General features: G+C 48.1%; 72 protein-coding genes, 2 rRNA genes and 1 pseudogene (2 of these 75 only partly in view). 66 read left to right on the forward strand and 9 right to left on the reverse strand.

The window, feature by feature from the left end:
- From NST29_RS01425 to tsaD, 6 genes are all read left to right on the forward strand, one after another.
- A 23S ribosomal RNA gene (locus NST29_RS01425) occupies positions 1–1,363 on the forward strand (it extends 1,565 nt beyond the left edge of the window).
- Positions 1,364–1,585: 222 nt separating this feature from the next.
- Positions 1,586–1,702, forward strand: a 5S ribosomal RNA gene (gene rrf / locus NST29_RS01430).
- A 241-nt stretch (positions 1,703–1,943) separates the two neighbouring features.
- On the forward strand, positions 1,944–2,402 hold the full coding sequence (tsaE, locus tag NST29_RS01435) for a tRNA (adenosine(37)-N6)-threonylcarbamoyltransferase complex ATPase subunit type 1 TsaE (RefSeq protein WP_033020404.1): 459 nt from the start codon (positions 1,944–1,946) through the stop codon (positions 2,400–2,402).
- Positions 2,399–3,139 (forward strand): tRNA (adenosine(37)-N6)-threonylcarbamoyltransferase complex dimerization subunit type 1 TsaB, encoded by a 741-nt coding sequence (gene tsaB, locus NST29_RS01440; protein WP_033020401.1) that lies wholly within the window; start codon positions 2,399–2,401, stop codon positions 3,137–3,139. Before tsaE ends, tsaB begins: the two co-directional genes overlap by 4 nt.
- Positions 3,099–3,554 carry a ribosomal protein S18-alanine N-acetyltransferase gene (gene rimI, locus NST29_RS01445; RefSeq protein ID WP_033020399.1) on the forward strand — a complete coding sequence of 152 codons (456 nt, stop codon included), beginning with the start codon at positions 3,099–3,101 and terminating at the stop codon, positions 3,552–3,554. The genes tsaB and rimI overlap by 41 nt, the downstream gene beginning before the upstream one ends.
- Entirely contained in the window at positions 3,547–4,563 is a 1,017-nt protein-coding gene (gene tsaD / locus NST29_RS01450) for a tRNA (adenosine(37)-N6)-threonylcarbamoyltransferase complex transferase subunit TsaD (RefSeq protein WP_033020397.1), read from the forward strand. Before rimI ends, tsaD begins: the two co-directional genes overlap by 8 nt.
- Positions 4,564–4,901: 338 nt before the next feature.
- On the opposite strand, the gene NST29_RS01455 is transcribed toward tsaD, so the two are convergent.
- A complete protein-coding gene (locus NST29_RS01455) occupies positions 4,902–6,827 on the reverse strand; it encodes an ABC-F family ATP-binding cassette domain-containing protein (protein ID WP_033022707.1) in 1,926 nt (641 codons plus the stop codon).
- 98 nt (positions 6,828–6,925) lie between these two features.
- Between NST29_RS01455 and moaC the strand changes: the two genes are divergently transcribed.
- The 4 genes from moaC to tatC are packed head-to-tail and all read left to right on the forward strand — an operon-like array spanning position 6,926 to position 9,004.
- A complete protein-coding gene (moaC, locus tag NST29_RS01460) occupies positions 6,926–7,414 on the forward strand; it encodes a cyclic pyranopterin monophosphate synthase MoaC (protein WP_033022733.1) in 489 nt (162 codons plus the stop codon).
- A gap of 15 nt (positions 7,415–7,429) precedes the next feature.
- Positions 7,430–8,092 (forward strand): redox-sensing transcriptional repressor Rex, encoded by a 663-nt coding sequence (locus tag NST29_RS01465; RefSeq protein WP_033022708.1) that lies wholly within the window; start codon positions 7,430–7,432, stop codon positions 8,090–8,092.
- On the forward strand, positions 8,089–8,241 hold the full coding sequence (gene tatA, locus NST29_RS01470; protein WP_033022709.1) for a twin-arginine translocase TatA/TatE family subunit: 153 nt from the start codon (positions 8,089–8,091) through the stop codon (positions 8,239–8,241). The genes NST29_RS01465 and tatA overlap by 4 nt, the downstream gene beginning before the upstream one ends.
- Positions 8,242–8,260: 19 nt before the next feature.
- Positions 8,261–9,004, forward strand: coding sequence for a twin-arginine translocase subunit TatC (tatC, locus tag NST29_RS01475; protein WP_033022710.1), 744 nt, complete (start codon positions 8,261–8,263; stop codon positions 9,002–9,004).
- Between the two features lie 396 nt (positions 9,005–9,400).
- On the opposite strand, the gene NST29_RS01480 is transcribed toward tatC, so the two are convergent.
- Positions 9,401–9,580, reverse strand: coding sequence for a YdiK family protein (locus NST29_RS01480; protein ID WP_033022711.1), 180 nt, complete (start codon positions 9,578–9,580; stop codon positions 9,401–9,403).
- Positions 9,577–10,311, reverse strand: a complete 735-nt coding sequence (locus NST29_RS01485) for a type II CAAX endopeptidase family protein (protein ID WP_033022713.1) — start codon at positions 10,309–10,311, stop codon at positions 9,577–9,579. The genes NST29_RS01480 and NST29_RS01485 overlap by 4 nt, the downstream gene beginning before the upstream one ends.
- Positions 10,312–10,530: 219 nt before the next feature.
- Here NST29_RS01485 and NST29_RS01490 point away from each other — a divergent pair, with 219 nt between their 5' ends.
- The 3 genes from NST29_RS01490 (at position 10,531) to groL (ending at position 12,858) form a co-directional block, all read left to right on the forward strand.
- Positions 10,531–10,734: a hypothetical protein gene (locus NST29_RS01490; protein WP_131385776.1), complete on the forward strand. Its 204-nt coding sequence runs from the start codon at positions 10,531–10,533 to the stop codon at positions 10,732–10,734.
- A 114-nt stretch (positions 10,735–10,848) separates the two neighbouring features.
- The gene (gene groES / locus NST29_RS01495) at positions 10,849–11,133 is read left to right on the forward strand and encodes a co-chaperone GroES (RefSeq protein WP_033022714.1); all 285 of its coding nucleotides are present in this window, start codon (positions 10,849–10,851) and stop codon (positions 11,131–11,133) included.
- A 105-nt stretch (positions 11,134–11,238) separates the two neighbouring features.
- Positions 11,239–12,858, forward strand: coding sequence for a chaperonin GroEL (gene groL, locus NST29_RS01500; protein WP_033022716.1), 1,620 nt, complete (start codon positions 11,239–11,241; stop codon positions 12,856–12,858).
- Positions 12,859–12,937: 79 nt separating this feature from the next.
- On the opposite strand, the pseudogene NST29_RS01505 reads toward groL, so the two are convergent.
- The 4 genes and pseudogenes from NST29_RS01505 to NST29_RS01520 all read right to left on the reverse strand — a co-directional run bounded on the left by NST29_RS01505 (position 12,938) and on the right by NST29_RS01520 (position 15,287).
- Positions 12,938–14,121, reverse strand: a pseudogene (locus tag NST29_RS01505) (site-specific integrase).
- A gap of 2 nt (positions 14,122–14,123) precedes the next feature.
- Positions 14,124–14,312 carry a hypothetical protein gene (locus NST29_RS01510; RefSeq protein WP_235207641.1) on the reverse strand — a complete coding sequence of 63 codons (189 nt, stop codon included), beginning with the start codon at positions 14,310–14,312 and terminating at the stop codon, positions 14,124–14,126.
- Between the two features lie 28 nt (positions 14,313–14,340).
- Entirely contained in the window at positions 14,341–14,781 is a 441-nt protein-coding gene (locus tag NST29_RS01515) for an ImmA/IrrE family metallo-endopeptidase (protein WP_033022719.1), read from the reverse strand.
- Positions 14,782–14,801: 20 nt separating this feature from the next.
- Complete coding sequence (locus NST29_RS01520; protein WP_235207642.1) at positions 14,802–15,287, reverse strand: helix-turn-helix transcriptional regulator; 486 nt, start codon at positions 15,285–15,287, stop codon at positions 14,802–14,804.
- 236 nt (positions 15,288–15,523) lie between these two features.
- Here NST29_RS01520 and NST29_RS01525 point away from each other — a divergent pair, with 236 nt between their 5' ends.
- The 22 genes from NST29_RS01525 to NST29_RS01630 all read left to right on the forward strand — a co-directional run bounded on the left by NST29_RS01525 (position 15,524) and on the right by NST29_RS01630 (position 27,581).
- On the forward strand, positions 15,524–15,736 hold the full coding sequence (locus tag NST29_RS01525) for a helix-turn-helix transcriptional regulator (RefSeq protein WP_033022721.1): 213 nt from the start codon (positions 15,524–15,526) through the stop codon (positions 15,734–15,736).
- A gap of 28 nt (positions 15,737–15,764) precedes the next feature.
- Entirely contained in the window at positions 15,765–15,980 is a 216-nt protein-coding gene (locus NST29_RS01530) for a BRO family protein (RefSeq protein WP_235207643.1), read from the forward strand.
- Positions 15,952–16,689, forward strand: a complete 738-nt coding sequence (locus tag NST29_RS01535) for a phage antirepressor KilAC domain-containing protein (RefSeq protein ID WP_033022723.1) — start codon at positions 15,952–15,954, stop codon at positions 16,687–16,689. Before NST29_RS01530 ends, NST29_RS01535 begins: the two co-directional genes overlap by 29 nt.
- A gap of 15 nt (positions 16,690–16,704) precedes the next feature.
- Positions 16,705–16,839 (forward strand): hypothetical protein, encoded by a 135-nt coding sequence (locus NST29_RS01540; RefSeq protein ID WP_268746103.1) that lies wholly within the window; start codon positions 16,705–16,707, stop codon positions 16,837–16,839.
- Between the two features lie 45 nt (positions 16,840–16,884).
- A complete protein-coding gene (locus NST29_RS01545; RefSeq protein ID WP_033022737.1) occupies positions 16,885–17,130 on the forward strand; it encodes a DUF771 domain-containing protein in 246 nt (81 codons plus the stop codon).
- Positions 17,102–17,386, forward strand: a complete 285-nt coding sequence (locus NST29_RS01550) for a hypothetical protein (protein WP_033022726.1) — start codon at positions 17,102–17,104, stop codon at positions 17,384–17,386. The genes NST29_RS01545 and NST29_RS01550 overlap by 29 nt, the downstream gene beginning before the upstream one ends.
- Before the next feature lie 4 nt (positions 17,387–17,390).
- Positions 17,391–17,654, forward strand: a complete 264-nt coding sequence (locus tag NST29_RS01555; protein WP_033022728.1) for a hypothetical protein — start codon at positions 17,391–17,393, stop codon at positions 17,652–17,654.
- Positions 17,654–17,815 (forward strand): hypothetical protein, encoded by a 162-nt coding sequence (locus NST29_RS01560; RefSeq protein ID WP_165570952.1) that lies wholly within the window; start codon positions 17,654–17,656, stop codon positions 17,813–17,815. Before NST29_RS01555 ends, NST29_RS01560 begins: the two co-directional genes overlap by 1 nt.
- A 172-nt stretch (positions 17,816–17,987) precedes the next feature.
- Positions 17,988–18,335, forward strand: coding sequence for a hypothetical protein (locus NST29_RS01565; RefSeq protein WP_235207644.1), 348 nt, complete (start codon positions 17,988–17,990; stop codon positions 18,333–18,335).
- A complete protein-coding gene (locus NST29_RS01570) occupies positions 18,332–18,511 on the forward strand; it encodes a hypothetical protein (protein WP_033022730.1) in 180 nt (59 codons plus the stop codon). The genes NST29_RS01565 and NST29_RS01570 overlap by 4 nt, the downstream gene beginning before the upstream one ends.
- Positions 18,512–18,611: 100 nt before the next feature.
- Positions 18,612–19,571 (forward strand): YqaJ viral recombinase family protein, encoded by a 960-nt coding sequence (locus NST29_RS01575; protein WP_235207645.1) that lies wholly within the window; start codon positions 18,612–18,614, stop codon positions 19,569–19,571.
- 13 nt (positions 19,572–19,584) lie between these two features.
- Positions 19,585–20,427 (forward strand): recombinase RecT, encoded by an 843-nt coding sequence (locus NST29_RS01580; protein WP_033022731.1) that lies wholly within the window; start codon positions 19,585–19,587, stop codon positions 20,425–20,427.
- Positions 20,424–20,585, forward strand: coding sequence for a hypothetical protein (locus NST29_RS01585; protein ID WP_339232608.1), 162 nt, complete (start codon positions 20,424–20,426; stop codon positions 20,583–20,585). Before NST29_RS01580 ends, NST29_RS01585 begins: the two co-directional genes overlap by 4 nt.
- Before the next feature lie 21 nt (positions 20,586–20,606).
- On the forward strand, positions 20,607–21,446 hold the full coding sequence (locus NST29_RS01590; RefSeq protein ID WP_324699534.1) for a replication protein: 840 nt from the start codon (positions 20,607–20,609) through the stop codon (positions 21,444–21,446).
- Complete coding sequence (locus NST29_RS01595) at positions 21,443–22,696, forward strand: replicative DNA helicase (RefSeq protein WP_235207627.1); 1,254 nt, start codon at positions 21,443–21,445, stop codon at positions 22,694–22,696. The genes NST29_RS01590 and NST29_RS01595 overlap by 4 nt, the downstream gene beginning before the upstream one ends.
- Positions 22,671–23,156, forward strand: coding sequence for a hypothetical protein (locus tag NST29_RS01600; RefSeq protein WP_051985098.1), 486 nt, complete (start codon positions 22,671–22,673; stop codon positions 23,154–23,156). Before NST29_RS01595 ends, NST29_RS01600 begins: the two co-directional genes overlap by 26 nt.
- A gap of 173 nt (positions 23,157–23,329) precedes the next feature.
- Complete coding sequence (locus tag NST29_RS01605; RefSeq protein WP_033021461.1) at positions 23,330–23,527, forward strand: hypothetical protein; 198 nt, start codon at positions 23,330–23,332, stop codon at positions 23,525–23,527.
- Between the two features lie 581 nt (positions 23,528–24,108).
- Positions 24,109–24,528, forward strand: a complete 420-nt coding sequence (locus NST29_RS01610; RefSeq protein WP_033021467.1) for a RusA family crossover junction endodeoxyribonuclease — start codon at positions 24,109–24,111, stop codon at positions 24,526–24,528.
- A 177-nt stretch (positions 24,529–24,705) separates the two neighbouring features.
- Positions 24,706–25,077, forward strand: coding sequence for a hypothetical protein (locus NST29_RS01615; protein ID WP_235207628.1), 372 nt, complete (start codon positions 24,706–24,708; stop codon positions 25,075–25,077).
- A 379-nt stretch (positions 25,078–25,456) separates the two neighbouring features.
- Complete coding sequence (locus tag NST29_RS01620) at positions 25,457–25,597, forward strand: hypothetical protein (RefSeq protein WP_156961366.1); 141 nt, start codon at positions 25,457–25,459, stop codon at positions 25,595–25,597.
- 342 nt (positions 25,598–25,939) lie between these two features.
- The gene (locus NST29_RS01625) at positions 25,940–26,440 is read left to right on the forward strand and encodes a sigma-70 family RNA polymerase sigma factor (protein WP_055358557.1); all 501 of its coding nucleotides are present in this window, start codon (positions 25,940–25,942) and stop codon (positions 26,438–26,440) included.
- Between the two features lie 88 nt (positions 26,441–26,528).
- Complete coding sequence (locus NST29_RS01630) at positions 26,529–27,581, forward strand: hypothetical protein (RefSeq protein WP_033021474.1); 1,053 nt, start codon at positions 26,529–26,531, stop codon at positions 27,579–27,581.
- 3 nt (positions 27,582–27,584) lie between these two features.
- On the opposite strand, the gene NST29_RS01635 is transcribed toward NST29_RS01630, so the two are convergent.
- On the reverse strand, positions 27,585–27,806 hold the full coding sequence (locus NST29_RS01635) for a hypothetical protein (protein WP_033021475.1): 222 nt from the start codon (positions 27,804–27,806) through the stop codon (positions 27,585–27,587).
- Between the two features lie 566 nt (positions 27,807–28,372).
- Here NST29_RS01635 and NST29_RS01640 point away from each other — a divergent pair.
- The 16 genes from NST29_RS01640 (at position 28,373) to NST29_RS01715 (ending at position 40,042) form a co-directional block, all read left to right on the forward strand.
- Positions 28,373–28,876, forward strand: a complete 504-nt coding sequence (locus tag NST29_RS01640) for a hypothetical protein (protein ID WP_324699484.1) — start codon at positions 28,373–28,375, stop codon at positions 28,874–28,876.
- 82 nt (positions 28,877–28,958) lie between these two features.
- Positions 28,959–29,492 (forward strand): hypothetical protein, encoded by a 534-nt coding sequence (locus NST29_RS01645; RefSeq protein WP_033020118.1) that lies wholly within the window; start codon positions 28,959–28,961, stop codon positions 29,490–29,492.
- Entirely contained in the window at positions 29,467–30,858 is a 1,392-nt protein-coding gene (gene terL / locus NST29_RS01650) for a phage terminase large subunit (RefSeq protein ID WP_033020117.1), read from the forward strand. Before NST29_RS01645 ends, terL begins: the two co-directional genes overlap by 26 nt.
- Before the next feature lie 18 nt (positions 30,859–30,876).
- The gene (locus NST29_RS01655) at positions 30,877–32,319 is read left to right on the forward strand and encodes a phage portal protein (protein WP_339232616.1); all 1,443 of its coding nucleotides are present in this window, start codon (positions 30,877–30,879) and stop codon (positions 32,317–32,319) included.
- The gene (locus NST29_RS01660; RefSeq protein ID WP_033020112.1) at positions 32,312–33,178 is read left to right on the forward strand and encodes a phage minor head protein; all 867 of its coding nucleotides are present in this window, start codon (positions 32,312–32,314) and stop codon (positions 33,176–33,178) included. Before NST29_RS01655 ends, NST29_RS01660 begins: the two co-directional genes overlap by 8 nt.
- A 73-nt stretch (positions 33,179–33,251) precedes the next feature.
- Positions 33,252–34,682, forward strand: a complete 1,431-nt coding sequence (locus NST29_RS01665) for an XkdF-like putative serine protease domain-containing protein (RefSeq protein ID WP_033020110.1) — start codon at positions 33,252–33,254, stop codon at positions 34,680–34,682.
- Positions 34,683–34,722: 40 nt separating this feature from the next.
- The gene (locus NST29_RS01670; protein WP_033020108.1) at positions 34,723–35,640 is read left to right on the forward strand and encodes a phage major capsid protein; all 918 of its coding nucleotides are present in this window, start codon (positions 34,723–34,725) and stop codon (positions 35,638–35,640) included.
- Positions 35,641–35,654: 14 nt separating this feature from the next.
- Positions 35,655–36,014, forward strand: coding sequence for a hypothetical protein (locus tag NST29_RS01675; protein WP_033020107.1), 360 nt, complete (start codon positions 35,655–35,657; stop codon positions 36,012–36,014).
- Positions 36,015–36,020: 6 nt separating this feature from the next.
- Positions 36,021–36,446: a hypothetical protein gene (locus NST29_RS01680; RefSeq protein ID WP_033020106.1), complete on the forward strand. Its 426-nt coding sequence runs from the start codon at positions 36,021–36,023 to the stop codon at positions 36,444–36,446.
- 5 nt (positions 36,447–36,451) lie between these two features.
- Positions 36,452–36,877 carry an HK97 gp10 family phage protein gene (locus NST29_RS01685; protein WP_033020105.1) on the forward strand — a complete coding sequence of 142 codons (426 nt, stop codon included), beginning with the start codon at positions 36,452–36,454 and terminating at the stop codon, positions 36,875–36,877.
- Positions 36,874–37,317, forward strand: coding sequence for a hypothetical protein (locus tag NST29_RS01690; RefSeq protein ID WP_033020103.1), 444 nt, complete (start codon positions 36,874–36,876; stop codon positions 37,315–37,317). The genes NST29_RS01685 and NST29_RS01690 overlap by 4 nt, the downstream gene beginning before the upstream one ends.
- A 1-nt stretch (position 37,318) precedes the next feature.
- Positions 37,319–37,531: a hypothetical protein gene (locus NST29_RS01695; protein ID WP_033020101.1), complete on the forward strand. Its 213-nt coding sequence runs from the start codon at positions 37,319–37,321 to the stop codon at positions 37,529–37,531.
- Between the two features lie 11 nt (positions 37,532–37,542).
- Positions 37,543–38,493, forward strand: coding sequence for a phage tail tube protein (locus tag NST29_RS01700; RefSeq protein WP_033020099.1), 951 nt, complete (start codon positions 37,543–37,545; stop codon positions 38,491–38,493).
- Between the two features lie 72 nt (positions 38,494–38,565).
- Positions 38,566–38,994 (forward strand): hypothetical protein, encoded by a 429-nt coding sequence (locus NST29_RS01705; protein ID WP_033020097.1) that lies wholly within the window; start codon positions 38,566–38,568, stop codon positions 38,992–38,994.
- The gene (locus NST29_RS01710; RefSeq protein ID WP_081157447.1) at positions 38,969–39,181 is read left to right on the forward strand and encodes a hypothetical protein; all 213 of its coding nucleotides are present in this window, start codon (positions 38,969–38,971) and stop codon (positions 39,179–39,181) included. Before NST29_RS01705 ends, NST29_RS01710 begins: the two co-directional genes overlap by 26 nt.
- A gap of 3 nt (positions 39,182–39,184) precedes the next feature.
- Entirely contained in the window at positions 39,185–40,042 is an 858-nt protein-coding gene (locus NST29_RS01715) for a tape measure protein (protein WP_235207604.1), read from the forward strand.
- Positions 40,043–40,126: 84 nt separating this feature from the next.
- On the opposite strand, the gene NST29_RS01720 is transcribed toward NST29_RS01715, so the two are convergent.
- Positions 40,127–40,270: a ribbon-helix-helix domain-containing protein gene (locus NST29_RS01720; protein WP_081917036.1), complete on the reverse strand. Its 144-nt coding sequence runs from the start codon at positions 40,268–40,270 to the stop codon at positions 40,127–40,129.
- Between the two features lie 103 nt (positions 40,271–40,373).
- Here NST29_RS01720 and NST29_RS01725 point away from each other — a divergent pair, with 103 nt between their 5' ends.
- The 15 genes from NST29_RS01725 to NST29_RS01795 form a co-directional block, all read left to right on the forward strand.
- Positions 40,374–41,177, forward strand: coding sequence for an NUMOD3 domain-containing DNA-binding protein (locus NST29_RS01725; protein WP_033020095.1), 804 nt, complete (start codon positions 40,374–40,376; stop codon positions 41,175–41,177).
- Between the two features lie 237 nt (positions 41,178–41,414).
- Positions 41,415–43,088 (forward strand): hypothetical protein, encoded by a 1,674-nt coding sequence (locus tag NST29_RS01730; RefSeq protein WP_235207603.1) that lies wholly within the window; start codon positions 41,415–41,417, stop codon positions 43,086–43,088.
- On the forward strand, positions 43,085–43,834 hold the full coding sequence (locus tag NST29_RS01735) for a distal tail protein Dit (protein WP_033020093.1): 750 nt from the start codon (positions 43,085–43,087) through the stop codon (positions 43,832–43,834). Before NST29_RS01730 ends, NST29_RS01735 begins: the two co-directional genes overlap by 4 nt.
- A gap of 15 nt (positions 43,835–43,849) precedes the next feature.
- Entirely contained in the window at positions 43,850–44,914 is a 1,065-nt protein-coding gene (locus NST29_RS01740; protein WP_033020091.1) for a hypothetical protein, read from the forward strand.
- Positions 44,915–44,924: 10 nt separating this feature from the next.
- Positions 44,925–46,412: a phage tail protein gene (locus NST29_RS01745; protein WP_033020089.1), complete on the forward strand. Its 1,488-nt coding sequence runs from the start codon at positions 44,925–44,927 to the stop codon at positions 46,410–46,412.
- A 2-nt stretch (positions 46,413–46,414) separates the two neighbouring features.
- On the forward strand, positions 46,415–46,612 hold the full coding sequence (locus tag NST29_RS01750; protein WP_033020086.1) for a hypothetical protein: 198 nt from the start codon (positions 46,415–46,417) through the stop codon (positions 46,610–46,612).
- A 6-nt stretch (positions 46,613–46,618) separates the two neighbouring features.
- The gene (locus NST29_RS01755) at positions 46,619–47,416 is read left to right on the forward strand and encodes a hypothetical protein (protein WP_033020084.1); all 798 of its coding nucleotides are present in this window, start codon (positions 46,619–46,621) and stop codon (positions 47,414–47,416) included.
- On the forward strand, positions 47,413–50,304 hold the full coding sequence (locus NST29_RS01760; protein ID WP_033020082.1) for a glycosyl hydrolase family 18 protein: 2,892 nt from the start codon (positions 47,413–47,415) through the stop codon (positions 50,302–50,304). The genes NST29_RS01755 and NST29_RS01760 overlap by 4 nt, the downstream gene beginning before the upstream one ends.
- A 14-nt stretch (positions 50,305–50,318) precedes the next feature.
- Complete coding sequence (locus tag NST29_RS01765) at positions 50,319–50,669, forward strand: hypothetical protein (RefSeq protein WP_033020079.1); 351 nt, start codon at positions 50,319–50,321, stop codon at positions 50,667–50,669.
- Positions 50,669–50,863: a hypothetical protein gene (locus tag NST29_RS01770; RefSeq protein WP_033020077.1), complete on the forward strand. Its 195-nt coding sequence runs from the start codon at positions 50,669–50,671 to the stop codon at positions 50,861–50,863. The genes NST29_RS01765 and NST29_RS01770 overlap by 1 nt, the downstream gene beginning before the upstream one ends.
- Entirely contained in the window at positions 50,863–51,243 is a 381-nt protein-coding gene (locus NST29_RS01775) for a hypothetical protein (RefSeq protein WP_013144111.1), read from the forward strand. The genes NST29_RS01770 and NST29_RS01775 overlap by 1 nt, the downstream gene beginning before the upstream one ends.
- Positions 51,244–51,348: 105 nt before the next feature.
- The gene (locus tag NST29_RS01780) at positions 51,349–52,167 is read left to right on the forward strand and encodes a hypothetical protein (RefSeq protein ID WP_033020075.1); all 819 of its coding nucleotides are present in this window, start codon (positions 51,349–51,351) and stop codon (positions 52,165–52,167) included.
- Positions 52,168–52,218: 51 nt separating this feature from the next.
- Positions 52,219–52,935, forward strand: a complete 717-nt coding sequence (locus NST29_RS01785) for an N-acetylmuramoyl-L-alanine amidase (protein ID WP_033020073.1) — start codon at positions 52,219–52,221, stop codon at positions 52,933–52,935.
- A gap of 66 nt (positions 52,936–53,001) precedes the next feature.
- Positions 53,002–53,772: a hypothetical protein gene (locus NST29_RS01790; protein ID WP_033020072.1), complete on the forward strand. Its 771-nt coding sequence runs from the start codon at positions 53,002–53,004 to the stop codon at positions 53,770–53,772.
- 6 nt (positions 53,773–53,778) lie between these two features.
- Positions 53,779–54,190: the 5' portion of a hypothetical protein gene (locus NST29_RS01795; RefSeq protein WP_033020071.1), read on the forward strand. The gene runs 128 nt beyond the window's last position; 412 of the gene's 540 nt are visible here — the first part of the coding sequence; the start codon lies at positions 53,779–53,781; its stop codon lies off the right edge, out of view.

Genomic DNA, 54,190 nt, shown 5'->3' on the forward strand with positions numbered 1-54,190 from the left:
CTGTGATGGCGACGGAGTCATCCGGAAGTCCCCGATTTCACACTGCCAAGAAAAGCCTCTAGCGAGGGAAGAGGTGCCCGTACCGCAAACCGACACAGGTAGGCGAGGAGAGAATCCTCAGGCGCGCGGGAGAACTCTCGTTAAGGAACTCGGCAAAATGACCCCGTAACTTCGGGAGAAGGGGTGCTCTTTCGGGTGAAGAGCCTGGAAGAGCCGCAGTGAAAAGGCCCAAGCGACTGTTTATCAAAAACACAGGTCTCTGCGAAGCCGAAAGGCGACGTATAGGGGCTGACACCTGCCCGGTGCTGGAAGGTTAAGGGGAGCGCTGAGCGGAAGCGAAGGTGCGAACCGAAGCCCCAGTAAACGGCGGCCGTAACTATAACGGTCCTAAGGTAGCGAAATTCCTTGTCGGGTAAGTTCCGACCCGCACGAAAGGTGTAACGACTTGGGCGCTGTCTCAACGAGAGACCCGGTGAAATTATACTACCTGTGAAGATGCAGGTTTCCCGCGACAGGACGGAAAGACCCCGTGGAGCTTTACTGCAGCCTGATATGGAATTTTGGTATCGCTTGTACAGGATAGGTGGGAGCCTGAGAAGCCGGAGCGCCAGCTTCGGTGGAGGCGCCGGTGGGATACCACCCTGGCGGTATTGAAATTCTAACCCGCACCCCTTAGCGGGGTGGGAGACAGTGTCAGGTGGGCAGTTTGACTGGGGCGGTCGCCTCCCAAAAGGTAACGGAGGCGCCCAAAGGTTCCCTCAGAATGGTTGGAAATCATTCGGAGAGTGCAAAGGCACAAGGGAGCTTGACTGCGAGACGGACAGGTCGAGCAGGGACGAAAGTCGGGCTTAGTGATCCGGTGGTTCCGCATGGAAGGGCCATCGCTCAACGGATAAAAGCTACCCCGGGGATAACAGGCTGATCTCCCCCAAGAGTCCACATCGACGGGGAGGTTTGGCACCTCGATGTCGGCTCATCGCATCCTGGGGCTGTAGTCGGTCCCAAGGGTTGGGCTGTTCGCCCATTAAAGCGGTACGCGAGCTGGGTTCAGAACGTCGTGAGACAGTTCGGTCCCTATCCGTCGCGGGCGTAGGAAATTTGCGAGGAGCTGTCCTTAGTACGAGAGGACCGGGATGGACGCACCGCTGGTGTACCAGTTGTCCCGCCAGGGGCACCGCTGGGTAGCTATGTGCGGACGGGATAAGCGCTGAAAGCATCTAAGCGTGAAGCCCCCCTCAAGATGAGATTTCCCATCGCGTTAGGCGAGTAAGATCCCTCGAAGATGACGAGGTCGATAGGTCCGAGGTGGAAGCGTGGCGACACGTGGAGCTGACGGATACTAATCGATCGAGGGCTTAACCTAGAAAAGCGCAGGCCGCCTGCTGATCGGCGAAATGCGCTGGAGGGTCTGCGAGGAGGCTATGCCGCCACAGCAGGACCGAAGCGTCGCGAGCCGATGGCGGCCGGAGCTAGACAGTACGAAACGCGGCTTCTTCCGACGGTTATCTAGTTTTGAAGGAATGCGTTCCTTCTTGACAGGAATTGATTTTCTGGTATAATGATTCATGAAAAACGGAATCGCTTGCCTAGTGGTGATAGCGGAGGGGAAACACCCGTTCCCATCCCGAACACGGAAGTTAAGCCCTCCAGCGCCGATGGTAGTTGGGGCCAGCGCCCCTGCAAGAGTAGGTCGCTGCTAGGCAATCAAATTCACCAGGGAGTAGCGACACGCCTAATTGCCTTTTTTCTTTTCTGAAATAATCTCTAGACGTGGACGATCCAGCGGCCAGTTAAATGGAAATGGCTTGTGGATCGTCCTTTTTCTTTTCTTTCTTTATGCTGGTATGCCGTCCTTGGGGTTGAAAGTAGCGATGCAGCATTTTCTTATGGTACAATTTCAAAAGCGAGAGTGAAGATGATAAAATGGAATAAGGTGGAACAGAATGAAGCATGTCGAGCTGCTTGTACATTCTTCTGAAGAAACGAAAGCGGTCGCCCGTCGTCTTGCAGAACGCCTTGAACCGGGAATGGTGATTGCGCTTGAGGGCGACCTCGGTGCGGGAAAGACGACATTTACGAAAGGATTGGCTGAAGGATTAGGCATCCAGCAAAACGTCAACAGTCCAACGTTTACCATCATCAAGCAGTACGAAGGCCGATTGCCCCTTTACCATATGGATGTGTACCGTCTTGAGGATGAATGGGAGGATCTTGGCTTTGATGAATACTTTGGCGGTGACGGGATTACGGTTGTGGAGTGGGCGCACTTGATTGCTGGCCAGCTTCCGGCCGAACGTCTGACGGTGTATTTGCTTGACCGCGGTGGGGATGAACGGCTGCTTCGTTTTGAGCCGCTGGGACAACGCTATGAACAGTTATGCGAGGAGATTTTTGGCGCATGAAAGTATTAGGGATTGATACATCAAACACACCACTTGGTCTTGCTTTGGCGGATGGAAATGTTGTGAAGGGTGAATGGATCACGAATGTGAAAAAAGATCATTCGCTCCGTGCGATGCCGGCTATCGAATCGCTGTTTCGCCAGTGTGGGATGGCCCCGAAAGACCTTGATTTGATCGTAGTGGCCAAAGGGCCCGGGTCTTATACAGGAGTACGAATTGGCGTGACGATTGCGAAAACGCTCGCTTGGTCGCTCGGTATTCCGATCGCCGGTGTGTCGAGCCTTGAAGTGCTCGCCGCCAACGGCCGTTGCTTCTCCGGTTTGATTGTCCCATTGTTTGATGCGCGGCGTGGGCACATTTATACTGGGCTTTATCACAGCGACGGGAGTGTGCTTCGCCAGCTTGAACCGGATCAACTTGTGGTGGCGGATGAGTGGGCGCGGCGACTAGGAGAGCGGGGAGAGGACGTATTGTTCATTGGTGCGGATGTGCTGTTATATCACGAGCTGTTTCAGCGCGTCCTAGGTGGGCGGGCCCATATGGCTCCTCCGTCATTGGCGTTGCCGCGCCCGAGCGAGCTGGTGATGCTCGGTAAAGAAAAAGAGCGTAGAAATGCCCATACGTTTGTGCCAGATTACCTCCGCCTGGCTGAAGCGGAGGTGAAATGGCTCGCAAAACAAAAAGGGGAACGAAACGATGGGGATCGATGTACAATTTCGGCCAATGACCATTCATGATATTGATAAAGTTGTGCAGGTGGAGCGGGCATCGTTTACCGCGCCTTGGAGTCGGGAGTCGTTTTATCATGAGTTGATGTACAACCGCTACGCTCTCTATATTGTAATGGTGCATCGAGGGCGAATCATTGGCTATGCTGGGATGTGGTTGGTCATTGATGAAGCGCACGTCACGAATGTTGCTGTTCTTCCCGAATTTCGTGGCCAAAAACTTGGTGAGGCGTTGATGCGTTGTCTGATGGATCTGGCGAGGCGACAAGGGGCAGTGACGATGACGCTGGAAGTGCGTGTGTCCAATCATGTCGCTCAATCGTTATATCGGAAACTCGGGTTTCGCAACGGCGGTATTCGAAAACGATATTATCCCGATAATTTTGAGGATGCGTTGGTGATGTGGGTGAAGCTACATGAATGAAGATGTGTATGTATTAGGGATTGAAACAAGCTGCGACGAGACTGCCGCCGCGGTTGTTAAAAACGGAAGAGCCATTCTGTCCAATGTGGTCGCTTCACAGATGGAAAGTCATCGGCGGTTTGGCGGCGTCGTTCCTGAGATCGCCTCGCGCCATCATGTGGAGCAAATTACGCTCGTGATTGAAGAGGCGATGCAGCAGGCGAAAGTGTCATTTTCCGACCTTCAGGCTATCGCTGTGACAGCGGGGCCAGGGCTTGTCGGGGCGCTTCTTGTCGGAGTGAACGCGGCGAAAGCGTTGGCGTTTGCTCACGGCATTCCGCTTGTCGGCGTGCATCATATCGCTGGGCATATTTATGCCAATCAGCTCGTGTCGGAAATGAAATTTCCGCTCTTGGCTCTGGTCGTTTCCGGAGGGCATACAGAGCTCGTTTACATGGAAGAACACGTCAAATTCAAGGTGATTGGTGAAACGCGAGATGACGCCGCCGGTGAGGCGTATGACAAGGTGGCTCGCGCTTTGGGGCTTCCGTATCCGGGAGGGCCGCACATTGACCGGTTGGCCCAAGAAGGAGAGCCGACCATTGACTTGCCGCGGGCATGGCTTGAGGAAGGATCGTATGATTTCAGTTTCAGCGGCTTAAAATCGGCGGTGTTGAATACGCTTCATCGTGCTAAACAGCGCGGCGAGGAGATCGATCCGAAGCAGATGGCAGCCAGTTTTCAAGCCAGCGTAGTTGAAGTGTTGACGACAAAGACTTTACAAGCAGCCAAACAATATCGCGTCCGGCAAGTGTTGCTCGCTGGTGGAGTGGCGGCCAACCGCGGGTTGCGGACTGCATTAGGGGAGCGAATGAGGCAGGAGCTCCCCGGTGTGGAGCTGGTTATTCCACCGTTATCGTTATGTACCGATAATGCGGCGATGATTGCGGCCGCGGGCACGATGTTGTACTGGCAAGGCAGGCGGTCAGATTTGGCGTTGAACGCCGATCCAAGCTTGCCGTTGGCGTAACGTAACGAAGGACAAACCGATGGACACAATCGGCGGTTTTGGCGGCGGGCCAACCGCCGTTTCTTTTTTAGACGGCAAGGGTGGATTGGTGGACAGACTGGTGGTCCGATTTGTGCATAGTTTCATCCACAGGTTGTGGATGATGTGGAAATATGGCGTAAATCGGATGAATATGAGGAAAATAATACACAGCGATGTTGAACAAAATCGAACTGTTTTTTGTGGATAATGTGGAAAAGTTGGTGAATAACCTATATTTCACTGGATGGATTGTGGATTTCTTTGTGGATAATGTGACTAATTGAAACCGCCCACCGAAATAACCGGCGGGCGGTTGGTTATGGTGAGTCATAAAGCTGCTCCCATTCGGCCAGCAGTTTTTCCACTTGCTGCTTTCGCTCCTCGTTTTCTTGCACAAGCTGTTGTGCTGTTTCGTAGTCGTCATAAACGGACGGATCGCATAGTCGCTGTTCGGCTTGGGCGATTTGCTCTTCAAGCGCGGTGATTTCTGCTTCGATTTCGGCTAGACGGCGTTGACGTTGACGCTGGCGTCTTTTTTCCTCTTTTTCTTGTTCATAAACAGATTTCGCCGACTCGTTGCTGCTCGGAACGATTGGGCTGGCATCCAAACGGGCTAACTCACGCATTTCTTCTTTTTTGGCGATATAGTAGTCATAGTCTCCCAAATATTCGCTAAGGCCGTCGCTTGACAGCTCGAGCACCTTCGTAGCGATGCGGTTGATGAAATAGCGGTCGTGGGAGACGAACAAAATGGTGCCTGGATAGTCGATCAATGCCTGTTCGAGCACTTGTTTGCTGTCGAGGTCTAAATGGTTGGTCGGCTCGTCCAGAATGAGAAAATTGGCCTGTTGGAGCATCAGCTTCGCGAGCGCCAAGCGCGCCTTTTCCCCGCCGCTCAACGCTGAGATCGGTTTTAAAACGTCATCGCCCGAAAACAGGAAGTTGCCGAGTATCGTTCGGATTTCTTTTTCTGTTTTAAGGGGGTAAGCATCCCATAATTCGTCAATGACTCGTTTATTGGACGACAGGTCGGCTTGATCTTGATCATAATATCCGATTTGGACGTTCGTGCCGTAGCGCAAATGTCCGGCCTGAATGGGAAGCTGCCCGGCGATGGCTTTCAACAGTGTAGATTTGCCGATGCCGTTTGGACCGACCAACGCGACGCTTTCGCCGCGGGCGATGCGGAAGCTGATATGACGAATGACCGGCTCGTTCCGGTAACCGACGGCCACGTCTTCAGCGATGAGCACTTGTTGACCGCTTGGTCGTTCGATCGTGAAAGAAAATGATGCCGATTTTTCCTCTCCGACAGGCCGTTCCATTCGCTCCATTTTCTCCAGCTGTTTTCGCCGGCTTTGCGCCCGCTTGGCCGTCGAGGCGCGGGCGATGTTGCGCTGAATAAACTCTTGCAATCGGGCGATTTCTTCCTGTTGTTTTTCATATCGCTGTAGCTCTTGCTCATATTGCTGCGCTTTCAGTTCCAGATAGCGGCTGTAGTTGCCATTGTACGTCCGCAGCTTGGCGTTGGACAGCTCGTACACGTGATTGGCAACTTTGTCGAGAAAGTATCGGTCATGGGAGACGAGCAAGAGGGCGCCCGGATATGCCTGCAAATACTGTTCCAGCCAAGCGAGTGTGTCCAAGTCTAAATGGTTGGTCGGTTCGTCTAAAATCAGCAAATCCGGCTTGGACAACAGCAGCTTTCCGAGAGCGAGCCGTGTTCGCTGTCCGCCGCTTAACGAAGAGACCGGTGTTGTTTGATAATCGTATGAAGAAAATTGCAATCCGTGCAAGACGGAACGAATGTCGGCCTCATATTGATAGCCGCCTTGTTCCTTATACTGCTCTTGCAGTTCATCGTACATTTTCAGCGTTTTTTCATAGCGGACGGGATCGGCGAGCACATCGGGATCGCCAAGCTGAGAGCCGAGCGCGGCCAGCTGTTGTTCCATCGCTTGAAGCGGTGCGAACACGTCGAGCATTTCCTCCCAAATGGAGCGTGATGATTCCAACCCGCTCTGTTGTGCCAAATAGCCGATTTTGAGATGGTTTGGCTTGATGATTTCACCGCTGTCAAAAGATAGTTCGCCGGCGATGATTTTTAATAATGTCGATTTTCCCGCTCCGTTTCGGCCGACAAGGGCGATGCGGTCGCGGGACTGTATTTCTAGTTTAATATTCGATAAAATAAGGTCAGCGCCAAAATATTTCGTGAGTCCACGCACTTGCAAAATCATCATGTCGGTTCACCTCTCGGAATAGTTTAACGTATGTTGCTCAGACGGTCAAAGACAGAAGGAGAAAAATCATGTATAGTGTAGACATGGAGGAGATGGCTTTGTCATCGTTTACCCATTTTAATGAAGAGGGACGCGCGAAGATGGTCGATATCACGGACAAAGAAGAGACGGTCAGGGTCGCGGTGGCGCGAACGAGCGTCACTGTCAGCCAAGAAATTTATGAAAAAATCAAAGGCCGTGACATTAAAAAAGGGGATGTGCTGGCCGTCGCCCAAGTGGCAGGGGTCATGGCGGCCAAAAAAACGGCTGACCTGATCCCGATGTGCCACCCGCTGATGCTAAAGAGCGTCGATTTCACGTTTTCTTGGGAGCATGAAGAAACCGAGCCTCGTCTTGTCATTACAGCGACCGTGAAAACGAAAGGGAGCACGGGGGTGGAAATGGAAGCGCTGACGGCCGTTTCGGTTTGTGCGTTGACGGTATACGACATGTGTAAGGCGCTCGACAAAGGGATGACGATCGGTCCGACGTATTTGGTCGAAAAAACGGGCGGGAAATCCGGCCATTATCGACGGAAAACCGATTAGCTAGGGGATGAGACAATGAGCAATGAACAACCGAAAATTCCGCAAGCGACGGCTAAGCGGCTGCCGCTTTATTACCGATTTTTAAAGAACTTGCATGCATCAGGAAAGCAGCGCGTCTCTTCCGCTGAGCTGAGCGAGGCGGTGAAAGTCGATCCAGCGACGATCCGCCGCGATTTTTCGTATTTTGGCGCGCTCGGCAAAAAAGGATACGGGTATAATGTCCATTATTTGTTGTCGTTTTTTCGCCAGACGTTGGAAGAGGATGAAGTGACTGAAGTGGCGCTGTTTGGAGTCGGCAATTTAGGCACCGCTTTTTTAAACTATAATTTTTCGAAAAACAATAACACGAAAATTGTGATGGCGTTCGATGTTGATGAGCAAAAAGTAGGAACGACAGTCGGCGGCGTGCCCGTCTATCATCTCGATGAGCTGGAAGAACGGCTGCGCGGCGACATTCCGGTCGCTATTTTAACCGTGCCGGCCTCCGCGGCTCAGGCGTTGACCGATCGCCTTGTCGCCCAAGGGATTAAAGGAATTTTAAACTTTACTCCGGCGCGGCTGAACGTGCCTGACCATATTCGCGTTCACCACATCGATTTGGCCATTGAGCTGCAATCGCTTGTGTACTTTTTGAAAAACTATCCATCGCCATCGGCAAAAGGAGAGAATCATTCATGAAATATGTATTGCTGGCTGTTTTGATTTTGCTGTTGTTTGGCACGAAAAAGCTGCCGGAACTAGGGCGTTCGTTTGGCGAGTCGCTGCGCGAGTTCAAAGACGCCACCAAGGGTCTTGCGGATGAGGACGAAACGAAAACCGACCGGTGATAAGGCGGGATGAGGAACTATGAATGACAAAGAGATGTCAGTGTATGAACACCTCGGTGAACTGCGAAAGCGGCTGATCATTGTGCTCGTTTTTTTCGCCGCGGCGTTGGCGGCGAGCTTCTTTTTCGTCGATGATGTCATTATCTATTTGCAACGAACGGCTGAGACAAAGCAGCTGACCATGAACGCCTTTCGCCTGACCGATCCGATCAAAGTATACTTTCAGTTTGCTTTTGTCATTGCCGCCGTGCTGACGTCTCCGGTGCTGCTGTATCAAATTTGGGCGTTTGTCAGCCCCGGTCTGTATGAAAAAGAGCGGAAGGTAACGCTAAGCTATATTCCGGCATCGATTGTTCTTTTTTTGGGCGGTGTCAGCTTTGCCTATTTCGTTTTGTTTCCATTTGTCGTTCGATTTATGAACCAGCTGGCTGAACAGCTGGGGGTCCAGCAAATGATCGGCATTAACGAATATTTCCAGTTTATGCTTCAGCTTGTGCTGCCGTTTGGCGTTGTGTTTCAGCTGCCGATCGTGGTGCTGTTTTTCACCCGCTTAGGGCTTATCACGCCGCAGTTTCTTGTTCGCGTTCGCAAGTATGCGTATTTGGTGCTGTTAATTATCGCGGCGATTATCACGCCGCCCGATGTGTTGTCGCAAGTGATCGTCATGATTCCGCTTACGCTTTTGTATGAAGGGAGCATTTGGATCGCAAAAATCGGCTACCGGAAGGCGCGATCAGCGGCGGAACAAGGAGACAACGAGTAAAGCGGCGCACGGCCAAAGCGATTTTTAAACAAAAAATTCCATGGACAGCGTCCACTCGGGGGGAAAATCTCGCGCCGGTCCGGCATTTTCACGGGAAAGATCCATGGGCAAGCTGTGATCTGCCCTCCACTTGGAGGGTGAAAATCTCGCGCCGGTCCGGCATTTTCATGGGAAAGATCCATGGGCGGTGTGATCTGCCCCCACCCGGGGATGCAAATCCGTGTCAGGCCGGCATTTTCACGGGAAAGGTCCATGGGCAAGCTTGTGATCTGCCCTCCAGACGGGGATGAAAATCGCCGCTTGCCGACGGGGATGTTCGCGGGAAACAGATCGAGGGAGCACGGATGGGCATATCATAAAAAAAGGTGTCCCGATCGTACGTTTGGGGCACCTTCTTTATCGCTTCGGGGTAAAAAGCAGACGAAAGGCGGTTCCGAAATCAAAAGCCGCCAACGCCGCCAAGGCGATGGTCGAAACGTTCCAAATCGTTTCATGCGCGCTTTGGATCGCCAAATACGTAAACAGCAAACCTAGAAGGAAATAGGGCAATGAGAAGAGTCGAGGGTGGCGCGTCATAACCATACCCCCCAAATCGTCAGCGGCAATTCCGGCTGGCGCATCATTTTTTCCATTTCATCAGCCAGTAGCATCTGCACAACGACAACGAACGTGTTCATCGCCACATGGGCGAACATCGGCACGAAAATGCGGCCGGTTTTCGCATATAAAAAGGCGAACGTCAGACCGATCGCTGTATACAAAAGCAAATGCTCCAGCTCCATATGGGCGATGGCGAAAAGAAGCGAGCTTGCGAGCGCGGCCGGCCAAAAGCGGTATTTTTCATAAAGCGATCCAAAAATGATTTTGCGGAAAACGAGTTCTTCCAAAATCGGGCCGATGGCCGAAGCAACAATGACTAGCAGCGGTGTCAAGCGAATGATCTCAATGATTTGTCTTGTGTTCTCCGATCCTGGTTCAATGCCGAGCAGCCGCCATTCGATATTGACGGCGATGCTTTGGGCGACAAGCGCCAAAAATACGCCTAAAAATGCCCACATCCACGATGAAGCGAGCGGCATCTGCCGCATGTTTCGCTCAGGGCGGGCGCGGCGAAGCAGCCATAAAATAATGACAAACGCTGTCAAAAAGCTGATGACCGCCCAATATCCAGAAGCGATTTTTGTAGCTTCGCTGGGGGTTTTCGCGCTTGACCCGACGCCGAGGGCGCATAGAAGCGGCACGCCGGCAAAAGCGGACAGCTGCATGGCAATATAGGTGATCAGCACGTACCAGTCATGACGTTTCAAGTTTTCTTACCCCTTTATTCAAAATATATCCGTATTGTAGCATATGTTTGGCGAAATGATAAGAAAAGCGCGTTGGTTCAATCCAACGGCAAACGGGACAAAAAAACAGCCGCCGGGTGTTTATTGGCGCTGGAAATGTGCAATAATGAAAACGGATTTTGCGCCGCTGGCTTGAGAAGCTAGCCGTCGTCCCGCCCGGTTGCCCTTCAGCTGGCCGGCATGTTTCTGTCACGCCGGAAGCGTGGAAACGAACGAGACCGCTTGTCGGTGGAACAATGCGCTGCCCGCGCGTTTCTGTCACGCCCGAAGCAGCGGTTTTGGGCGAAATGCGGCCGGTTGGCGGAGGAAGGGTGTTTTTTGCCGGTCTTCGGGGCGACCGATTGGCTCGTGTGGCGCCAAAAAGAAAAGCCGCTATTTTTTTGAATTTCCTACTTGCAAAACGGAAAGAAGTTCATTAATATTATAAGTGTGTTAGCACTCAATAAAGATGAGTGCTAATAAGAACGGCGAAAACTATCGTTAAGGAGGTTGTTTCCCGTGTTGAAGCCATTAGGCGATCGCATTGTCATTGAAGTCGTGGAAACAGAAGAAAAAACGGCAAGCGGCATCGTGTTGCCGGATACGGCGAAAGAAAAGCCGCAAGAAGGCCGTGTTGTCGCCGTTGGTGCAGGCCGCGTGCTCGATAACGGTCAACGCGTTGCACCGGAAGTTGAAGTCGGCGACCGTATCATCTTCTCGAAATACGCGGGCACAGAAGTGAAATACGACGGCAAAGAGTACTTAATTTTGCGCGAAAGCGACATTTTGGCTGTCATTCGCTAATCTATGCGCCGATCAAATAAAACATACGTAAAACTCACTGAATACTTAACGTTCGCTTCATGCACGTGTTGCAATTTCATCCATATTGTAAGGAGGTAACGGGGTATGGCAAAACAAATCAAGTTCAGCGAAGAAGCGCGCCGTGCGATGTTGCGCGGGGTGGACAAACTCGCAGACGCCGTGAAAGTCACGTTAGGTCCGAAAGGCCGCAACGTCGTATTGGAGAAAAAATTTGGTTCGCCGCTCATCACGAATGACGGGGTAACGATCGCGAAAGAAATCGAACTCGAGGATCCGTTTGAAAACATGGGCGCGAAATTGGTCGCTGAAGTCGCCAGCAAAACGAACGACATCGCTGGGGACGGGACGACAACCGCTACGGTATTGGCTCAAGCGATGATCCGCGAAGGGCTGAAAAACGTGGCTGCCGGTGCGAACCCGATGGGCATCCGCCGCGGGATTGAAAAAGCGGTTGCGGTTGCCGTTGAAGAATTAAAAGCCATCTCCAAACCGATCAAAGGAAAAGAATCGATCGCCCAAGTCGCTGCGATTTCGGCTGCTGACGAAGAAGTCGGCCAATTGATCGCTGAAGCGATGGAACGCGTCGGCAACGACGGTGTCATCACGCTGGAAGAATCGAAAGGCTTCACGACGGAACTCGACGTTGTCGAAGGGATGCAATTTGACCGCGGTTACGTTTCGCCGTACATGATTACAGATACGGAAAAAATGGAAGCTGTTCTCGAAAATCCGTACATTTTGATTACGGACAAAAAAGTATCGAGCATCCAAGAGTTGCTGCCGGTTCTTGAACAAGTCGTTCAACATGGCCGTCCGCTCTTGATCATCGCGGAAGATGTCGAAGGCGAAGCGCTCGCGACGCTCGTTGTCAACAAACTGCGCGGCACGTTCAATGCCGTTGCCGTCAAAGCGCCTGGCTTCGGCGATCGCCGCAAAGCGATGCTCGAAGATATCGCGATTTTAACAGGCGGCGAAGTCATTTCGGAAGAGCTTGGCCGCGAACTGAAATCGACAACGATCGCTTCGCTTGGCCGTGCGTCGAAAGTAGTCGTAACGAAAGAAACGACGACGATTGTCGAAGGCGCCGGCGATTCGGAGCGCATCAAAGCGCGCATCAACCAAATCCGTGCGCAGCTTGAAGAAACAACGTCCGAATTCGACCGCGAAAAACTGCAAGAACGCTTGGCGAAATTGGCCGGCGGCGTAGCGGTCATCAAAGTGGGTGCGGCAACCGAAACAGAATTGAAAGAACGCAAACTGCGCATCGAAGACGCGCTCAACTCGACTCGTGCGGCGGTTGAAGAAGGCATCGTCGCCGGCGGTGGTACGGCGTTGATGAACATCTACAACAAAGTCGCGTCCATCGAGGCGGAAGGCGATGAAGCAACCGGCGTGAAAATCGTATTGCGCGCGATCGAAGAACCGGTTCGTCAAATCGCGCAAAACGCTGGTCTGGAAGGCTCGATCATCGTTGAGCGCCTGAAAAACGAAAAACCGGGCGTCGGCTTCAACGCTGCAACGGGCGAATGGGTCGACATGATCGAAGCTGGTATCGTTGACCCGACGAAAGTCACTCGCTCGGCGCTGCAAAACGCAGCTTCTGTCGCTGCCATGGTCTTGACGACCGAAGCGGTTGTCGCCGACAAACCGGAAGAAAACAAAGGCAACAATCCGGGCATGCCGGACATGGGCGGCATGATGTAATCAGCGCCTCCCATCCGTTGGAACACTGGGGTTTTCCCCGGTGTTCTTTTTTGTTTTGACCACATTTTGACCACGAAAATCATAAGTTTTTGATCAAACCGCTCATGAGCTCGCCAAATTTCTGTGAAGCTCTTTCTTCCAAATCTTTTGTTAGATGTGCATAAATGTTCATGGTTGTTTCGATATCCGCATGGCCGAGGCGCTGTTGAATTTCTTTGATTCCTACTCCTGCTTCAATAAGCAAACTGGTATGAGTGTGACGAAGGGAGTGAGGCGTCACACGCTTATGAATGTTTGCGATTCTCAGCAGCCGTTTCATTCTGAGTTCAATTTTTTTAGGTACTTCAGGGAATCCACTTGGTCGCGCAAATACGAACCCCAGATCGTGATATAGCTCTCCCATCTGTAATTTGATTTCGTTTTGCTCGGCCTTGTGCTTCTTTAGAAGTGAAATGATATTTGGATCGACTTTGATGGTCCGAATGGATCCTTGTGTTTTAGGGGGCAGCAATTGATAATATCTTTCATTGTTTCTAGGGCTGTACAATGTTTTTGTAATCGCTATGGTATGTTCTTTAAAGTTAATATCCTTCCACTGAAGGGCCAGTAATTCGCCTAGCCGCATACCAGTGTATGCCAAGGTCGAAAACACGACATAATCCATAGCCAGCCCGTGTTCTTGGGCTGTTTTCAAAAAGAGGGCTAACTCATGCTTTTCTAAAAATTTCATGTCTTTATTGCCCCTTTCAATGTCCTCCACTGTTTTTTTCTGCTTAGGAACCTTGGCGTATTCCGTAGGATTAGAGTTGATCAATTCCAATTCCATCGCTTTTTTAAAAATCATTCTCCCTGTTGTATGAATTCCGTCTAGGGTGTTGTCAGCATATCCTTTTTTTTGAGATCCAAGAGCATGTCTTGATACATTTTTCGTGTAACATCCTTTAGCTTCAAGTTGCCGAAGTAACGCATCAAGTGCCCCAGTTCATGTTTCCTGGCGCGAATGGTGCTTATTTTTGCGGTTTCGCTGTATATTGCTAACCATTCTTGTGCGAAATCCTTGAATAGTATATTCGTGTCCTTCACGTAGCCTCCGTTATTTATTTCGTCGTACAATTTGGCCGCAGCCAGCTGCGCTTCTTTTTTGGTTTTAAAACCTCGGCGTGTCGTTGTTTTGCGCTTCCCAGTAGCAGGATCGATCCCGACATCCATTTTAAACATCCATTTCTCGCCGTCTTTCGTTTTATACTTTTGGAACGAAGCCAATGTTATCGGTCCTCCTCTGAGTTTTCGATGATGATCTTCTGACCATTTTCTAAAACACCAACGAGTTTGCCATCCTCTACGGTGATTCGTGAAAATACAGGAATACTGATCATGGAGCAGCTGTTTGTTTTCTTTTTCTTCTTATTCTTCTTATTACGATAGTCGTCCAAGTGAATAATCAATCTGATCATCTCCTTTTTGTGGGAATATACGTTTGGTTCAGAAGTCAAAATTTTTTAGATGCACCACCTCCTTAGGGATTCCATACGCCGCCGCGGCCTCATAAATGGTTGCATCAGTACCGCGATATGTATAAAGCACATCATCCGACAGAAGCAATTCCACGGCAAACTCATTCGCCTCCCTTTCCACTTTATCCATGCAGAAAAGTGTGTTTCTCCTTAGAAAAGATGTGCTAAGTTCGGGATGCAGAACTGCATGCCCAAGCTCGTGCGCGCAAACGAAGCGTTTCATCGGCTCGTCCAACTCTGAATTGATGTGAATGATCTGAACCCGGCGAAATGTATGATGATACCCGTATGTCCCGCCAAGCGGTTCAAACAACAGCACTATGCCTTTCTGCGATGCGATCTCAAAGGGGTTGTTCGTGCCGTGCTTGGTGATTAATTTCTCTACGATCTGTTTGATCTTCTCAGCCATAGCGAACCCCCTAGAGATATTTAGTTTTTACGGTATTTTTTTGGCGTGAATTTTTGTTTGGCGATTCTCTTGGCCAAACGAAGGGAATTTTCAAGCGACGCGATGAGAAGTTCCCTATCTTCTTCGTCAAGCTCGTCGATGTCCACTCCGCCGAATGCAGCAAAACCGCTTCCTGTTTTGAGCCCCTTGATGATCTTTTCCAACTCCTTTTGGATGTCGCGCTCGTCTTTCTCGGTGAGGGCGGGAAGCTTAGAGACTGATTGTTCATGCTCGACGATTTGATCTGGATCGTCTGTTCTTCCCAATAAGTAATCGGTTGTAACTCCAAAAATATCAGCTATCCGCGCCGCCATTTCTGCACTTAAATTTTTCTCTCCGCGCTCTATCTCGTAATAATATTGAGGTGTTATGCCTAGTATATTGGCTACTGCAGTACCGCTTAATTTTTTTCCGTTCTCATCTCTTATTCTTTCTCTAATTTCCCTGATCCTGTGCTTATTCTCCACAAATATTCACTCCTTTTTATCAGCTATTAGCTTATTTATATGCTAGCATTGGCTTCATTATTAAACAATGAGCTAATAGCTTAAAAAACGAGAAAAAAGAAGAAAAAATAAGCAAAATGAAGCAAATAGCTTTATAATAGTTAAAAATGCTAAAAAATAAAGCTATTTGCTTCATTTTTCTGTTTGTTTTTATGAAGCTTATAGCTTAATATTTAGTTAGCAAGGAGGTGACAAACATGAACTTTTCGGAGGTGGTACGAAATGTCCTTGAGGACAAAAACTTAAGGATTTCTGATTTGGCGCGTATGACAGGCTATACCCCTCAATATATGTACGATTTGTTGGCTGGTAATCGTCGTTGGAATGAAACAACAATTAATAAAACTTGTGAGGCTTTAGGGATTGAAATAATAGTTGTTCCAACTAAGAAAGAAAGAAGTGCAGGTTAAACTCACTAACAGTGAAGGGAGGAACTAAATGAACCAATTACAGATTTTTAATCATCCGATGTTCGGTGACGTTCGGTTCATCGAAATTAACAACAATCCATACGCCGTTGGCAATGATGTTGCAAAAGTATTGGGGTACAGCCGGCCGCACGAAGCAATTTCAAGTCACTGCAAGGGGGCGGTAACTTACCGCATCCTTATAAAGGAGGACGGAAATGAACCAGTTACAAGTTTTCAACCATGAAATTTTTGGGGAGTTGCAGGTATTCATTGAAAACGGAAATGTTTATTTTCCTGCGACAGAGGTTGCAAAAAAATTAGGTTACGCTGATCCGCACAAGGCAATTAAACAACATACAAAGGAAAAGGGGTGGGTAAACCGCCCAGTCCTTACAAGTGGCGGAACGCAACAAAAGAAATTTATTGATGAAGGAAACCTTTACAGACTTATTGTTAAAAGTCAATTGCCAGAGGCCGAAAAGTTTGAATCGTGGGTCTTCGATGAGATTCTCCCAACCATCCGCAAAACGGGCGGCTATGTCTCAAACGATGAAATGTTCATCAATACGTATCTTCCTTTTGCCGATGAGCAGACCAAGCTGATGTTTCGTGGTGTGTTGGAAACCGTGCGCCGGCAAAATGAACAGATCGCGGCGATGAAGCCGAAAGTGGAATATTTTGATGCGCTAGTCGATCGGAACTTGCTGACGAATTTCCGTGACACCGCAAAAGAGTTGAAAGTCAAGGAGCGGTTCTTTATTAACTGGCTTCTCCAAAACAAATTTGTGTATCGGGATCAAAAAGGGAAGCTCAAACCTTATGCAGCATATGTCCCAGAGCTGTTTGAATTGAAGGAATGGGAACGAAACGGACGGGCTGATGTCCAAACGCTGATTACACCAAAAGGACGAGAGACGTTTCGGTTGTTGTTGAAGAAAGAGCAAACGGCGTGAAAGGGGGTGAAAAGGATGAACATGGAATGCCCACGTTGCGGTTGCGAAAATGCTCAATACGAAGTTGTTGAGGTTGTTGAGGGGAAAGGCTACGTTTGGGAAGCGGTGTGCGAAGAGTGCGGTTGGGAAGATACGAAATATGAGTTCTGAGCCTCAAGGGAGGGAGACGAAGTGAGAAACAAAGTCTGGTGGTCGATGCAAGACCTAAAAGAGCGCACCGGATACAGCGAGGATTGGCTGAAGGAGCACATCCTGCTCCATCCTCGCTACAAACCGATGCTCGACATTGAAAATGGAGGTTTTGTGTACTACCCGGAACGAAAAGGCGAACGCTGGTGCTTCATCGCTTCGAAGATGGAGGAGTTTTTGCAAAAGCATTTCCGAGACATCTTTACGAAAAAGGGTGATCCTCATGCAAGTCAAAAAACTTTCGTTCGATGAGTTGCCGTCGCGTGTTACTGACGAGATCTCTGCCCGATACAAGGACATCCAGCCGATTGAAGCAGCCGTCATGGAGTTTGAAACCATAGCGGAACCGACATACGCCATCAGCTTTCTCGATGTCGATCGAAACATCATTGTTGAACTGACGTTTATGGACGGCAAAATCGTCCATGAAAACCGGGTGACACTCCGAACGGTTTTCAAGGCGATGGAAAAGTATCCGGAACGCTTTGGTCTCAAGGAAAGGAGGTGACAGCATGAACGTCCTTGAGCAAGATCGGGAGTTGGCAGAAAAGATATGGGGTTGCGGTTGCCTCTACTTGGACTACGCGCGAGTGGCATGGGTGAATGGGCAGCTTGATGAAGCCAATCGCTGGGTCGAAGAATACCGCCGTTGTCGTCGAGAGCTGGACGAGCTCCTGCGGCGGAAGAGAGAACACGATCAGCTAGCTGAACTGATCGCGACGCTACAAGAACGCGGAATCAATATTACAGCGATTATCGGAAAGGGGAATGAGTGATGAATATTTGCTTCACCGCCAGCCGTCTTATGAAAGTTTCAGAGGTTCGTAGATTGTGCAAGGAGATGCGGGAAAACCAAGCATTGCTGCAAGTGACTGAGCTGAAAGCTAAAGAGGAATTGTATAAACGTTTTTGGCGTAAAAAAACGGCTAGTGCGTAATAGCACTGCCGAAAAAAACCAGCCCAATGATAATATACCATATTTACCCACTCGACACAAGGACAGGCCTGGTGCCTGTCGTCATGGCTAGGAGCAAACAGGGTGCTATCCCCCTCGCCCATCACGTTTGTTCCTGGCCGTGACGATGTGCACCAGAAAGGAGGTGATGATCTTGACGAAGACAGAGAAGCGTCGTATCCGCTTGCAGGCGATACAGATCCTCGACCAACATTGCCAGCGATGTGAATATCACTCAAAGCTCAACTCCTGCATGTCGGTTTGTCGAGAATGCCCTCATGGCCAGCGCATGCAAGAGATCAGCCGCCCGTTATGGGAAGAGAACGATTTTGACCCGTATTTCCTTAGCCACCGGGTAGGCAGGTGGTCACGAGACGAGGATTTTTATCTCGTCAACCACTACGACGTGCATCCTGTTGAAGTGTTGGCTGCACGGCTTGGCCGGACGACAGAAGCGATCCGAAAGAGGATCGCAGAACTGAAAGGGGGTGAACCAGCATGATTGAGCATCCGATTCGTCAGGAAGAGACACATGTGGTCGGCTATTGCGAGGGATGCGGCGGGGAAATTGTCGAGGGGGATGATGTCATTGAGTTTATTGACGGCTTGATGATTCACCAAGATGTATGGTGCGCCTATGACTATTGCGGCAAGTTCGGCCGGCCAAAACAGGCATAACATGAGAAACGCCTCGCCGAGGGAGCGAGGCGCCAACGGTGATTCTCCTATGAACCGTTACTTACATGGTACAGGATCGTCTCAGAAAAATCAAATGGAGGTGGAAAACTTGGAAGCTATTATTCTCGCAAACACAAGCGAAATGAGCCATGGGGAATGGCTGGAAGCGAGGCGAAAAGGGATCGGAGGCAGCGATGCTTCGGTCATTCTCGGGTTGAACAAATACAAAACGCCATTTGAATTATGGCTCGAAAAAACTGAACAAGTAGATTTGCAATCTTCTACAAGTGATGCAGCTTACTTTGGAACGTTACTGGAAGATTTAGTGGCCAGAGAATTCGAGAGGCGATCCGGAAAAAAGGTACGGAAACGGAACGTTATGTTTCAGCATCCGAATCACCATTTCATCTTGGCTAATATCGACCGATTCATTGTTGGCGAGAAAGCCATCTTAGAGTGCAAAACAGCTTCCGCGTTCCTTGCAAAAGAATGGGAAGGCGATGACATTCCGGAGGCATATATCGTTCAAATGCAGCATTATCTCGGTGTCTTGGGGCCGGAGTATCGAAAAGGATATTTCGCAGTTCTGATCGGCGGTCAAAAGTTCATTTGGAAGGAAATCGAGCGAGACGACGAATTGATCGAGATGATCCTCCAAGCGGAGATTGACTTTTGGAACAATCACGTTCTAGCGAATCAACCGCCGGCACTTGATGGCTCATCTGCGGCAGAAAAGTTTTTGAAGGAACGTTACAAGGAAGCGGATCCGGAGAAAGTTGCTCAACTCGGCGCCTCCTATAAATCAAAAATTGAGGAATATCAGTCCCTTAAAGACACAATTGAGCAACTGGAAAAACAGAAAAAAGCGATCGAGAATGAACTTAAAAACGAACTGAAAGATGCTGAAATCGGTTATGTGGGTCATTATGAGGTGCAATGGAAATCACGTATTCAAAATCGGGTAGATGCAAAATTGCTAAAAGAGAAATTCCCTGACATCTACCAACAAGTCGTTAAGCCGATTACATCACGCTATTTCTCTATAAAAACACTAAACTAGGAGGTTCTCATATATGGCGACAACCAAAACACTCAAAAATCAGCTGCAGGCTAAAAATAACGCTTCCCAGCAACCATCAACCGTGCAGACCTTAAAAGGATTGTTAGCAAGTCCAACACTCAAGAAACGTTTTGAAGAAATCTTAGACAAGCGTGCGCCGCAGTTTATGACTTCAATTGTGAATCTATACAGCTCGGAAAAAACATTGCAAAAATGTGACCCGATGAGTGTGATTTCTTCAGCGATGGTGGCAGCCACGCTCGATTTGCCGGTTGATAAAAACTTGGGTTACGCATGGATTGTTCCATACGGTAATCAAGCACAGTTCCAACTAGGTTACAAGGGATATATTCAGCTTGCATTACGAACGGGTCAATATCGAGCTATCAATGTGATCGAGGTTTACGAAGGACAACTTAAAAAATGGAATCCATTAACCGAGGAACTGGAATTGGATTTTGAAGCGAAGGTATCAGATAAAGTCATTGGTTACGCCGGCTTTTTTGAACTGATTAACGGATTCCGCAAAACCGTCTACTGGACAAAAGAACAGATCGAGGCACATCGCAAAAGATTCTCTAAGTCTGACTTTGGTTGGAAAAATGACTATGACGCTATGGCGAAAAAGACTGTCTTAAAGGCCATGCTCTCTAAATGGGGTATCCTCTCGATCGAAATGCAAAATGCGTTCATCGAGGATGAAAAAGAGGTCAGGGAAGTCAAGGACATCACAAACGAAGCCCAGGAAACTGACTACATCGAAGGTGAGGCATACGAGGTGATCGATCCGCAGCCGCAAGAAGAAACGGCTACAGAAAACAAACCTTTTGAGCAGGAGAGTTTTGACATCGAATGATGGAATACCGCATTGCAATTCCACATTGCTACAAATGGATGGCTGCCGGCAACAAGAAGCTCTACATCGAGTACATCAAGGGATACATCAAAAGCAGCCATCCCGGCTTAAAGCCGGTGAGGATTGAAGGGTCGTATGTGATATGTGTCAAGAAATAGGGGGTGTTGAGCTTGGCAGACGTGCAGCTTGAGAACGGATATACCAAAATCGCAAATGAAATTTTAGAGCATTTGGCGCTGACCAAGCTCAGCCCTATCCAATATCGTCTTATCTTTGTTATCTGGCGTTACACTTATGGATTTAATCGAAAAGAACACACTTTTTCGCTTCGTTTTCTGAGTGAGGCAACTAAGTACGATCAACGACAACTACAAAGAGAATTAGCAAAGCTTGAACAACGAAGGATTATCATTCAAAAGGTTCAGCCTGGGAAACCTCGTATAATCAGTTTCAACAAAAATTATGATGAATGGTTGGATGAAGAAACCATTGGTAATTCTACCATAGGTAAAGTTACCAATGGTAAAACTACCATCGGTAATTCTACCAAAGGTACCCTTGGTAATTCTACCGAAGGCACCTTTGGTAATCCTACCAACCAAGAAATAAATAATATAAATAAAAATTTAAATAAAGATGATGATATAAGCAAACCTAATCCGTTTGTTGAGTTTGAAAATGCGTTTGGTTATCTGCCACCACCAACGTTATTGGATGAGTTTAATTATTGGATTGATAAAAGTCAATTTATTGAACCAGAAGCGATCATTTGTGAGGTAATCAAAAGAGCACGATTACAGTTACCTAGAAATCCATCAAGTTATGTTTCTAAGATTCTAAAAGATCTTCACAATTTAGGCTTATTCACCTTAGATGCCGTGAAGGAGTACAATCAGAAGTTCGATCAGAAAACAAAACAGAGAACAGGAAAAACAAAAGTGGTGGTAACAGAAAAACATGGTCGTGATATACCAGATGATTTTGTATTCGATATTAACGCAGGAGAGGATTGGCCATGATCGCAGAAAAGGCTTTGCTTGGTACGTTTCTAAAGCACAACTACTTACTGAAAGATACAACACTAAAGCCTGAACAGCTGGAGGAAATCCGTCATCAGAAGCTTCTTAAGATCATGCTGCAGCTCGCGAGAAAAGGGAAGCCCGTCGATGTTGTTACCTTATCGACGGCTCCCGAGTTAGAGCAACTTGGCGGCATCTCATACATTAACGAACTTGCTTCCTTTGCCGATGCCGAAAAAATTGAAGAATACGAGGAACTTGTTTTAGAAGCTTGGAAGGAACGGGAGAAAAACAATATTCTAACGCGAGCAATCCAAGAAGGATGGGAGATCGGGAAAGTCATCACATCGCTAGACGCGATCAACGAATCAAAGATGGACGATCATGCATCAATCACCGATATTCTTGCAGATATGTATGAAGCACCTTGGCGACCAGAGGAAAAGAAGCGTGGAGTGCCGACAGGTATTGTCCAACTTGACAGAACAACAAATGGATTCCAGGACGGAGAAGTGACTGTGATTGCAGCGCGGCCGTCGATGGGAAAAACGGATGTCATGATTCATCTAGCCAAACAGGCAGGATGGCAAGGACATCTACCCATTATCTTTTCGCTTGAAATGCCGAGCAGAAGCATCACGGACCGTCTGATTGCTTCTACGGGCCGATTCAATCGCATGAAGATGCGGAACCTTTATAAGGGTCTGACCGATGAACAGAAAAAAATGTGGCCGACCATTATTGGAAGAGTGGCGGACACTAACATTCAGATTTTTGACGGTGCCGGCCAAACCATCATGGAAATGAGAGCAAAAACAAGGAAAATGGTTCATAGTTTTCCAGGAAAAAAGCCTGTGATATTCATAGATTATTTGACTTTGATACGTCCAGCGAATTCTTACGGCGGCAGCGCGCATTTGCAAGTGACAGAAATATCAAAAAGCCTGAAAGCAATGGCAAAGGAATTCAATTGTCCGGTCATCACATTAGCGCAGCTGAATCGTTCAGTTGAACAACGAGCGGACAAGCGCCCGGTGATGTCCGATATTCGTGAATCAGGAAGCGTGGAACAAGACGCAGATCTCATCATCTTCCTATATCGCGAGAAGTACTACAACAAGGAAACGGACGACGACACACTAGAGCTTATCATCGCTAAAAACCGAAACGGCCCGGTTGGAACGGTTCGCGTTAAATACAACGAGCACACAGGAGAGATTATCGATGATTACGGTCAGAGAGCTGTATGAGGAGAGCATCCGATACGAGGAAAAGACACTAGCCCACTACATACTGCATTTGCTCCAGGAAGGGAAAGTGACCCTCGATGATGATGCTGACTCACTCGATTTTACAAAGGCCGATCATCAAAAAGTTGCACAGATGATTGAGCAAAATCAGCTTGGATTCAGTGATATAAAAATTTTCTCTCTCAAGTATGAGGAAGAACTTTTTGCATTCGTATTCGCGGTGAATGAAGAAGAAGCCATTCAGTTCTTCAGAAACACGTTTAAACGACACCCTTATAACTGTCATCAACAATTGATGGATTTCCCAATGACGCGAGGGCGTGAAACAGTCACGTTCCGCGACATAAAAAAGGAACACGAAAAATTCCCGGCGCTCGCTGGGGTTTACGAGAGGGGGAGATATAAATGGGCATCCTCTACGAAAAAGTTCAGCTCACACAGGAGATCAAAAAGCAGATAATCATTCGCCAACTGTTAGACATGGGAATCACGGAACATCAAGGTCAATCCATCTATGACTTGGACTACTACGCGTTGCGAAGGTTGCTTGTGACGAAGAAGCTATGATATACGCTCATTTTCGCCCGTACGGCGTTTTTCTTGCAGATGATCCATTTAGCGAGGTGAAAACAAGTGAATCTTTTAGAACATTACATTCAAGAAGTAATCAGCGTTGAACCGTATGAAGAAGATTGGACAAAAGAATTCGAAGAGAAGTTTTTGAAAATCAAAGTAATCACGAATTGTTACGGATGCGTCAAAGAACATGAAACGATTGAAACGGAAAAAGAGTGGGAAGAAGCGAAAGAGCGTGGTTATTTCATGTGGTGAACCGAATCTTAAAACCTAACACGCTCGTAAACCGCGTATTTTGGCTCATATGGCGTTTTTCTTGCAAGGGTAATAGGAAAGTACCGCAAAACCAGAAAAACGCCGTACAGGGCAAAATAAAGCGCCTAGCGAGGTGATGGGAATGGATGTGTGTCATCACAGCAGAATCAGATGTTGGGAGTGCGCGCGTGTGCAGGAGCTGGATGAGCGTGTGCAAGAGCTAGAGCAGGCGATCCGAGAGGCGCTGAACAGAATGAAGCAGGGCGGCCCAGGAACGCGGACACAAGTACAAGTGATGCTAGAGCGAGCATTGGGGGGAACCGAATGAAACAAACAAGAATTGTAGAGTACGAGAACATGCCTGTTCGATACCACCCGGATCTATGCCCGGTATGCAAACATTTTACAGGGGAGACTTGCCGTATCCATGTATCGAACGTGGAAAGACGGACAACAATCACCCAGACATACTGCATCAGGAAAATTGATTTTAAATTTCCGTATAAAAGCAAAAAACGGTGCCAGCTGCAAGAGCAATATGCTCAACCATTTTACGTGCAAAGGTTGGATGAGGAATGAGTATGATCAAGTTCATTGTGTATGGCGAGCCCGTGGCGCAGGGACGGCCAAGGGCGACGACGGTGAATGGCCGCGTTCGGATGTATGATCCCAAGAAATCACGAGATTTCAAGCATTATTTGAAATTGGCTGCATCGAAACATCGGCCGGAACAATTGATTGAGGGACCGATTTCCCTTGAGGTTAAGGTGTACAAACCTATTTTGAAGAGCTTTAGCAAAAAGAAAAAAGCCGCAGCCGAAGCCGGCCAGCTAAGGCCAACAACCAAACCGGATGTCGACAACTACGTCAAAGGAGTCAAAGACGCGCTCAAAAACGTCATTTGGAAAGACGACAGCCAAGTGGTGGACTTACATATTTCCAAATGGTACAGCGAGACGCCGAGAGTGGAAATCACAATCATGCCGATAGATGAGAAGTGAGGTGAACGGGATGCCGGCCATCACGAGGGTTTCGCCGTATCGTTCAGGCCGCCTCGTTTTGGCAACCGCCCGCACAATATTGATATGACAGTGCGGACGTATCAGCTGACACCGGAACAACTTGAGCGATATAAAAACGGCGAAAAGCTTGAAGATATTTTGAAGGGAGAGGATACGATGGAACAACAAAAGCCAAAAGTGATCGCATACACGAAGTATGAGGAAGTTGTGGCGGAACGGGATGAGCTGAAGAAGCAACTGGAGAAATTAAAAGCGAATATTGGGGCAGATGGCGACAAGTGTGAACAGTTGAAACGGGAAGCAGATCACCGGAAAGAGCTTTTTGAAGAGGCAATGACAGAAAACGAACGGCTGCATAAAGAAATCCTTGCCCTCGAAAATGAAATACAAAGACTGAAAGAGCTAGTCAACGAGCTGCGCGAACGGAAAGATAGGAGCGAAGAAGGCTGGGCAGATGCGACGCGAGAGCTCCGAGCACTGAGACTATACGCTCTCCAAAAACTACAAAAGGATGTATACGAGTCATGAGCAAGCGTAAGCGCCGGCTGAGATGGTATCTGCTGTATCGACGTGAGGATGGACAAGCTGTCTATCGATATGAACCACTGAAAAGATACGAGCTTGATAGCCGCATCCGAAAAGGTTGGAAGGTAGTGATGTGAGGTGGGGAAAACACTACGCAAAATCAAACGTGAGAGGGAGAAAACAACTTCTCCCTTTCGTCCAGAAATCATGGCGGCATGGAATCGAGGATTTGAAGCAGGAGCCAAACGGCAAAACGAATTAGACACGCAATTGATGCTGGAGTGGCTTGGGAAGTTGGAAGAAATACCGGGGATCGGTGGAAAGACAGCGTGGAAAATTCGTGAACATTTTTTGGAGTTTATGAGGGAAAGGAGGGAACCGAATGATCTATATTTTGCGCCATCCGAAAACACACAATGAAATTCGAACGAAACGAAGATGGAAAGTCAAACAGTATCAGCTGCAAGGGTACAAGCTTGTGAATCAGTATGATCCGAAAGAAACGCAGAACTGCAAGGCATAAGCTCCGGGTCTAAATAAAAAAGACCGGACTTTTCCCGGCCGATGGGAGCTTAGGACTTTGCGGTTGTACCCGCTGCAGAAACCAATTAAGTAAAGGTGGTATCTATGGACGTTATTAAGTTTTATGACGCTTGTTGTAGCAAGTGTGGAAATTGGTATACTTCCGATTTCAAAGCGCCCCGCGGAAAAACAAAGAAAGAAGCTATTGCAGAGATGAAGGCAAACGGATGGGGAGTTGTCGGCGGAAAAACCTATTGCCATAAATGCCATTAAAAAAGCCAGGACTTCTCCCGGCGCATCAGAAAGAAGAGGGACAACCATATTATACCACGGGAGGAGTCCGATGGAGGAGCTTTTGAAACAATATAGGGAATCGTTACGATCGGCAAAGAAACTCCTAGAAAGGGCATCGGATGAAGACAAAAAGATAATTAGAGGAATGATTTCGGACCTTGAATTTGCGATAGAGTGGATGGAAACTAGCAGGATGCCAGGAAACAGAAGAGGCATTGAACGAAGAGCTGCATATCAACGTGAAAAGCCGTTCGACCCATTACTTATGCAAAAATATTTCCGTTCCAGTGACCCAGTCTATGAATGGGACGATCATGAAAAGGAAAGCGTCATTACAAATTGGGATCGAGAGAGAATCGAAGATGCCTTATCGGTATTGACTGAACGCGAAAAAGAAGTGTATCTGATGTCACGCGGATACGGCCTCACCTATAGCGAAATCGCCAATTACCTTTGTATATCATCCAGTAGCGTTCAAACCATGATTGAACGAGCTGAAAAGAAAATAAAAAGACGTATAAACGAAAGCCTCTTCTGCCTTTGCGGGTGAAGAGGACTATTTCATTTTTTGATAGATAATAAGGCTGTAGCATTGTAAAATAAGATTGGAAAAGTTCGGATAAGGGGAGATGATGGGAATGGAAGAGTTAGCAAAACACATTCCTAACATTCCGATAGATAGGGGGTATTGGTTTGTAAGGACGAATTCAGGAGAGTATTATGACCATTTTGTTCATGATGGATTCATAGGTATCGGATGGAACCAAATTGAGTTGAAACACTTACACGATCACCGTCCATTAGAAGATATTGTTCGGGCAAAATACAAGAACGAAAACAGGCCCAAGTATGTAGCCAATCAGATTAAGGCGTTTTGTCATGACATCAAGAAGGGCGATGTTGTGTTAATTCCTTCTAATAAATCAGCTTATATACACTTTGGAATTATACAAGACGAAACGCCTTACGAGGAAAATATCCCCATTGAGATTGAAGATATGGACGAACATTCGGAGTGGTTCTTTGAGTATGAAGGAGTTTGCCCTTATCGCAAACGAAGAAAAGTAAAATGGATTAAGGTTGTAAGAAGAGATCATTTAGACCCGCAGTTATACAGGCTTATTTATTCTCAGCATACTATTTCCAAAGCGGATGGATATGCCGAGTATATTGATAAAGCGTTATTTGACTTTTATATCAAGGGAGACAAGTGTCATTTTATTCTACATGTGCGCAAGAAAGACCACATCAAAGCTCATCACTTCATATCTTTCATGTCTGATTTGTTCGCGTTGGCTGATAGTCATTCTGACGATGAAATTGATATTAAAATCAATGTCCAGTCTCCCGGAGCCATCGAATTAATAGGGTATATTCCTGCTATCATCATGATAGCAGTAGCACTCGTTGGGGTGATCGGCGGGCGAGTAAAGTTTTTCGGCATAGAATTCGATACACCGGGGATTGTGGGAAGGTTGCTGGAGTGGCAAAAACTAAAGCAGCAAGGTCAAACTCAAGAGGGAGTTAACGAGCCAAACGATGAACAAAAAGAACGTTTGATTATGAATGCAGAAAATCTTGAAATTCAATTACCCGGACAATTGCAAAAATCATTACAAGCATACGTTGAATCTCTGAGTAAACAAACTTCTCTACCAGTAGAAGCGAAAGATGAAAAAAAGGAAGAATAAGCTTCATTCTTCCTTCTCCTTATAACGGTTTTCGATTTTAAAGAAACTTTTCACTGTCAATATTGCGAACACGAGAGAGACAAGTTCTCTAATATAAAAAACACCTACGGTACGGTTTCCAAATACGTCCAGTTTCAATAGGGTGAGGTCGTACAACAAGAAGAAAAAGGCAATAAGAAGTACAGACATATTCACTTGAGAAAGAATGCCAATGATTTTCTTCATGTCACCTCGCCCCCTTTTTTAATCATATTCAACAACAACAGAAATGTTTCCTTATGACTTAATAATATCATTTTTACTTTTGTCAAAGCAAAACTTATTTATAACACTGTATTTTTGTCGTGTGAATGCCACTAATAAGTGAAAAGTGGCAAGCCGAACCTCTTTCCATTGGCGTCACCCGATCGGGTGGCGTTTTTTATTTGAGCGAGGTGATGCACGTGTATAAGTTGCGCGAGGCATTGGGTGATAAAGACAAACAAAAGTTAAACCGCATGAAGAAAGACAGGATGACCTGGCGCGATTGGCTCGATGTGATGGGTGTGAACCGACCGACGTACAAGCGACATCGAGGAGCGGTGAAGAGGAAATGAAGTTTGAAAATCCGAGATCGATACCATCGTTTTAGCGATGGTGGATCATACTACAGGTTCGTTAATGATTTCGGCGCTGTAGCCAGTCAAACACTTTGCTGTTATACGTGACAAGTGATGTCGATATTTGACGAAAGAATGATGTAGGAAAAACTCTCCTTTTGTCGTATTGGGTAGGCGGAAGGAGGGCGTTATATGGATGATAATTTTAAAAAAATATCACAATCACAACAGAACATTAAAAAAGTGTTTGAGGATTTAAATTTGAGCGACCGGTTAAAATTTACTTACCCAGAATCATTAACAAATTATCAAATCAGCGATCAATTTAATGCAACGGTAAATCGTATGAGGGAGATACAACAACGGCTTGCAGAACAAAAGGAGCGTGAAAAACAAGAAGAACTCGAGTACAGAAAAGCCGTATTAAGTGCTTTACAAGGAATAGAAAAAAACACGGCTTTTCTTTCAGAAGTTACGCTTTTATTACAAAAGAATATTGAAAATCAAGATGAACTATTTCAATTACTTGTAGAAATAATGGAAATAATGAAATCAAAAACGAATGAAGAAGCAGAAAGTAAATATAGAAAAATCATGAGGAAAATTGGTGAATTTACAGCAGATATCGGAACTATTCAAACTTTATATGGAATTGGGCAAGCTGTGTTTAATGCGTTTCAGTCTTTGCATAATTAGTACCCTTCAGGGTGCTTTTTTATTTGGAGTTTATTTCACGCTGACACATATTAAAAAATAAAGTTGAAGGCGGTGAGTGAGTATGACAAGGAACAAAAGGGGACGGCCAATAAAACTTACTCCCGAATTGCAGGAGGAACTCGTCAAAGTGATTCGGGCAGGTAATTACATTGAAACGGCTTGCGCTTATGTCGGCATCAACAAAACAACATTTTATGATTGGCTGAAACGCGGTGCGAGGGAGAAGGAGCGTCTCGCGAAGAACCCGAACGCCCGACCGAAGAAAAGTGAAGCGCCGTTTGTTGAGTTATCCAACGCAATAGAAAAGGCGTTGGCGCAAGCGGAGATACGGGATGTGGCGATTATCGGCAAGGCAGCGGAGGAAAATTGGCAGGCGGCGGCCTGGCGTCTTGAGCGAAAGTTCCCCGAACGGTGGGGGCGCAAAGAGCGACTGACGGCAGACTTGAACCACTCGGGGCAGGTGGCGAATCATGGGCAATACGAAATCAGAGTGGAGCACAACATCGTCAGTGAACTTCTCGAAGACGAAGAAGCAAGGGAGCTTATCAAGCGACTTATCCGAAAGCGCAATGCTAATAAGCGAGATTCTGAATAATTTAGACGCGCTCGAAAAAGAGTTAGCCAAAGAAGATTACTCGGTCTATTTGGAATACACCCATTTTGGGCGCTATCGCCCGTCCCGACATTCGGATTTAATTTGCGATTATCTTATGAGAGTGGAACGGGGCGAAATCGACCGTCTCATGATATTCATGCCACCGCGTCATTCCAAGTCCATGACCGTTACAGAGACGTTCCCATCATGGTTTATCGGGCGCAATCCAAACAGGCGAGTCATCGAAGTCTCCTATGGCGATTCATTGGCAAGGCGGTTCGGGAAGGCTAACCGCCAAAAGATCGAACTGTTTGGCGAGGAATTGTTTGGCATCCGTCTTTCAAGAGACGTTAATTCGGTGACGAGTTGGGACGTCGAAGGGTACCGCGGCGGGATGATTTCGGTCGGGATTGGCGGTGGGATCACAGGGCAAGGTGCGGACTTGCTCATCATCGACGATCCAATCAAGAACCGCAAAGAGGCGGATTCGCTCACGTATCGAAACATGCTTTGGAATGAGTGGCAAAATACGCTATCCACCCGTTTGCAACCCGGCGGACGGGTTATTTTAATTCTCACAAGATGGCATGAGGATGACCTTGCCGGACGGCTTTTAGAACACGAGCCAGAGCGGTGGACAGTGGTTTCCTTGCCTGCGATTTGCGATTCCGAAAACGACTTGCTAGGGCGAAAAATCGGCGAGCCGTTATGGCCGGAGTACGGATTTGACGAGAAGTGGGCGGAAGAAACGAAAAAGACGGTCGGTTCCCGAACATGGAACGCGCTTTACCAACAGCGTCCAACGCCGCCAAGCGGCGCGATCATTCATCGTTCGTGGTTCAAGTATTACAAACAAGCCCCTCAAATGGACGAATACATTCAATCATGGGATTTTGCGTTCAAGGATACCAACGACGGTTCGTTTGTCGTCGGTCAAGTATGGGGCAGGAAAGGCGCGGACAAGTACTTGCTTGACCAAGTCCGTGCGAAGCTGTCTTTCACCGAGTCGATCCGTGCAATCGTCTCACTGACGTCCAAGTGGCCGCAGGCGCAAGCCAAACTTATCGAAGACCGCGCGAACGGGACGGCGATCATCAATGCATTGCGTCATCAGATCAGCGGCATGTTGCCTGTTGTGCCGAATGGAACCAAAGTCGAGCGGCTGAACGCGGTATCGCCGCAATTCGAAGCTGGGAACATCTATATTCCGCATCCGAGCATCGCGCCGTGGGTGCATGATTACGTCGAGGAATTGGTCGCGTTCCCGAACGCACCGACCGACGACCAAGTGGACGCGACATCCCAAGCATTGCGATACCTCGACCGAGCCGGAACGAAAGGAACGATCAAGGTTGATATTTTCTAACAGAAAGGAGGGAACGGCATGGAGAAGAAAACAGTGGCCAAGGCGTATGTGTTAAGTGACGGGGAGATCATCGAAGAAAGCACGCTTGAACGCTACGCCATCAAGCAAGGGGAATCGAGAGCCCTTCCAAACGACCGGTTTGACGGCAAGTATGGGGAATTGGGGCTTGTCGAACCTCTTTACAATTTTGAAGCACTGGCGCAATTGCTCGAAATCAACCCATACCATTATCGAGCGGTTAAAACGAAGGCGCGGGATACTGCAGGGCTAGGATGGTATCTTGAAGCGAAAACAAACAACCCAAGCGAACAGCAACGCGAAATCGCCATGCAGTTTTTAGAGAACCCGAACCCGTACAAGACGCTGACCGACATCAATAACAACGTGATGGTGGACTACGATTCCATTGGGAACGGATATTATGAGGTCATCCGAGCCGAAGACGGCACGCTTGTCGGTCTGGAGCATATTCCGGCGCATACGGTTCGCGTTCATCAGGATATGAACCGATATTGCCAAATTCGCGGTGTGAAGAAAGTATGGTTCAAGCGGTTTGGCTTTGAAAATGACGTGGACTACGTGACGGGCGAAATCGCGCCTGCCGGTTCAATTCCGATCGAACGACGGGCAACAGAAATCATTCACGTCCACAATTATACGAGCCGGAGTGACTATTACGGCTTGCCGGACATTTTGCCCGCGCTAAGCGCGATTATTTCCGACCGGGAGCGGGCGGAGTACAACATCAGTTTCTTTGAAAATCACGCCGTTCCAGCGTATGTCGTGACGGTGACAGGAGCGGAACTCGACGAGCAAACGAAGCAATTGATCCGACGATACTTTCAACAGGACATCAAGAAAAATCGGCATTCAACCCTTGTAGTGACGGCGCAAAAGCCGCAAGGTGATTTCTCGGACACGCCAGTTGAAATCAAGTTCCAAGCGTTGTCCGTGGAGACGAAGGAAGCAAGTTTCCGCATGTTGAGGGCGGACAATCGCGATGAAATCTTATCCGCGCATGGCGTTCCGCCTTATCGCGCTGGGATTGTCGTCGAGGGGTCGCTTGGCGGCTCAACGGCGAGGGAGTCAACGGAAATCTACAAGCAATCAGTCATCGAGCCGAGACAAGACATGCTTGAAAATGTGATGAACCGATTGCTATCCGTCGGGCTGGGAATCACCGACTGGCGTTTCCGTTTCAAAGACATCGATACGAAAGACACGCAAGCGAAAATTGAGGAATTGCGATTCCTATTTGACATCGGTGCGTACAGTCCGAACATGATTTTGCGCGAGCTAGGAAAGGAACCGATTGACGACCCGAACCTAGACAGACATTTCATTTTCGGGCAACCGCTCGACGCCTCACAACAAGAAATGAACGCGATACTGAATTCGCTGAAACAGCTACACACCAAACTGATTGATATTGCTACGAAAGAAGGCGGCAAGCATGTGTAAGGTGTGCAAGCTGTTGGAAATGGATCGCGAGCTTGTGTCATTCCTTGTTGAGCACGGCGCGCTTCCTGCGTTTAAAGAGCAGGACGAGCGCATTTCCGAAATCGAGGAACGCCTTGCCCAGCGTCTTGTCCGGTTACAAGTCGGGCTTGAGAGTCTGTTCATTCAGCGGTTGCGGGAGCTTGGCTATATCCCGCTGTCGATTCTCGAACAGGAAACGTTTATTGCGGATATTTTAGACCCCATTTTCGCGGACATGGAAGAAGAGATCGCCGAAGCCGCTGTCGAAAGTGCGGTCGTGGCGCGGCAATTGACGTTTGAAGAAATTCTCGAACAGGGCTTGGAAGCGGTTTTCACTGAATTCAGCGAGCGCGTTCTCGAAGAATTGCGAGAGCGCGTTTATGTATTTTCAGACGACACATTCCGGCGGATTAAAGGCGATTTCCGTGCCACGCTGATTCGCGGATATGAAGAAGGAAAAGGGATTGACGACATCGCCGTGGATTTGCGAGCGGACTTCCAAGACCTGCGAGATCATCGATTGCGGACCATCGCACGAACCGAAGTGCAGGGAGCGCAAAACATCGGCATTGTCCAGACCATGCAAGATTACAACGTCCGGTATAAACAGTGGCTGACGGTCAGAGACAGTCGGGTGAGGGGCAGAAACCCAAAAGACCGCGCCGATCATTATTCCTTGCACGGACAGGTGGTTCGGATGGATGAGCGTTTCTCAAACGGGCTGATGCATCCACTAGACCGATCCGGCCCCATTGAGGAATGGATCAACTGTCGATGCCGATGCCGTCCGTATATCCCGAAAAAAGGCGAGGCGATCATTCGCACGCCTTACTATCCATAAAGGGGGTGATTCCATTCTAGGGCGTGGCGTAGCGCGTTTTTTGAAACGATTCCGAACAGAAAGGAGTGAGAGGATGAAGCATGAACTGACGGCGCCAGTCACGCACAAGAACGAGGAAAAGCGGATTGTATTTGGCCCCGTTCTTGTTCCAGACGAGCCGGACAGCGACGGGGATGTCGTCACGGCCGAGAAAATCGAAGAAGTGGCGCACAAGTTTTTAGAGCAGTACGGCAACATCGACTTGCAACACACGCTGAACAATGTCGGCAAGGTGGTGGAATCGTACATCTTGCCGTTTGATTGGAAGATTAACGAGGAATTGACCGTGCCGAAAGGAAGTTGGATGATGGGCGTTCGTGTTCAGGACGAGGAAGTGTGGCAGGCGGTGAAGGAAGGGAAACTGACGGGCTTCTCGATTATGGGTGTTCCGAAAGTGGCGCTGAAATCGAAAGAAGCGGCGAAACGCACGACGCTCGCCGATTTAGAGCGAGAAGCCGGCGATTGGGTGGTCAATGCCGTTTCCCTTGTTGACGAGCCTGCCGTGCCAAAAGCGAAGTTCATCGCGATCAAAAGCAAGGAAAATCGAGAAGAAGCGGTGAAAAAGGCGCTTCAAGGCTCGTATGAATACCTTGCTGATTTGTTGCGCCGAAAAGTCTATCAGACGTTCGACAGCAACGTGATCGATTCATACGTCCACTCGATTTTTGACGACTCGGTGATTATCCGAATTCAGGATATGAAAACAGGAAGCACGCGATTGTTCCAAATCGGCTACACGATCGATGAGCAGGGAGACGTTGAATTCGTCGGCGACCTGCAAGAGGTTCGTATCGTGGAAAACATCGTCCCTGTTGAGGAGTCGTCTTCACAAAACCTCGCTGTAGAGGCGCAGGCGGCCATGAGAGGCGAGGAAAATGATGGGCAAGAGGTAACCCTTTCGAAAGAAGAAACAAGCCCACAGCGGGCGAATAAAGGCCTTTTTGATAGGTTGAAAGAAAAGCTAGGCCTAAAACCATCCGAAAAGGCAGGGCGAAAAATTTCCGATGCGAACTATGAGAAGCTGAAAGCCGCAAAGGAGGTTATTGACGAACTCCTGCGGATCGCCGAAGAAGAACGCGCAAGCAAATCGAAGGAGGGTGACGAAGAAGTGAAAGTCGAGGATGTTCAAAAGATGATTGACGATTCGTTGAAGCCAATGAACGATAAGCTGACCGAGATCATGAATACGCTGAAAGGCGCGGCATCGGATCACGAGCCGGAAAAGCAACAAGAGCCGCAAGAGCCACAAGGACAGCAAGAGGAAGGCAACGCCCAAGACGAAGCGGCGACCAAGAGCGACGATGAAAACTACAAAGAAAAATACGAGCAAGTCATGAAACAGCTTGACGAACTCAAGCGGAAAATTCCGTTTTCGAAGCGGCTGACAGGGCAAGACGGCGCGGCGGAAAAATCGAAAACGCAAGACGAATACGACCGCGATCCGTTTGGCTTTAAACGCAAATAATTTGTGTCAGACACAAAATTAGAAAAGGAGTGTTGAATATATGTTCACGAACGATGTACTTCTCGGAAAATTAGAAAACGCTCTAAAAGCCATCACGACGAATGACTTAGGAGCATCTCGCTTGACTCCGGCGAAACAACGACTGTTCGTGCGGACGGTTTCCGAAGCCACCCGCATTTTGGATGAAGCGCGTCGGATTGACATGACGAGCCACACGCATGATATTGACCGCATTGCATTCGGTTCGCGAGTTTTGCAAGGGGCGACGGAAGGAGAAGCCCCGACTGGCGAAGCGAAGCCGGATTTTAGCACGAACAAACTTGAGTCGGTAGAAGTCATTGGCATTTCCGGCATCACTGACTCGACGCTCGAAGACAACATCGAACGTGAGGGATTTGAAGACACGCTGATTCAGTTGATCGCTGACCGTGTCGGTGTAGACCTTGAAGAACTGTTCCTCAACGGCGACAAAGCGAGCAGCGATCCGTTCTTGGCGAAAACGGACGGCTGGCTCAAGAAAGCGGCCAATCTTGTCCAAGGCGATACGGACTTTGATCCGACCAATGTCGAAGCGATGTTTGACGCGATGATTCATGCCTTGCCGAAAAAATACCTGCGTGATCGTTCGCAATGGCGCTTCTACGTCCATTGGGACATTGAAGACGCCTACCGTGACGTCCTCCGTTCTCGCGGCACGGGACTTGGCGACACGGCACAAACGACTGCAACGCAATTGGCGTACAAAGGAATTGCGGTTGTCGATGCGGCCAACATGCCTGCCGGAACGGCGCTTCTTGTTAATCCAGCCAACCTTGTCTACGGCATCTATCGCGACATTCGCATTGAACCGGATCGCCAACCGAAATTGCGCCGGACGGACTTTGTCACGACGTTGCGCGTTGACTGCCATTTTGAAGACGAAAACGCCGCTGTCGTTGGCAAAGGATACACCGGCTGATGAGGTGAGCAGGGATGAAAACATTACGAGTGACGAACAAAGGGAAGAAAGCTCGATACCGCCTCGGTGTCGAGTTTCCTCCTAATCAAACTGTCGAAATCACGGTTTCTAATCGTGAATATCTAACCGTGAAAGCGGTGCGAGATTTTGAGGTGGAAATCGTGAGTGAAGGCGACAAAAGCGAAACGAAACGTCGTCACGAAAGTGCCAAACCCACCGAACCTGCCTTGGACGTTCAAAGCATGACGATTGACGAGGTGCTAGAGGCGGTTAAAGAAGGCAAACTGTCCGTTGACGAAGCGTTGTCCCAAGAGAAAGCAGGCAAGAAGCGTTCCACGCTCATCGACAAGCTCGAAGCGTTGAAAGAAGAGTGATCGCCCATGCCATTGTTTGAAAAACCCGTGACCGAGGTGGTGACGCCGCAGGACGTCCGTGATTTGACGGGCGTTTCTGCGGATCACTTTGGATTTCCGCCGGACGTTGGCGATCCCGAAACGAAATTGGACAGTTTGTTGTCTACATGGATTGAGCGGATTGCATCGCATATCCATGCGAGGCTCAAACGGACTGTCCTTGAAACGGATGACGACTATTTGGCGATTCAAGACGTTTTATTGCGGACTGTCGCCAAAGTTGTCGCGGTCGCCCAACAGCAACGTTCCAGCCCGATCATTCAAATTGACGACTTTGCCGTATCCATTTTGAATACATCGGACGTCACTAAGGATTTAGGGACAGAATTGCGGCCGTTTATGAAGCGAAGTATTGACGTTTTCCTTTCATCCGATGACTATGTAGAGGCGTGATGAACATGTTTGATGCCGAAATCAGCATGGAAGACTTGAGGCGGTTGATTCCGCGGATGAGGGCAGCGCTAAACCGCGCGACCGAACTGACCGCGCTTGAAGTGTGGGGCAACCTCATGGAGTTTTCCCCGCAAGATCACGGGCGCTTGGCCGGATCATGGAAATTGCAAAAACGAAACGCGCGGTTCTATACAGTTGGCACGAACGTTGAATATGCGCTTGTGCAAAACTATGGTTCTGAACCATATGAAATCTATCCGCGGCGAGCGAAAGCGTTGCGATTTGAGGTAAACGGTGAAGTGGTCTTTGCCAAAAAGGTCAAACACCCGGGAATTAAGCCGAAACGCTTTATTGAGCGTTCTATCGCCGCAGCCGAACGACGAATTGACGATTTCGTTGAACAGGCATTGAGGGAAGTGAAACTGATATGATTCAAAACAAGCCTCTCAAGGACATTCACAGGGAGATTCGGGCGAAGGTTCGGGAAGTATTGGAGCAGGCGCCGGAACTTGCTGAAATCAAACGGATTGTCTACGGAGAAAAGGTGAGAGTCGGGACGTTACTGACGCCTGCGATTTGGATTGTCCCCGAGCCGTATGCTCCTAACTTGGTCGGTGGGAAAACAGCCGATCATGATATACGATTCAACTTTGTCGTTCTCGTCAAAGCCAATGACCCCGAACAAGCGCTTGAGAAAGCGCATGATTTGGCGCTGACGGTCTATGACGTGCTTGTGAAAGACCGGACGCTAGGCGGCACTGTGTCGGATGTTCGTCCGACGCAAGTCGACCCTGCCTATGAGATGGGCAACAATACGCAGGTCTGTTGGTCTGCGGTGCAATTTGATTTTCGAGTGAAACGGAGGGAATAGCATGGCGAAAGTGCCAAAACACATCGGAAAAGGCGAAGGTGGCGCTGGTGTTGCTCAACTGCCAGCGATTTTTTATGACTTGATTGACGATCTGAACGAGTTGCGAAACAAGCAAATCGCTTTGTTGCAAAAACTTGACGCGGATGCCGGAACAGCGGATACGGACTATGCCGCCACCCTAACCCCTGCACCACTCAAGACCGTTAAAGAGTGAGGTGATGACCCATGGCAATTACTCGCTACTTGATGATTGGCGAGGAAACAGAATTCGGGGTGGAGGCGGCGCAATATGCGGAAACGCTAGACCCCGAAAGTGTTTCGATTGAGCCTGCCGAGGACGACAAGCTGATTTACGAAGGCATTTCCGGCTTGGATCGCGTGGCGCAATTAGGCGTGTACTCGACAGGTGGGGCGATCACGTTGCCTCTTGACGACAAAGCGACGGGCTGGTTTTGGAAGTGGGCGTTGGGCGGCTATGAAGTGACAGGGGATGCCACGACTGGTTATACGCACACATTCTATCCGGCTCGTAGCGCGCTTATGCCTTCATTTTCAGCCAAAGTCGGGAAGGACATTATGGAGCATGTCTTTCTTGGCAACGTGATTGAGTCGCTTGAATTGGAGATCGAGAATGAGTGGGCGTTGCTAACGGTCAATACGTTAGGCGCATCGGACAAACGTGCGCCGTTGGCCACCAACATTCAATTCACGGAAGGCAACGTCTTCACCGCGCCTATGGCGGCGCTCGAAAAGGACGGAACGGATATGAGCGCGTCTGTAAACAGTTTGACGCTGACAGTGGAGACGGGCGCGGACATTGAGAGCGCGCAAGGCTTTGGCTCTCGTTTTCCGAAGAAAGCGTTTATGGGTTCGATGGTCGTTACGTTAGAAGTTGCCCTTGGATTCGACAGCGACCAAGAGTTAATCGCCTTTTGGGGCGGCACGGACGGCCCGAGCACTGACACGTTGCAAGAATTCAGCTACACGTTGCATTTGGGAAGCAATTTGGACATCATTTTCCCGCGGCTGATTTATACGGCATCGAGCCAACCGGTGGAAGGTCGGGAAGGCATTGTCCAAACCGTGACGGCGCGAGCCTTGTTCGACCAATCGACTGGCACAGGACCGATTCAAGTGTCGCTGACGAACAATAAGGCATCGTATACAGTCGCATGAGGATAGGCGGAATGCTTATCCTCATCTGTTTTTTAGAAGGACAAACATAAATTGAATTTGGAGGGAAACCAAATGGCAAAGAAATTGACCGCAGGCGTACTGAACGGAACAGCCTATCAAGAAACGATGACCGTGATGTGGAACGGAGAAGAATTCGAGGTGGATATTCGGCCACTGAACAACAAAGAAGCGACGGAAATCGAGGAACTTTTGCAAGAAGGTGTGACGGTGAAAGGGACGCCCACGCTAAAAGGCAAAATGGCGCAGACGCTTCAATTCGACACAAAAGCCAACCTGCGCGGCCGGAAACGGGCGGCCATTAAAGCCGTGGCGTACGGAACGGTTGACCCGATGATTACAGAGCAGGTTGTGGAGAACGAATTCCCACCGAAACTAGTGGATGAAATCGCCAGACGGATTTATGAAATCACAGGCATCGGTAACAAGCAACAAGTGCAAGAAGCGGTGGAAAGCGATGATGATTCCTTTTTTCAATCGTGAAGGAAGGAATTTTTATTTTCTTGTGAAAGAGTGCGGCGTTTCGCCACTCGATGTTCCATATATGACGCCGTTGCAACAAGAGGTATTAATCGCCCATCATAACAAGATTCAAAAAGAGCGCCAAAAAGAAGCGGAGAAATTGAGAAGGAAACTCCCTTCACGGGCGCGTTTACGAAAGGGGAGATGAGGCATGGCGGATCAAGTCGTTCAAATTGCCATTTCCGGCGTAGACGAGGTGTCCGGCATTTTGAACCGCGTCACACGAAACGCCGAAAAGGCCTTCCAATCGGTTGAAAGTGCCATTGAGTCGATGCCGGATTTGGATATTCAAGCAGACATGTCTTCGGTCGTTCGACTGGAAGGAGCGATCCGAGAACTCACTCAAACCATCCGTTCCATGCCTTCCCCGAAAGTGGATACGTCGCAAGCAAGAGGCGAACTCAAGAAACTACAAGATGAAGCGGAGAATACCCAAAAATCGCTGAAAGACATTAATTTCGAACCCGTTCTGTCCGGCATGGCGACAGGCGCAGGTATTTCGGCAGTTGTCGGGAAAGCATTAGAGAGCGTGAACACGGAGACGAAAATTCGCGTCTCCTTCGACGTTCCTCCCGAGTCTATCCAAGCAGTCAAAGAAGCAACAAACACGGTCAAAGCGTACGGGATTGACGCGGAAAGCGCCCTAGAAGGTGTGCGCCGTCAATTCGCGCTGAATGCTGATGCGAGTGACGCCGCAAACCGGAAAATCGTCGAGGGAGCCGGAGCGATCGCGGCTGCCTATTCGGGAGTCGATTTTACAGAGTTGATTCAAGAGGTAAACGAAATCGGCAGTGAGCTTGAAATGTCGGATCAGCAAGCGCTTGGGCTTGTCAATTCGCTGTTGCGCGTTGGCTTTCCGCCTGAACAGCTTGACATTATTTCCGAGTACGGCCAACAATTGAACCGCGCTGGATTTGAGGCGAATGAAATTCAGGCGATCTTCGCCGCAGGAGTGGAGACGGGTACGTGGAACATTGATAATCTCTTGGATAAAGCATTGTCCCTATGAGCGGCGACGCTCATAGAAAACTCCCCTAATTCGGTGAAAATCTCTTCACCTTTATGAGTGAAGAGACAACACCGAGCCAAGCATTTACATTTTGGATTCTATTTTTTTAAGAAAATCTATGATTGCTTGCTCAACTATACGAGCTTGAGGAATCATAGTTCTTTCTGAAGTCTCTTTCAATTCTTTAATGATTTTTTCATCTAAAGTAAACGTAATTCGCTTTTTCATAAAATCACCTCCATGTGACAATATAATACAATAAAAGTGTTGCATTTACAATACAATATGATACAATATAAGTAACGTTAAGTATTGCATTTAGGGTGATTTTATGAGCGAAAGAAAATACTACGTTTACGAATGGATAAGGCTCGATACTAACGAACCTTTTTACGTCGGAAAAGGATGCGGGAACAGAGCATACCACACGAAAAAGGGTAGAAACGCTAAATTTAAGGCAATTGTCAATCATGTAGATTGCGCTGTTGTTATATTGATGGATAACCTTACTGACGAAGAAGCTTATCAATATGAGGTATGGTTTATAAACGAATACAGATACGTCTATGGCTTTGATCTTGCGAACATGGATGACGGCGGTTTGGGTGCTGTATCGGGCAAACTCAATTCTATGTACGGGAGAAAAGGTTATTTGCATCCCAATTACAATAGAAAACCGTCAGAAGAAACAAGGTTGAAAATGAGTTTATCTCGGACGGGCGCAAGAAACCCTATGTATGGTAAACGCGGAGAAAAAAGCCCGTTATACGGCAGAAAAGCAACGCTGGAACGCAGGTTAAAAATAAGCGAAGCATTGAAAGGGAAACCCAAAAGCGAGGAACATCGTAGAAAGATTTCAGAGCTAGCAAAAACTCGGATAGGCAAGAAAAACTCGAACTACGGGAATGGACATAAAATTGCAGGATCAAAGAATCCGAGCGCAATCAAAGTCATTGTATATAACAAATCAAAAGAAATTGAATTTGTAGGGTGTAAGAATGAAGTGGCTGAAAAATACAACATAAGTTTGTACCTGCTAAACAAGTTGAGAAACAAAGTGATAAACGTTGAAAGAGACTTCAGCAGAGAAAAAGAAAAATACCGTCATATCGACGGTTATGAGTTCAAAATGTAAATGCAGTGTGTAACGACCATCGAAACCGCACCTTACTGACAAGTAAGGCAGGGAGTAGAGTACAGCCAAGCGATTGGGTGGGGCGTGGCCGTAATAAGGTCTATAAGTCCTCTTAAATGGAAACGGGGAGCATCTAGGCTCTCTTTTTTGTTGCCTAGATGATGATATGGTCTAGTCTTCACGGCGACGTGAAGCAGTCCCTTCGAGGGACGGCGTGAGCGTAGCGAACTCACGTGAATGCGAACGGGTTTAAAAGAAGGACGTATCCGTCTCGCCGAGTTTGGCCAAGACGTTGATAAATCAACTAAAGAATTGCTACAAGGAACAGGCATCTCCGCGAAGCAGTTGCAGGCATGGGGGCAGGCTGTCGCCGCAGGCGGTGAACAAGGGCGGACGGCTATGCAACAGGTTGCCCAAGCGCTGATGAACGTCGATGATGAAACGAAGCGAAACGCCTTGGGAGTGGCAATTTTTGGAACAATGTGGGAAGACCAAGGCGATAACATCGCAGAAACGCTTCTGAACATGAACAAGCACTTGGGTGATGCGAACAAGAATCAAGACTTGTTTAACCAAACGGTACAACAAATGAACGCCGATCCGATGGTGCAAATGCAAAACGCGTTCAACGATTTAAACACAGCCCTATCACCGGTGTATCAAGGGATCGCTGATGTAGTCAGCAAAGTAGCGGAGTGGATTTCGAATAACCCGAAGCTGGCGGCAACCATCGCGGCGGTTGTCACGGTGATTGGCATTATCACCGGACTGTTTTTGACGCTTGCGCCGATTGTGTCTACCATCACTATGGCGATGGGTGTTCTTGGTGTCAGCTTTGGAGCGATTGCGGCGCCGGTGTTGATTGTCATAGGCGTTATCGGAGCGCTTATCGCGATCATCGTTTTGCTATGGAAGAACTGGGATTCGGTCAGCAAGTTTCTGACGGACTCGTGGAATGCGATCAAAAGCGTGGCACAAACGGTGTTCAGCGCGATTGGTGCGTTCTTTGCGAGTGTGTGGGAAGGCATCAAGAGTGTATCGATCACGGTTTGGAACGCTATCAAGTCGGCGTTGACGACCGTGTGGAACGGCATTAAAAGCGCCGTATCGACAGTATTCAACGCGATTCAGACGGTGATTTCGACCGTGTGGAACGTCATTAGCACCGTGACAACGACGGTATGGAATGCCATCCGTTCGGCTTTGACTATTGCATGGAACGCGATTAAATCTGCGGTTTCTTCTGTTTTCAATGCCATTCAGAACGTGATTTCAACAGTATGGAACGCGATCCGTTCTGTCACGTCGAGCGTGTGGAATGGTATCAAAAGCGCAATCAGTTCTGTTATCAACGGCATTCGTTCGGGAATTTCAAGCGCGTTCAACAGTATTCGCAGTATCATTTCAAGCGTATGGAACGGAGTGAAAAGCGCAACATCAAGCGCATGGAACAGCGTAGTTAGTTCGGTGCGTGGCGCAGTAAACAAAGTCATTGACTTTATCAACAGCATGATTAACTCGATCAACAGCGTCCGCATTCCGATTCCGAAGATTCCCGACTGGGTTCCGGTGATTGGCGGACGCGGCGGCGGCTCGATTGGGTTCAATATACCGAACATTCCGCGTTTGGCAACAGGTGGTGTAGTTGACGAGCCGACGCTAGCGATTGTCGGTGACGCCGGAGCAGGAAACCCCGAGATTGTGGCACCGCAACGAATGTTGCGAAGCATCATCCGTGAAGAACTGCAAAACAGCGGAAAACAGGGCACCGAAAGAATAGAAATTGTTGTTCCTGTCATGATGGACGGCAGAGAAATTATGCGAGTGGTCACGCCTTATATCGACCGTGAACTCGGTCAACGGCGCATCGGAAAAATGAGGGCAAACGGCATAGGGGGGAGCGTCTTGTGATTACGTATGACGGGTTTGACCTTTCACCGTATCTACTGGTTCGGGACATTGGACGCCCCTTAATGCCGCCGCAAGAAATCGCATCCATGTCTATCGCCGGAAGGCATGGCGCGTATTTCTTGGAGAAGCGGCATCAGTCGGTCGTCATTCCTGTCGAGGTGGTTATCTTTGAACACCTCGACATGTCGTATTTTGAATTGAAACGTTTCTTGGCCGGAAAATTGAACAAGAGCGAGCCAAAGCCGCTCATTTTCGATGATGAGCCGGACAAATACATTAACGCCATCATTCAGGATCAAACGGAAATTGACGACTTGATCCGATCCGGCCAAGGGACGCTGAACTTTTTCTGTCCCGATCCGTTCTACTATGCGATTGAGGACGAAGTGTTCGAGTTTAGCGGCGCGGGCGTGTACGTCGTGAATCGCCAAAAAGGCAACGAGTATTCAGAGCCGCTGATTGAAATACAGGGAACATGCAGCGGCGGCTCAATTGGTGTACGAACGCCGTTCACATCCGTACGTTTTTCGGGAACGTTGCAACAGGGCGAAACGCTTGTGCTGGATAGTCAACTTGTCACGTCCTACATTGTCAATGGATACGGGAACAAGCGATCAGCGAATCAGCATTTAGACTCGATGGATTTTCCGTTTTTGGACATCGAGGAAAACGAGGTGGAGTTTTTCACAGAAGGAAATGCGACCATTCAGAAAGCGACCGTCTATGCTCGAAGCCGATGGATTTAGAAAAGAGGTGAAACCATGGCGCAAACTCCTTATCGAGACCTAACAAGCCAAGACATTTTGGCAGCTCATATTTCGGGCTTGCAACATGACATCAACAAAATGCAGTCGGTTTTGGAAATGCAGACGGCGCAAGAGACAGGGCACGTATTGACGCCTGTGGCTGACCAAGATGATCCGACCATTCGCTATCGGATTTATGAAGGGGCGATACGAAATTGGCTCGACAACCCTGCGCCGATTATCTATCGGAACGGCGCCCAAGTTGACCCGAGCGAATACGAAATCAGTCCGGCGCACGGTGTTGTCGTCTTTCATGAGCAACAAAATTTAAACGATACGATTGCGGCGGATTTCACGTATATCACCAACGTTTCAGCATGGCGTCAAAGCATAGACGGGAGCGTCGGAAGCATTCCATCGTTGCAACAGACGGTGGATCAACATTCGCTGTTGCTTGCTAATAATCCGGCGGGAGTTGAGCCCTTTTATCCGTTGTCGGGAACGTATGTCAGCCATTTTCGGCGCGATTACAATCCGTTAAATGCAGACGGAACGGCGAACGTGAACAGCCACGTGCCCGCGTTTCGGATATTGGTTTACGGCAACACGATTGACGCTTTCCCGTTTCCGTTGCCAACCAAAACCCGATTCAACAAGGCGGCGATGAAGCTGAATTCAGCAAGCACGAATGTATCGTTGCGAATCGGTATTTATCGCGATAACGGCCTGCGGCCGAGCGAATTGCTCTTTCAAAGCCCTGTCATCACCATTCCGGCGGCCGGAGGGTGGGGCATGGTGGACATTAATTTGGAGTTAGAACCGGGGTTCTATTGGATTGCAAGGCACGATGGGGCAACAGCGTATTATGACGGACTGAACCAAGTCAGTGCCATTCCTATCGTAGGATTCGACGCCCAAACGTTCTTGCAAGATTTGTCCCCACGTCCAAACCCACATACAGTTTACGGCGGCTATCGGGCGACAAACATTCCTTTTGGGGATATGCCGTCAACGTTTCCGGCAAGCGGAGCGTTGTTTCAACGAAGTTCCTATTGCTCGCCTTGGCTAGTCGTGGCGTGAGGTGACGCCTGTGCTGAAATACAATCAGTTGAGAGTTGGGCGGTATAACCTGCTTGGCAAGATTCGATACAACAGCCAACCGCCACAACGACAACAGCCCTTGTATAGCCGACTGTCTAACGCCTTGCTTGTCGTGTATGACCAAGAGGGGAAGCGACTTGGCGTATTGGAAAACGCCGATGATCCGATTTTGGAACAAGAGATTGGCAGTGTGGATACGCTGACGTTTTCCCTTCCATACAACGATCCAAAACGGGAGTACATTCAAAACGAAAATATTATCGAAGTCGTAAATCAGCGATATTTCGTTCGCGATGTTTCAAAAGTGAGAGCCGGAGGGCGGCTTGAACTCGTTGTGTATTGCGAAGCAACGTGGTACGACTTGCAATATACCGAGCCGATGAAAGTGTGGAGTTGGCAGGACGCGACGCCGGAACAAATCATGGCGGATATTCTGGACGGGACAGGGTGGACAGTCGGGCGTGTGGAAGTGACAGAGCGCCGAAACCTTCAGCTAGAGGAAGGATTGACGAATCGGCTGAAAGCATTGAGAGAGCTTCCCAACGTCTTTACGGGCGAGTTGTGGTTCAACACAAGCAACAATACAGTCGATTTCTTGCGGCCGGAAGGAAGGGATTCCGGAGCGTCTATCGTCTATCGGAAAAACATGAAGGAAATCGAAGTGAACTACAGTACGAAAAATCTTGTCACAAAGCTGTACTTGTACGGGAAGAACAATATGACGATTGAAGACGCTCATCCAGAAGGATTGCCCTATATTGAAAACCATCAATATACGGCCAAAAAGAAAGTGCTGATCGTGAAAGACGAGCGTTTCACCAACCCGTTCCACCTTTACGAGCGCGGTTTGTATGCCTTGAGCATCTTGTCGCGTCCGACTGCTTCATACGTGATGAAAGTCGCCGACTTGTCGAGACTGTCGGGGTTAAGCCATGAACAATTCGCCCTTGGCGATAACGTGTTTGTGTACGACAAAGAATTGGGCATCAACGAGAAAAAGCGCATTGTTCGTTGGAAGTACAACATCAAAAAGCCGTGGGAATCGGAAGTGGAGCTTGAACGTCCACAACCGACGCTGTCTGATTTGCTGTCGGGTGTTCAGGAAGCGGCACCCGTTTTGGAATCGGAGGATACGGTAGACAGACAGGATTTATTGAACCTAAGCGTCTTTAACTACCTCATGAATTCCCGTGCTGATGACGGGTTCAACTATTGGACGAATAACGGGTGGGAGATTGATCCGGTCAACGGATACAGCGGCAATGCCTCGTTTAAGGCAACGGCCGAAGAAGGAAAAATCAAGACACTCAAGCAAATCGTTTACCCGTCCCATCGCGATTCGTATTCCATCAGCATGCGTGTGGCCACCGAAAACTTGCAAGTCGGAACCGGAAAAGTCGGGGTGTATATCCGCATCAAATATGCGGATGGAACAGAAGATGAACCGATTTGGATTTCATTAGCTGGGGAGGCGTAATCATGTATTTTAATCTCATAAATCAAGCGATCGAGGTGAAAAATCCGGATCGCGGTGTTGCGGCGATCGAAGTTGAATTTGTCATGGAAAACTGTCAATCCGGACAAATCAATGTTACGGATATCATGTTGCAAGGGGGAACGATCGCGACCATTTGGGCTGGCCATCCTTCGGAGACTCGTTGGTCCTTGGATGGGTGATGCGGCATGAACAAGGAATCCTGGACGCGCTATTTAGCGACGTTATCGAAATTCCAAAGAAAAAAGGTATCCAGCATCGAAATAGAATTCGTCGTGGAAAACGTCGAAGCAGGGACGGTTCGTATAACGGATCTCCAATTGCAAGAAGGGCAACAAGTGACGGCCACCATTCCAAATACGGCCGAATTTTTTACACCAAAGTATGGAACGCTGGACGAAACCAAGACAGCCGTCGGCGGCGATTTGTACCTAGGCGATCAACCGAGGGTGTTCCCTAGTGTGAAAAATCGCTTTTATAACATCGTCGGCCGAGGGCATGAAGCAATTGTGGTTCCGAATATCTACGAAGATGATTTCTCGCAAAAATTAGTTACGACTGCGGTGGATATCACCTTGTATGCGAAGAATGATTTCGACCTTTTACGAATCTCAACGAACTATGGCGATTTCGTTTCCGGCGAGGAATTGACGTATGAAGATGAACCGGACCACCCGTTAAATAAACGGTATAGCCGCGAGTTCTTTTTTGAAGGCGGCCCGGCTGGTAGTGAAATCAAACTATGGGCTTCTCAAAACATCGCCACTATCAATGGGCAGCCGGCAAACCGAGCCAGCCGGTTGCTGAATGTCGGGAACGGAACGTTAAAAATCAAACGTCAATTGTTCATGGGCTTGCCTTATGGCTCGAACCGGATTCGCATCGAGTTTTACAAGCTAGTTAATGGGAAAATGCAAGACGTTGGCATTGGGTACTGGGGAGTTGTCGAACTCATTCAATGGCAGGAAGGGAAGTCCAAGCCATGATAAAGCTGTTATCTTGGTCGCTAAATGAGCCGTCAAACGCTGAATTTGAGCAATACGCGAGAGAAGTCTCAACAGGCTTATGGGAAATCATTGACCCGAACGCTTGGAAGAATTGGGGCGGCGATCAGCGCAACTTTTGGTACGCGTTTTTAGAACATCACGACAAAATACATGCGTTTGGTCTTCACGATTTCGGTGTATTAGCGGACGGTTCGATTTATCATTACAAGGCCGGAGAAGCGTATCCAGTCTTGACCGATGACGAGAGCGGCATTCGCTATTGGATGAGAGATTCGTTGCGATTTTTGGTGGATCACTACCCGAGTATCAAGTGGTCGTTACAAATGGTTTGTTTTAATGAAAGTCGGGTAGAGCCGATGTTAGATAACGTGAACAATGCACAAGACACGTTCATCCGACAACTTCGGAAAATCGCCGAACTCTACATGAACCGTTTCCCGAACCGCATCAAAGGGATTGAGATGGACTTTGAAAAAAGTTCGTCTCGAAGTCGCTCATATCAAGAAGCGGAAAAGTATCGCGATTTGCTTGTAAGGGTGAAAAACGAGGTTTGTATTCCGTTAGGGCTGGAATTGCGCGTGAACCTTCATGCGATGACGGGCGATTTTGAGCCGTATTGGTATCAATGGACAGACTATCGAACCGTTGCTAGCGGAAGGGATTTGAACGGAAATCAGGCTATCGACGAGTTTCAAATCATGTCCTATGATTTCTCGTCGGGCAATACTGCGCCTGGAGCATCTACCCCATTATGGTGGCTCGAACAGGTGTTAGATCATGTCCAAAATGTACTGCAACCAGAGAAGGTGTATGTCGGAACAGCCGCATATGGACGCCGTTGGCAGTTGAATGAGAAGCGGACAGGGACAATCGTCAGATATTGGCAAATTATACAATGGCAAAACGGATTGTTCAAGCATAACGCCGGACAAACAAATGAAAATGGGGAGTTTGTTTGGTATAATCAATCGTTCATTCCATATGCCGGATTCCATGATGAAGAATCATCCTACGAAAAGACGTATTTGCATGTGTATGACCGATTTGCGGTGCAGTTCGCAACGTTAAAGACGTTTAACGATCAGACCGTGATTTTCCGTGATACGTACAACGGACAGGACTACATCACAAGCTATTCGAAGCACCAAAGAGCGAAGTTCACGGGCATCAAGAAAATATTGAACGATGTGACGAGCCGGATGGGGAACACGCGAACGGGCACGACTTGGACGCCGCGTGATACACTGTCCGGCTATACATTTTACGGCTATTCCGCGCATTCGGCGGTCTACAACTACAACAAAGACCTGAACACATGCGAACCAGCAGAAGGAAACGAAGGGCAGGACGGGCGCTTGTACTACTCATTCACCCTGCCAGAAGCGGGAAGCTATCGACTGATCGCCGTTGTCTATTTCCCGTATTTAAACCCGCGAATTCCCATCAGTGTGAACGGACAGGGCTTTGTCATCGGGGAAAAAGGAAATCAGCCCGAATGGTATCCGTTTTACGTCAATCCCGACAGGCATTTCTACGACTGCGGCGTCTTTTCGTTTGGCACTTCAAACACGATTGAGGTTGGCATATGCGAAGACGATGCGCAAATTCTAGGGTTTATCGTTTGCGAGGCGTTTGAGCATGGCATGTCGGGAGGGGAAGTCGAGTATCGTGTTAATTTGCAGCCGACGTGGAAACGGGGAGAAGTGACAAACGGGATCGTTTCAAAAGTGCAGGCCTCCTTTCCGGCGAACATGACGATTACAGGCGAATTATTGCGCCGTCCTCCACGTCCGGCCATCATTTGGGAAGACCTGTTCGGACCACACGTCCGAAGCGGCATTACCGACTTGGCAAAGACGAGATACTACTTGCATGTCGATCCAAATTACATGCCGCCGGGTTCTAACCCCGACCCCGATTTACAACGATGTGTCGGCACTCCAGTGAGCAGGGGATACTCATTTGGAGCATGGCGCCCCTATGCAGCGACAAGCACCGAGGAAGCGCATGTATTTGCCGATACAAGGACGCAATCGATGCAGTTGATTGTCAACCGCCAATACGAGATGAACGCCCATATCGAAGTGGATTTGCGCGCTGACGTGAACGACAGAAACGCTGTGTACGGCATTCGCTTTTGCGCCGATCAAGCCGGACAAATTGGGCGAGGGTATGTCTTTGTTGCTGACCATCGAGCCGGACGGTTCTATTTGAAATACGAGAGCGGAGGAAGTTCCCAAGTGCTAGCGTCCGCACCTCTCACGTTGACGCTTGGACAACGCTACACATTCAAGGTTCGAGTGCACGGCAATCATATCAAGTGCATGGTCGGGAACACGGAAGTCATCGACTATCCGAGTACACAAACGTTTCCGGCGCCGCCAAACAAGGGAGCGCACGGTGTATATGCGAGCGGTTGTCGCGTGAAGTGCTATCGACTGCAAATCGCCACAAATGATCGGTATGAGCCGATGGAGAAGGTAGCGGCGATCATCGACGGCGTGGAACATGTCGCACTTGAAGAAACGCGGCCGTACAGCTATGACGAGCTAGGCTATCTTGTATATTCGGGCTTTGACCCCGATGAAGGGCTAGGCATCAAGATTTCCAATGACTACGAAAACCTCCCGATTGTAACCGTGCCGTCTTGGCAAGGAGAGAAAATCATCCGCATCCGTATGGCGGACGCAGGTGTATGGCTGCGCAATTTCTATGTCGGCGATTCGGAAGGCTATTCGATTGCGTGGAACGGCGACCTTGAAAGTTTCATCAAAGCTGCCGAATACACAATGCGATACGGTTGTAAAGGTGTGGCGATGTGGACAATCGGGCAAGAAGACCCGCGGATATTCACTTATATCCCATGAAAGGAGGTGAAGTCATGGGCATTTCACATGACGGAAACGGGGTGACAATTACACTGCGAGAGATTTATGACTCGCTAAATGGAGTGTCGTCGTCATTGGACAGACTGGAACAACGAATTATTCGTTTGGAGGAAAAAACGTCCATGGCCAGTGAAGCTGATGAGAGAAGCCGGAACGCCTTGAAAAAGGCGGAGGAGGCGTTTCAAAAGGCAAGCGAAGCGCTTGTCCTGATCCAAGAAAAAGAGGCCGAGAAGAAAGAATTCAAGAAAATGTGGTTTAGCGCGATCCTAACAGCTATCACCCCTTGGCTGTTAGGTTTTTTATTCGCACTTATTTATCTTGTCCAGAAAGGAGGTGAGTGGTGATGAAGGATTGGAAAAAAATCATCGGGTATTTCATCCCGATTGTTGCTCTGGTCATCGCGAATATCGCCAAGGTCGATGATCCAGAGCAAATCGAAGGGGCGCTTGAGATCATCGTTTCCGGCGTTTTTGGCTTGTTGGCGGCGATTGGGGTCTACAAGAACAATGACAAAAGCGACGAGAAGGACAAAAAATAATGGGAAAGGGTGGTTGGAATATGCCTTGTAGTGATATTATGATGCCGCATGTTGTTTGCACTGATGCCAGCTACTATACAGAAAACGCTACTTCAATTGATGTAACGGTCTCTTATCAAGGTGGAGGAATTGCAGATCCAAACGGCGATGGATTTATTGCGCCAACTTGGGATTATGTCTTGGCATTAGAAATTTATGATGGTTATTGGAAGGCTGTGGAATTGCAATCGGGATATTATAGACATCAAACACCTGTCAAAAAATTTTACTTGGCCGGAAAGAAAGAAGGTCGATACAGGGTCCGTTTGTACTATCAAGCTAGAGAAAATGAAGAATATACGGGGGTGGTAACAACATATTCTTTCATGGTGTATCGTTGATTATTAAGGGGAAGGGGCGCCCGAATTGGCGTCCTTCATTTGAAAGGAGTTGAAAAATTGGTTAAAATGGTAACGACATAATAAGGCCAAGGGGGAGGGTTCGAGTTGGGGAAATGGATTTTGGGCTTGTTAGCTGCCATTGTTTTAGGGATCGGGTTTTTTGCAATGAGCGATAAGGATGCCCAAAGTACCAAACCTGCCTCAAATACACAGCAGTCGAAATTGGAACAAAAAGAACAACTGACTGTCGGCGTCGATCCACATAATCACCCTGAATACAAATCGAATTTTGAGCTCTACTTTGCTCATCTGAATTCTGCTGTTCTCGTGGACAAAGCAAAGGTTGATAATGGCGGAAAGACTTTAAGTAACGAAGATTATAAGAGAATTTTAAACGATATCAGAAAGAACTTGGGCAATATCAAATATGACGGCGAAAAGATAGATGAGCTAAACAGAGTGAAAAAGCTGGTGAATCAAGCGATTCAAAACAACGCAATCAAAGGCGATGAGATTTTTTACGAGATTCACCAAACCATTCATGAGTTAGATAAGCACTTTAACACAACTTATTTTGTGGATGAAGTTCCAAACAAACAATCTGAAGCGTCGTTTTTCATTGAGAAAAGTGAATATAGCGACGTATATTATTGGCTGAAAGGTATGAGCCAATCGCTTCACTCAGGCGAATACGCACCATATTCCAGCAGAGAAGACTTCTTGTCTCACATGGCTCATGTTGGTTATGCTTATGCAAGGCATTTTTATAATCTTGAAGATCAACTTTCGATGAAAACAAAATTAAGCGAGCTGATTCAACTGTTTGGAGAAATGAGAAATGAAAATGATTATAACAAATATGGCGAGTATATCGAACAATTTGATGCCATTTATGATGAAATCCAAAAAGAACGACGCCTGTAAAGGGCGTTTTTTGTTTGCCTTTTATTCCAAACTATCGAAGGAGGAATGAATATGGCTGACTTCATTCAAGTCATCGACCCTGGCCACGGCGGCCACGATCCGGGTGCGGTAGCGAACGGACTTCGTGAAAAGGATTTGACGCTGAAAATCGCGCTCTATACGAGAGACTACATTCATGAGCTATACGAAGGTGTCAAGGTCTATCTCACTCGCGACAAAGACGTTTTTGTCAGCTTGAGCGACCGCGCTGCTTTTGCCAACCGACTCAACGCGGATCACTTTTGTAGCATTCACATCAACGCAGGTGGCGGAGAGGGATTCGAGTCGTACATTTATAACGGCTCGTATCCGAGCAAGCCGAAAACACAGGCATTGAGAAACGTTTTACACGATACCATTGTTACCGAAATAAAATTTTCCAATCGCGGAAAGAAAGAGGCAAACCTTGCCGTTCTCCGCGAGACGAAGATGCCTGCCGTTCTGACCGAGAATGGGTTTATTGACAATAAGGACGATGCCGATTTTCTGAAGTCGGATGACAATCTGCGGAAGATCGCACTGGCGCATGCACACGGGCTGGCCAAAGCTCATGGGTGGAGAGCCAAGCCCACGTCAGAGGCAAAGACTACACCGAAGCCGTCGGACGGTGGGAAGGTATTCTACCGCGTGATGGCAGGCAGTTTCGCGGATCGGGAAAATGCTGAAAAACGAGTAAGGGAGTTGAAAGAAAAAGGGCTTGATTCCTTTATTGATGTATACAGAGCCTAACTACTTTCAAACGGAAAGGAGGTGATTTATGATAAAGGTAAATACCAAATCTAGGAGGTTTTACAAATGAAACTGTACAAACCGATGATTGGTATGTTGGTCGCTGTCTTGTTGTCGGGGTGCTCTGATTCTCCGGAAAAAGAGTCGAAAGAACCAGACAAGCCTAAGGCAGAACAGACAGAACAAGAGCGAAACACGAAGCAGGATAGCCAAAGAGAAGAACAGAGTAAGGAGAAGAGGACTCGAAACGAAGAACAAAGCTCCAAACAGGAAGAGAGGTCAGAGAACCAACAATCAAAAAATGCTGAGTACGAAGCTATTCGGTCATACGTTGGGCAAAAAGTGAACTGGAAGCCGGGTGTGAAAGAGAGCATTCAAAAGTTTGTCCGAGACCACCATCAATTTTATGAGGACACGCTAACCTACGGGAGAATCAAGAATGTCAATTGGGAGCAACAAAAGAAGCACGCTGATGCCTTGATTAAGGAAGCAAAAGCAATCATCCCCGAAATCACGGAACAGATCAAAACCATGGAACAGAACAACTTGCTGGATATAGTATCTATTGATGACGATCCGAGAGATTTGAAATTGGATTTTGAAGTTCTCGAGGTTGTTCTCGAAATTGCAACAAGCCAAAAAGATACAACGGGCTTGGTGTATGCACATCGGATTTTGCACGACTTGGATGTTGAATTGAACGGGACGAAGACGCACAAATTCGGGATGAGTTCATACTATCATGGTGGCGAGAATCGTCCAGAACTATGGAAATATATCGAAAAAAACGGAAGAGAGCGTCCACTTTCTTGGAATGAACAAAAAAGCAAGAGGTGATAGGGAATGAATATCGTTGCAATCAATATGTCTGGAAAGCAACTGCCGGTCTATGATATGGATCTAAATCGAATCGGAACTATTTATCCTTACGAACTTTTTGGCTTGAATTATAGAGCAGGAGGGGATGGCTATGCTTTCTTCATTGTATTCCGCAATTCGAGCGGAATTCTAATAAGAGATGGGATGTTGATTGAGCCACCGGCAAGCGCGTTGGAAAATGCATATAAATCGAAGTATCGTTATGGAACAGTAACCATTGGGGGAAGAACATATTCTACGTTCAAAATGAAGAGAACAGAGAATCTATATTCAGTGTCAGGACGGAAGATTGGTCAAGTTGCGGCTGGTCAATATGTAGCCACTGTTGATGACCCTAGCTCTGGCGATACAAACCCGCATTGGTTGCAAGTTTATT

Origin of the sequence: Geobacillus sp. FSL W8-0026, assembly GCF_037966255.1 — a bacterium.
GTDB classification, from domain to species: domain Bacteria; phylum Bacillota; class Bacilli; order Bacillales; family Anoxybacillaceae; genus Geobacillus; species Geobacillus icigianus.

Coding starts and splice junctions, on each gene's coding strand:
- tsaB (WP_033020401.1), top strand. CDS start 2,399: ATGAAAGTATTAGGGATTGATACATCAAACACACCACTTGGTCTTGCT.
- NST29_RS01560 (WP_165570952.1), top strand. CDS start 17,654: ATGAATATTTGCTTCACCGCCAGCCGTCTTATGAAAGTTTCAGAGGTT.
- NST29_RS01675 (WP_033020107.1), top strand. CDS start 35,655: ATGAAAACATTACGAGTGACGAACAAAGGGAAGAAAGCTCGATACCGC.
- NST29_RS01490 (WP_131385776.1), top strand. CDS start 10,531: ATGTTTCTGTCACGCCGGAAGCGTGGAAACGAACGAGACCGCTTGTCG.
- NST29_RS01775 (WP_013144111.1), top strand. CDS start 50,863: ATGGGAAAGGGTGGTTGGAATATGCCTTGTAGTGATATTATGATGCCG.
- tatC (WP_033022710.1), top strand. CDS start 8,261: ATGAATGACAAAGAGATGTCAGTGTATGAACACCTCGGTGAACTGCGA.
- NST29_RS01720 (WP_081917036.1), bottom strand. CDS start 40,270: ATGAAAAAGCGAATTACGTTTACTTTAGATGAAAAAATCATTAAAGAA.
- NST29_RS01580 (WP_033022731.1), top strand. CDS start 19,585: ATGGCGACAACCAAAACACTCAAAAATCAGCTGCAGGCTAAAAATAAC.
- NST29_RS01610 (WP_033021467.1), top strand. CDS start 24,109: ATGATCAAGTTCATTGTGTATGGCGAGCCCGTGGCGCAGGGACGGCCA.
- NST29_RS01645 (WP_033020118.1), top strand. CDS start 28,959: ATGACAAGGAACAAAAGGGGACGGCCAATAAAACTTACTCCCGAATTG.
- NST29_RS01630 (WP_033021474.1), top strand. CDS start 26,529: ATGGAAGAGTTAGCAAAACACATTCCTAACATTCCGATAGATAGGGGG.
- NST29_RS01700 (WP_033020099.1), top strand. CDS start 37,543: ATGGCAATTACTCGCTACTTGATGATTGGCGAGGAAACAGAATTCGGG.
- NST29_RS01750 (WP_033020086.1), top strand. CDS start 46,415: ATGTATTTTAATCTCATAAATCAAGCGATCGAGGTGAAAAATCCGGAT.
- NST29_RS01770 (WP_033020077.1), top strand. CDS start 50,669: ATGAAGGATTGGAAAAAAATCATCGGGTATTTCATCCCGATTGTTGCT.
- NST29_RS01765 (WP_033020079.1), top strand. CDS start 50,319: ATGGGCATTTCACATGACGGAAACGGGGTGACAATTACACTGCGAGAG.
- NST29_RS01595 (WP_235207627.1), top strand. CDS start 21,443: ATGATCGCAGAAAAGGCTTTGCTTGGTACGTTTCTAAAGCACAACTAC.
- NST29_RS01600 (WP_051985098.1), top strand. CDS start 22,671: ATGATTACGGTCAGAGAGCTGTATGAGGAGAGCATCCGATACGAGGAA.
- NST29_RS01570 (WP_033022730.1), top strand. CDS start 18,332: ATGATTGAGCATCCGATTCGTCAGGAAGAGACACATGTGGTCGGCTAT.
- NST29_RS01715 (WP_235207604.1), top strand. CDS start 39,185: ATGGCGGATCAAGTCGTTCAAATTGCCATTTCCGGCGTAGACGAGGTG.
- NST29_RS01690 (WP_033020103.1), top strand. CDS start 36,874: ATGATTCAAAACAAGCCTCTCAAGGACATTCACAGGGAGATTCGGGCG.
- NST29_RS01465 (WP_033022708.1), top strand. CDS start 7,430: ATGAGCAATGAACAACCGAAAATTCCGCAAGCGACGGCTAAGCGGCTG.
- NST29_RS01685 (WP_033020105.1), top strand. CDS start 36,452: ATGTTTGATGCCGAAATCAGCATGGAAGACTTGAGGCGGTTGATTCCG.
- NST29_RS01755 (WP_033020084.1), top strand. CDS start 46,619: ATGAACAAGGAATCCTGGACGCGCTATTTAGCGACGTTATCGAAATTC.
- NST29_RS01705 (WP_033020097.1), top strand. CDS start 38,566: ATGGCAAAGAAATTGACCGCAGGCGTACTGAACGGAACAGCCTATCAA.
- NST29_RS01710 (WP_081157447.1), top strand. CDS start 38,969: ATGATGATTCCTTTTTTCAATCGTGAAGGAAGGAATTTTTATTTTCTT.
- NST29_RS01660 (WP_033020112.1), top strand. CDS start 32,312: ATGTGTAAGGTGTGCAAGCTGTTGGAAATGGATCGCGAGCTTGTGTCA.
- NST29_RS01530 (WP_235207643.1), top strand. CDS start 15,765: ATGAACCAATTACAGATTTTTAATCATCCGATGTTCGGTGACGTTCGG.
- NST29_RS01555 (WP_033022728.1), top strand. CDS start 17,391: ATGAACGTCCTTGAGCAAGATCGGGAGTTGGCAGAAAAGATATGGGGT.
- NST29_RS01545 (WP_033022737.1), top strand. CDS start 16,885: ATGCAAGACCTAAAAGAGCGCACCGGATACAGCGAGGATTGGCTGAAG.
- NST29_RS01525 (WP_033022721.1), top strand. CDS start 15,524: ATGAACTTTTCGGAGGTGGTACGAAATGTCCTTGAGGACAAAAACTTA.
- NST29_RS01620 (WP_156961366.1), top strand. CDS start 25,457: ATGATCTATATTTTGCGCCATCCGAAAACACACAATGAAATTCGAACG.
- NST29_RS01540 (WP_268746103.1), top strand. CDS start 16,705: ATGAACATGGAATGCCCACGTTGCGGTTGCGAAAATGCTCAATACGAA.
- groL (WP_033022716.1), top strand. CDS start 11,239: ATGGCAAAACAAATCAAGTTCAGCGAAGAAGCGCGCCGTGCGATGTTG.
- NST29_RS01480 (WP_033022711.1), bottom strand. CDS start 9,580: ATGACGCGCCACCCTCGACTCTTCTCATTGCCCTATTTCCTTCTAGGT.
- terL (WP_033020117.1), top strand. CDS start 29,467: ATGCTAATAAGCGAGATTCTGAATAATTTAGACGCGCTCGAAAAAGAG.
- NST29_RS01785 (WP_033020073.1), top strand. CDS start 52,219: ATGGCTGACTTCATTCAAGTCATCGACCCTGGCCACGGCGGCCACGAT.
- NST29_RS01625 (WP_055358557.1), top strand. CDS start 25,940: ATGGAGGAGCTTTTGAAACAATATAGGGAATCGTTACGATCGGCAAAG.
- NST29_RS01680 (WP_033020106.1), top strand. CDS start 36,021: ATGCCATTGTTTGAAAAACCCGTGACCGAGGTGGTGACGCCGCAGGAC.
- NST29_RS01535 (WP_033022723.1), top strand. CDS start 15,952: ATGAACCAGTTACAAGTTTTCAACCATGAAATTTTTGGGGAGTTGCAG.
- NST29_RS01655 (WP_339232616.1), top strand. CDS start 30,877: ATGGAGAAGAAAACAGTGGCCAAGGCGTATGTGTTAAGTGACGGGGAG.
- NST29_RS01515 (WP_033022719.1), bottom strand. CDS start 14,781: ATGGCTGAGAAGATCAAACAGATCGTAGAGAAATTAATCACCAAGCAC.
- NST29_RS01670 (WP_033020108.1), top strand. CDS start 34,723: ATGTTCACGAACGATGTACTTCTCGGAAAATTAGAAAACGCTCTAAAA.
- NST29_RS01640 (WP_324699484.1), top strand. CDS start 28,373: ATGGATGATAATTTTAAAAAAATATCACAATCACAACAGAACATTAAA.
- NST29_RS01790 (WP_033020072.1), top strand. CDS start 53,002: ATGAAACTGTACAAACCGATGATTGGTATGTTGGTCGCTGTCTTGTTG.
- NST29_RS01635 (WP_033021475.1), bottom strand. CDS start 27,806: ATGAAGAAAATCATTGGCATTCTTTCTCAAGTGAATATGTCTGTACTT.
- NST29_RS01585 (WP_339232608.1), top strand. CDS start 20,424: ATGATGGAATACCGCATTGCAATTCCACATTGCTACAAATGGATGGCT.
- tatA (WP_033022709.1), top strand. CDS start 8,089: ATGAAATATGTATTGCTGGCTGTTTTGATTTTGCTGTTGTTTGGCACG.
- tsaE (WP_033020404.1), top strand. CDS start 1,944: ATGAAGCATGTCGAGCTGCTTGTACATTCTTCTGAAGAAACGAAAGCG.
- NST29_RS01550 (WP_033022726.1), top strand. CDS start 17,102: ATGCAAGTCAAAAAACTTTCGTTCGATGAGTTGCCGTCGCGTGTTACT.
- NST29_RS01695 (WP_033020101.1), top strand. CDS start 37,319: ATGGCGAAAGTGCCAAAACACATCGGAAAAGGCGAAGGTGGCGCTGGT.
- NST29_RS01740 (WP_033020091.1), top strand. CDS start 43,850: ATGGCGCAAACTCCTTATCGAGACCTAACAAGCCAAGACATTTTGGCA.
- NST29_RS01615 (WP_235207628.1), top strand. CDS start 24,706: ATGGAACAACAAAAGCCAAAAGTGATCGCATACACGAAGTATGAGGAA.
- NST29_RS01730 (WP_235207603.1), top strand. CDS start 41,415: ATGCGAACGGGTTTAAAAGAAGGACGTATCCGTCTCGCCGAGTTTGGC.
- NST29_RS01455 (WP_033022707.1), bottom strand. CDS start 6,827: ATGATGATTTTGCAAGTGCGTGGACTCACGAAATATTTTGGCGCTGAC.
- NST29_RS01760 (WP_033020082.1), top strand. CDS start 47,413: ATGATAAAGCTGTTATCTTGGTCGCTAAATGAGCCGTCAAACGCTGAA.
- rimI (WP_033020399.1), top strand. CDS start 3,099: ATGGGGATCGATGTACAATTTCGGCCAATGACCATTCATGATATTGAT.
- NST29_RS01725 (WP_033020095.1), top strand. CDS start 40,374: ATGAGCGAAAGAAAATACTACGTTTACGAATGGATAAGGCTCGATACT.
- NST29_RS01665 (WP_033020110.1), top strand. CDS start 33,252: ATGAAGCATGAACTGACGGCGCCAGTCACGCACAAGAACGAGGAAAAG.
- tsaD (WP_033020397.1), top strand. CDS start 3,547: ATGAATGAAGATGTGTATGTATTAGGGATTGAAACAAGCTGCGACGAG.
- NST29_RS01510 (WP_235207641.1), bottom strand. CDS start 14,312: ATGATCAGATTGATTATTCACTTGGACGACTATCGTAATAAGAAGAAT.